Here is a 56,448-nt window from a genome sequence, read left to right as displayed (position 1 = left end):
ACCCGAGCACGATTTCGCGGGTGGTCGTCACCGGCGCCACCGGCAATGTGGGCACGAGTCTGGTCCGGGCCCTGGCGAGCGAGCCGCGCGTCGGTTCGGTCCTGGGCCTCGCCCGTCGCCGGCCGGACCTCGATCTCCCCGGGGTCGAGTGGGGCGAGGTGGATCTCTCCCGGGAGGGGGACGAGCCCCTGCTCGCGCGGCACCTCGCCGACGCGGACGCGGTCGTGCATCTGGCCTGGCGGTTCGGGCCGACCCACGACCCGGTGGAGACCTGGCGGACGAACGTCCTGGGATCGGTGCGCGTCTTCGACGCGGCCGCGGCGGCCCGCGTGCCGTCCCTTGTGTACGCCTCGTCGGTCGGGGCGTACTCGCCGGGTCCGCCGGGCGGTGCCCCGGTATCCGAGGCGTGGCCGACGCACGGCTGGCCCGGCGCCGCGTACACCCGGGAGAAGGCCTATCTGGAGCGGGTCCTCGACACCTTCGAGCGGGATCATCCGCTGATCCGGGTGGTCCGGATGCGTCCGTCCTTCCTCTTCAAGGAGGAGTCGGCGAGCGAGCAGCGGCGGATCTTCGCGGGGCGCTTCTTCCCCGGCGCGCTGATGCGGCCCGAACTGCTGCCGCTGCTGCCCGAGTTCGACGGGCTCCGTTTCCAGATCATGCACACCGAGGACGCGGCCGACGCCTACCGGCGGGCGCTGCTGCGGGACGTCCGCGGCGCGTTCAACCTGGCCGCCGAGCCGGTGATCGACGGGGCGACCCTGGGCGAGCTGCTGCACGCCCGGCCGGTTCGGGTGCCGGCGGGTGCGGTACGGGGTGCCCTGTCGGCGGCCTGGCACCTGAGGCTCGTCCCGGCCTCCCCCGGGCTCTTCGACGCGCTGCGGCACATGCCGCTCCTGTCGACGGAACGGGCGCGGCGGGACCTGGAGTGGGAGCCGGCACACAGTTCCCAGGAGGCCCTCCAGGCGTTCCTGCGGGGTGTCCGCGGGGGCGCGGGCGACGACACGCGTCCGCTCGCGGGCCGCCGCGTGGGGTGATGCGACGGGCGCCACGCGCGCGGGGTGGCCGGGCCGTCAGAATGACGTGGTGGGCCAGTCGACGATGCGGATCGCGGCGCCGGCGGCCTCCCGGCCTCGACAGTGGGCGCGGTGGCGTCGTACCACGGCGTCGATGTCGAGCCGTCGGGCGAACTCGGGCCGTTCGGCGAGGCGTCGGGCGTAGGCCCACAGGGCCGCGTGTGCGGCGACCCGGTCCATCGCGGCGGCGTCCAGGTGCCAGCGGTGGACGGTGTCGAGCTGGACCAGGGTGACCCAGACGCGTACGTCGGCGGCGGTCGGCGCCTCGCCGAGCACGTACGCGTGGCGGGCGAGCCGGCGTTCCAGGGAGCCGAGTGCCGCGAAGAGGACGGTGAGGGGGTCGCGGTGGGCGGACTCGCCGTCGAGCCCGAGCTCCCCGGCCCGCTGGGCGGCCCGGTTGACGCTCTTCTCGCACAGGTCCGTGATCGCCTCGATCTCGGCCCGGCGTTCCTCGGGCAGCAGCTCCGGGCCGTCCCCCCGGAAGCGGAGGGCGAGGTCCCGGAGGATGTCGGGGGCGTGGGTGGTGACGATCCGCCCGGTCCAGCCGTCGCTGAGGACGGGACCGACGGCCGGCCCGCGGTAGAGGTGGGCGCTCGTCTCGTACAGCGGACGGAGCGCCTCGTAGCCGCCGTCGGGCGTGTCGGGGATCTCGGGCAGCACGGTGAGCGGAAGCGTGTCGTCGAGTCCGAGGAGGCTGTGGGTGAGGGCGATGCTCAGACAGTCGGGGTCGGACGGTGAGACATGGAGGCGATAGCGGTGCGGCACGGCGTAGTGGCCGCTGCGGACGTCGCGGCCGATCCGGCCGCGGAACACGGGTGCGGCGGAGGCGGGCAGCAGTGAGGCGGGGACGACGGACATGCTTCTCCCTGGGGTTGCTCGGTGTGGGGTCGGGGCGGCTCGCGGGAGGGCGACGGCGGCACGGGCGCAGGGCCCTGAGGCAGCAGAGGTACGGGAAGGAGGAGACGGGTGTGGGCAGGCGGGCGGAGCCGTGGACGAACGCCTCCGCGGGCGGGCCGGCCCGTCGGCGAACCACGCCATGGACGGGCGTCTCAGCAGGCGGGACGGATCCCCCGGCGGGCGGGGTGACTCGCCGCGCTGCAGACCCGCAGGAGGTCGATGTGCCTGCGGGACGTGAGGCGGGGGGAGCGAGGGCGGGGTGCGGCGGCGGGTGGGGTGTCCCTTCGACCTCTGGGTCCCATGGTTCCCTACCTGTTCGCTCGGTTTTCCCGTCCCTGAGTGTCCGGCCGGTCCCGGGTGACGTCAAGGTGTGGAACGGGCCATCTCCCCCGACGTGCGGGATACTGCGCGCATGCGCATTTCAGCCAGGGCCGATTACGCGGTGCGTGCCGCCCTCCAGCTCGCCGCCGCCCAGGACGCGGGCCCGCTGAAGGCGGAGGCCATCGCCGACGGCCAGGGCATCTCGCACAAGTTCCTCGAAGGGATCCTGGGCGACATGCGCAAGGGCGGCCTGGTGCTGAGCCAGCGCGGGGGCAACGGCGGCTATTGGCTGGCCAGGCCGGCGGAGTCGATCTCGGTGGCGGAGGTCATCCGCTGCGTGGACGGCCCGCTGGTCTCCGTCCGCGGGGAGCGGCCGCCGGACCTGTCGTACACCGGGCCCGCGGAGTCGCTGCTCACCGTGTGGATCGCCCTGAGGGCCGGTGTCCGCGAGGTGCTCGCGGTCTCGCTGGCGGAGGTGGCGGCGGCCGCGCTGCCGGCCGGGATCCTCACGCTCGCGGACGACCCGGAGGCCTGGACCAACCCCTGAGCGCCACGGGACCACTCCCCCCGGCGAGGTTTGGGCCGACCCTTCAGCGAGCCGGGACCGGTCCCCGAGCGGCGGGACCAACCCCGTAAAGCCTGCTCGGACTTGACGCTTGTCTCGCAGGTCAAGACGGGCATGTCCATCCTGCGGACACCCCTTGGGCCGGGCCGACCACCTCTGCCACTATCCCTACTATTCCAGTGGGAATACTCGGGAACACCAGGGACCAGGTGAGGTGACGTGAGTACGCCGAGGAGATCACCGAAGAGAGCAGCGATACGCACCGCCTACGCACCGCTCGGCCGACCGGGCGGCCACCCCGCCGACCGGCCCGCCGACGACGAGATCTGGCCCCGCGTGACCCGTGAACTCGCCGACGATCTGGCCGTCGACGCCCTCGCGAGGGACCGGGCGGGGAAGGCCCCGTTCGACGAGGTCGCCCGGCTCCAGGAGGCCGGTCTGCCCGCCCTGCTCACCGCGCCGGGACCGGGCGGGCGGGGCGCCGACTGGCGGACCGCGTCCGCGGTCGTACGGGAGATCGCCGCCGCCGACGGCTCGGTGGGCGAACTCCTCGCCCATCACTACGCGCTCTCCTGGAGCAGCCGCTTCTTCGGTCCCGTGCGCGAACCGGGCAGCCGACGTCCGAACGGGCCCGCGCTCGACGCCCGTACGGCCGAGGGGCGCTGGCTGCTCGCCGGCGGCGTCGAACCGCCCCGCGAAGAGCCCGGCCCCGGTCTGACGCTCACCCCCGCCGCCGCGGGCCGCGGATGGGTCCTCGACGGGAGCCGGGCCTTCGCCTCCGCAGTGACCGTGGCCGACCGGCTCGTCGTCGGGGCCCGCCCCGACGGCACGGGCGAACTGTGCGTCGTCCTGGTGGACCCGGCGCTGCCCGGCGTGTTCACCGACGCCGGGACGGACCGGGTCGGGCAGCGCCTCGCGGGCGCGGGCACCGTCTCCTTCGACCGGGTACCTGTCGCGCCGGAGGACGTCATCGGCGGCGTCCCGCAGGACGAGCACGCCGTCGCCCCGTACACCACCCTCGCTCCCCTCGCTCTGCGACTGCTCCTCGTCCAGGTCGCCCTGGGCGTCGCCGAGGGGGCGCTCGCCGAGGCCCGGGACGTCCGCCGCGCCGGACAGGCGGGCGCGACGCCGGCCGGCCACCCGGGAGGGCGCCCGATCGGCCTCACCGGAGCGGACGACCCTTCAGCGCCCGGCGCAGGGGACGATCCGTACCTCCTCCTCGCCTACGGGGAGCTGGCGACGGCCGCGCACACCGCGGCGGCGGTGGTGGAGCGGGCCACGGACGCCCTCGCCCGCGGTCTGCTCGCTGCCCGGTCGCTCGGCCCGGAGGAACGGGCCGACATCGCCGTCCTGGTGGCGGCGGCCGAGACGGTCACCGGCCGGGCGGCCGTTCACGTCACCACCCGCGTCCTCGAACTCGTCGACGGCACGGCGGGCGCCGACGTCCGCGGCGGAGGGCCGGGCTTCGACCGCTTCTGGCGGAACGCCCGCACTCTCACGGCCCCCACGCGCGCGGCCCACCGGCTCCGTGACATAGGCGACCACTACCTCAACGGCAGCCACACGCGGCTCACCCTGCCGGCCTGACGGGGACCGCACCGGCGGAGGGGCAGGTGGCGGACGGACCGGCATGTCGGGACGTCCGGCCCCCTCGTCGGACCGCCGGTGGGCCCAAGCTGGAAGAGGAAGGGCCCGACCGACCGGCGGGCCCGCCGGCGCGCGCACGGAGGCATCCTGATGAGTCATGAGATCGTCGCAGGGGTGGACGGCTCCCCGGAGAGTCTCGCCGCGGCCGACTGGGCCGCCCGCGAGGCCGCCCACCGGGGGCTCCCGCTCCGGCTCGCGCACGCCTGGCGCTGGGAACCCCTCGACCTTCCCCTGGTGCAGGACCGCGCCGCGCAGGAGCGCGTCGCGGAGGCGGTCGTGCGCGAGGCGGAGGCCACGATCGCCGGCCGCCACCCGGGCCTCGGGCTCACCGCGGAGGTGCTCGGCGACACGCCCGCCACGGCGCTGCTCGGCACCGTGGAGCGCGCCGAGATGCTCGTCATCGGCTCGCGCGGCCACGGGGCGGTGGCCGGATTCCTGCTCGGCTCGTACGGGCAGCAGATCATCGCCGCCGCCACCTGTCCCGTGGTGGCCGTCAGGTCCCGCGACGGTGAGCCCGCCGAACCGCCCACGGGGCACGTGCTCGTGGGCCAGCTCGGCGGCCCGGAGGACAGTGCCGCCGCGCTGCGCTTCGCGTTCGAGACCGCCGCCGCCCGCGGGGCCTCGGTGCGGGCCGTGCGGGCGTGGAGCCTGCCGCCGCTGTTCGCGTACAGCCCGACCTCGATGCGGCTCGCCGACGAGGCCGGCGGGCTCGTCCCGTACGAGGAGAAGGCGCTGCGCGAGGCGCTGGCGCCCTGGCGCGAGCGCTACCCGGACGTTCCGGTCGGCGAGCACATCGAGCTGGGCAGCGCCGGTCAGGTACTGCTGTCGGCGTCGGGGGCCGCCCAGCTGGTGGTGGTCGGCCGGCGGGCCGGGCGGGGGGCGGTCGGGCCCCGGATCGGGTCCGTGGCACACGCCGCGCTCCACCTCGCGCCCTGTCCGGTGGCGGTCGTCCCGCAGGGCTGAAAGGGTTCAGACGGGCCACACGGGGCGACACGCCGTGTTGACGCCGCCTTGACGAGGAGTGTCGGAGCGGGCCGGGCCGGAAGGGGTTACGCCGTCGCCCCGGTGGCTCTCCCCAGCGCCGGACCGTCCGGCGACCACGGCGAGAGAGCGGAGTTCCATGCGGCACCACGACCATCCAGAGGACCGGGCGGCGCACGCGGACAGCCGGCACCGCGGGGGAGGCAGGTGGCGGCGCCCGCGTCGCCGCCCGTCGTTCCGCACCGCCGTCACCCTCGCCGGAGCCGCGACCGCCGTACTGACGGTGGCGACCGGGGTCCACATGGCCGCTTCCACCGGTGCGGACCCCAGGGCCTCGGGTCCCACCGTCGGGGGCCCCACGGCCTCGGGCACCAGCACCTCGGGCACCACCACCTCGGGCACCACCACCTCGGGCCCCGGGGCCGCCGCTCCCGCCGTCGCGGCACCGATCGCGCCCCAAGGGGAACAACAAGGCCCGGTCAAGGCGGCAGAGGCGCGGGCGGGGAAGGCCGCGAGCTTCGTCCAGGACGTCGTCGCCCGCGTCAACGCCGAGCGTGGGAACGCCGGGTGCGCGCCGCTCCGCGCCGACCGTCACCTGCGGACCGCCGCCCAGAGGCACGCCGACGACATGTCCGCACGCGACTACTACAGCCATGACAGCCCGGACGGTCGCGACGGCGGCGACCGGATGAGCGACGCCGGGTACGCGTGGTCGGCCTGGGCGGAGAACATCCACCGGGGTCCGAGGACCCCGGCCCAGGCCATGGGCGACTGGATGGACAGCTCCGGCCACCGGGCGAACATCCTCAACTGTTCCTTCAAGGACATCGGAGTCGGCGTGGCCCTCACCGCCGACGGCCCCTACTGGGTGCAGAACTTCGGCGCCAAACGCTGAGGCCCGGAGGGTCAGGAGGCGGGAGCCGCCAGCTTCTGCACCCAGATCGTGCCGCCGGGACCGGGCACCGACGCCACTCCGGTGTCCCGGTACCGGCAGTCGAGCATGTTCTCCTCGTGCATCGAGCCGTCCGTCCAGTCGTCGACGACGGACCGCGGATCGGCCGCACCTCGGGCGAGATTCTCGGCCCAGGCGCTCCAGTCGTAACCGGCCTCGGTGATCCGCACGTCCGCGTACTCGCCCTCGGGGCTGGCGTGACCGTAGTAGTCGCGCGCCGCCATGTCCTGGGCGTACCCGCGGGCCGCCGCGGTGAGGCGGGGGTCGACCCGCAGCGGCGCGCAACCGGCGGCCGCCCGGAGCCGGTTGACGAGTCCGGTGACCCGTTCGCCGGCGTCGGGCGTCGGCGTGGGGCGCGCGGCGGGGCGGGGCGCCGGCGGGGTGGTCGGCGGGATCGTCGTCGGGGCGGGCGCGGCGACGGTGGTGGCAGGGGTGGGGGTCGGCGGGGCCGGGGAGGGGACCGCCGGGGGCGCCGCGGCGGGCCTGCCGGGCTTCACGCGCGCGTGCGGCTCCTGCGGTACGAGGAGGGTGACCGCCCCGAGGACGGCGACGGCCGCCGTTCCGGCGAGTGCCGCACGCCGGAACGACGTCCGCCGGGGGACGGCCCCGGAGGCGCCGGGGTCCGGGGCGGCGCCGTCCCCGGCAGGTGCGCCGGAGTCGCGCGTCTCGCCGCCACCGGGCACCTGGGCAGCGGGTGCGAGGGCGTCGCTCTGCCCGGGCGCGGGTGAGACCGATTCCGGGCTGTCGCCGTCCCCCCACGCGGGCGCGACCGGTTCGAGGCTGTCGCCGCCCTCTGACGCGAGCGACACCGGTTCCGGGCTGTGGCTGTCCCCCGACGCGAGGGCGCCCGGTTCAAGGCTGTCACCGTCCCCCGACGCGAGCGACACCGGTTCCAGGCTGTGGCTGTCCCCCGACGCGGGGGCGACCGGTTCGAGGCCGTCGCCGCCTACGGCCGCGACCGGTTCCAGGCTGTCGCCGCCACCGAGTCCGACGGCCAGCGGGGGCACGAGGCCGAGGCCGACCAGGAGGCCTTCGACGGGGGCGAGGCCGCAGCGGCCGGTCACCCGGGCGGTGCAGTCGGCACAGGTCCGCAGATGGCGGGCGACGCGCTTGCGCCAGAGCGGGGAGGGGCGGCCGTCCCAGGCCGTGACGGTCTCCGCGAGGCCGGGGCACAGCGGTGCGGCGTCCAGGGCGCGGACGACGGCCCGGCCGGTTTCGAGGCGTTCCTTCATCCGCTGGACGCGGACGGCGGCGTGCTGCGGCGAGATGCCGCCGAGGCCCTCGGCGAGCTCGGCGCGGGTCAGCTCGCCCGCGGCCTCCAGCCACCAGAGGGCGAGGAGTTCGCGGTCGTCCTCGTCGAGCCAGCGGGTGGCGCGGGCGACGTCGCGGCGCTGTCCGGAGAGGCCGAGCCGGAGGATGGTGACCTCGGTGAAGTCGCCGGCCGGGTCGGCGAGGTGGGTGGCCCGGTCGAGTCCGGGCACGGGTGCCTGCCGGTGTTCGCGCCAGCGGCGGCGTACACCGTTCATGGCGATGGCGACGAGCCAGGACCGGAAGCGGGCCGGGTCGCGGAGACCGGTCAGGCCGTCCAGGGCGCGGACCATCGTCTCCTGGACGATGTCGTCGGTGTCGGCGTGGCCGTCGAGGGCCCGCCCGACGATGTTGTGGACGAGGGGCAGATACGCGCGTACCAGTGCGTCCCTCGCCTGCGCGTCACCGGCCCTGGCCGCTTCCACCAGTGCGGTGGTGCGGCGCTCGTCGATGTGCATGGGTCTGCTCCCTCATCCCTGGTTCGAGTCCCCCGTCCTCCGGAGACCCCTGGGCGTGGGAGGGATAACACTTCTTCACGGTGCGGGGCGCGGGCCCCTACCTGGGGGGTGCCGTGGGCAGGGTCGGGACCGTGGCCCCGTTCCCCTCCCGGACGGCTTCCACGACGTCGTCGTGGAGATCGCGGCTCTCCTCCTCCGTCGCGCACGGAACGGGACTGCCCGACATGGTGAACCAGTCGGACGCGCCGCTGTACTGCACGGCCACGCGCGCTTCGCCGTCGGCCCAGGTCGTGTGCACGGTCAGATCGCCCGTGACGACACCGCCCTCGTCGGTCAGCACGCCACCTCGCCCGGTGTAGACACCGGCGGTCGTCCAGGATGCCCAGCTCATCCATCCAGGTTCACACCCGGACGGCGGATGCGCCACCGACAAGGCCGCCCCGGCCGGAGGAGTTCCGGCCGGGGCGGTCCAGGTGGTCCCGTGCCGGTCAGGCGAGGGACGCGACGGCCTCGTTGAACGTGGCGGACGGGCGCATCACGGCTGCGGCCTTGGCCGGGTCGGGCTGGTAGTAGCCGCCGATCTCGGCCGGGGAGCCCTGGACGGCGTTCAGCTCGTCGACGATCTTCTGCTCGTTGGTCGAGAGGGTCTCGGCCAGCGGGGCGAAGGCCTTGGCCAGCTCCGCGTCCTCGGTCTGGGCGGCCAGCTCCTGGGCCCAGTAGAGGGCGAGGTAGAAGTGGCTGCCGCGGTTGTCGATACCACCGAGGCGACGGGTCGGCGACTTGTCCTCGTTGAGGAAGGTGCCGGTGGCGCGGTCGAGGGTGTCGGCGAGGACCTGGGCGCGGGAGTTGCCCGTGGAGGTCGCGAGGTGCTCGAAGCTGGCGGCCAGGGCGAAGAACTCACCGAGGCTGTCCCAGCGGAGGTAGTTCTCCTTGACGAGCTGCTGGACGTGCTTCGGGGCGGAGCCGCCGGCGCCGGTCTCGAAGAGGCCGCCGCCCGCCATCAGCGGGACGACCGACAGCATCTTGGCGCTGGTGCCCAGCTCCAGGATGGGGAAGAGGTCGGTCAGGTAGTCGCGGAGGACGTTGCCGGTGACGGAGATGGTGTCCTCGCCGCGGCGGATGCGCTCCAGGGAGAACGTGGTGGCGTCGACCGGGGACATGATCTTGATGTCGAGGCCCTCGGTGTCGTGCTCCGACAGGTACCGCTCGACCTTGGCGATGAGCTGCGCGTCGTGGGCGCGGTTCTCGTCCAGCCAGAAGACGGCCGGGGCGCCGGTGGCGCGGGCGCGGGTGACGGCGAGCTTGACCCAGTCCTGGATGGGCAGGTCCTTGGTCTGGCAGGCGCGGAAGATGTCGCCCTCGGCGACCTCCTGCTCCAGGACGGCGTTGCCCCGGGAGTCGACGAGGCGGACGGTGCCGGCCTGGGCGATCTCGAAGGTCTTGTCGTGGGAGCCGTACTCCTCGGCCTTCTGCGCCATGAGGCCGACGTTCGGGACGGAGCCCATGGTCGACGGGTCGAAGGCGCCGTTGGCGCGGCAGTCGTCGATGACGACCTGGTACACGCCGGAGTAGCTGTGGTCCGGGAGGACCGCGAGGGTGTCGGCCTCCTGGCCGTCCGGGCCCCACATGTGGCCGGAGGTGCGGATCATGGCCGGCATCGAGGCGTCGACGATGACGTCGGACGGCACGTGCAGGTTGGTGATGCCCTTGTCGGAGTCGACCATGGCGAGTGCGGGGCCGGCGGCGAGCTCGGCCTCGAAGGAGGCCTTGATCTCCTCGCCCTGCGGGAGGGACTCCAGACCCTTCAGGACACCGCCGAGACCGTCGTTCGGGGAGAGGCCGGCGGCCGCGAGGGTCTCGCCGTACGTGGCGAACGTCTGCGGGAAGAAGGCGCGCACGACGTGGCCGAAGACGATGGGGTCGGAGACCTTCATCATGGTGGCCTTGAGGTGTACGGAGAAGAGCACGCCCTCGGCCTTGGCGCGGGCGACCTGCTCGCTCAGGAAGGTGCGCAGGGCGGCGGCGCGCATGACGGCGGCGTCGACGACCTCGCCGGCGACGACCTTGAGCGGCTCGCGGAGCTCGCTGGTGGTGCCGTCGGCGGCGGTGAACTCGAAGCGGAGGGTGTCGTCCTCGGTGATGACGACGGACTTCTCCGTGGAGGCGAAGTCGTTCTCGCTCATGGTGGCGACGTTCGTCTTGGACTCGGGGGTCCAGGCGCCCATGCGGTGCGGGTGGGCCTTGGCGTAGTTCTTCACCGAGCCGGGTGCGCGGCGGTCGGAGTTGCCCTCGCGCAGGACCGGGTTGACGGCCGAGCCCTTGATCTTGTCGTAGCGGGCGCGGATCTCCCGCTCCTCGTCGGTCTTCGGGTCGTCCGGGTAGGCCGGGAGGGCGTAGCCCTGCGCCTGCAGCTCGGCGACGGCCGCCTTGAGCTGCGGGATGGACGCCGAGACGTTCGGCAGCTTGATGATGTTGGCGCCGGGCGTCTTGGCCAGGTCACCGAGCTCGGAGAGGGCGTCGGCGATGCGCTGGCCCTCCTCCAGGTACTCGGGGAAGACGGCGATGATGCGGCCCGCGAGGGAGATGTCCCGCGTCTCGACCGTGACGCCGGCCTGCGAGGCATACGCCTGGATCACGGGCAGGAACGAGTACGTCGCCAGGGCGGGCGCCTCGTCAGTGTGGGTGTAGATGATGGTCGAGTCAGTCACCAGGGTTCTCCAGCTCCACGTCTGCGTATGCGAGATTGCTCGACATCAAGATATCTCGTGATCGAGGTCCTCGGTAAAGGGGTCCACGAGCTCGCAGTCCGGGGGTGCGCCGGCGGCCTCGACGAACGGTCCGTCGAGCCGGTAGTGGGCGGGAACGCCGTCCAGCTCGACGCGGCGGAGCAGCGCGAGCAGGAGCAGCCCCGCCGCGGCGACGACGCCGGCGGCGAGTGCCTGGCCGCAGCGGTGGGCGAGCCGGAGCTGGGCCGGGTCGTAGGCGCCGGTGGTGGGCGGGGTGAGGGTGGCGCCGAGCAGCCAGAAGCCCGCGTCGAGTCCGGCGGCGGCGACGAGGAGGAGCGGCAGGGTCACGGGGAGGCCGACCAGGGCGGGCCCGCGCCGGGCGCCGGGGTGCACCTTGCCCTTGCGGGCGAGCAGGGCGAGGAGGCCGCAGTGGACGGCGAGGGCCACCAGGGCTCCGGCGATGACGTCGCCGGGCCGGTGCCGGCCGGCCGCGACGGTGTGGGCGCCGACGCCGACGGCCCAGAGCGTGGCCGCGCCGACGGCGAGGCCGCGCTGCCGGTACGGGACGACGAGGGCCAGGCCGAGGGCGATGCCGAGGGCCAGCGTCGTCTGGGCGCTGGGGAAGCCGCTGGGGACGAACGTCCCGCCGCTGTCGGGGAGCGGGGGGCGCGGTGCGTACCGCTGGAGCAGTCCGGTGAGGGCGAGGGCGGTGACGATGGCGCCGGCGGCCGCCCCGGTGAGGGCGTACCGCCCGCGTATGAGACCGACGGCGAGGAGCAGGACGCAGCCGATGGCCAGGGAGAGGGTGGTGAGTCCGGCGAGTGAGGGGTGCTCGCGGATCAGGGTGGCGGCGACGGTGTCGGCGCGACGGCCGGCCACGGCGGCGTCGCCCCAGCGGCGGCCGGTCGCGGTGAGCACGAGTCCCGCATAGGTGACCGTGAGAACGAGGACGGCCCCGAGACAGGCACGTCGGGTCCGGGTGCGGACGCGGGTGCTGAACGAGCCGGGCGCCTCGCCCGCCACGGCGGCGTACCACCAGGTGTCGCCGGTCTCCAGCGGCCTCGGGGAGCCGCCCGCGCGGGACCTGTCGTAGGAAGCCATGCCCCGATTCGAACCCACGCGTGGTGGCCCCGCCCGCTGGACGCACCCGAACGGCAAACCGTGCGGGGCGGGCCCGCCGCCGGTCTCTCACCGGCTCCCCGCCGAGGTCGCCGGGCCTGTGCCGGGGCGGGCTGACGGGGAGGGCGTACGCCGACGGGGGCCGCGCCCGACGTCAGGAGGAGGCGCGGACGACGGGGGCCGCACCCGACGTCAGGAGGAGGCGCGGACGACGAGTTCCGTCGGGAGCATCGTGCGGGGCTGTTCGTCCGGGTCGCCGGGTGCGGCGATCTCCTGCAGGAGGAGACGGGCCATGGCGCGGCCCATCTCCTCGATGGGCTGACGGACGCTGGTCAGCGGCGGGTCCATGTGCCGGGCCACGGCCGAGTCGTCGACGCCGACGAGGGCGACGTCCCCGGGGACGCTGCGGCCCGCCTCGCGCAGCACGCCCCGGGCGCCCGCCGCCATGACGTCGGAGGCGGCGAAGACGGCGTCCAGGTCGGGCCGGCGGTCCAGGAGTTCGCGCATGGCGCGGCGGCCGCCCTCCTCGGTGAAGTCACCGCCGGCGACGAGCGCCTCGTCGGCGGTGAGTCCGGCGTCGGCCAGGCCCTCGCGGTAGCCGTCGAGGCGGCAGCGGGCCACGTACATGTCGAGGGGTCCGGTGATGGTGGCGATCGCGCGGCGGCCGCGCGCGGCGAGGTGGGCGACGGCGGTCCGGCCGGCGCCGGTGTTGTCGGAGTCGACGAAGGCGACGCGCTCGTCCTCTGTGCGGCGGCCGTTGAGCACGGCGGGCAGGCCGAGGGCGCGGACCTGGTCGGGCAGCGGGTCGTCGCCGTGGACGGAGACGAGGAGGACGCCGTCGACGCGCTGGGCGGCGAGGTACTGCTCGAAGCGCTGCCGCTCCTGCTCGCTGCGGATCAGGGTGAGCAGCAACTGCTTGTCGGCGTCGGCGAGTTCACTGCTGACGCCGCGGATGATGTCGAGGAAGTAGGGCTCGGCGAAGAGCCGGGCCTCGGTCTCGGGGATCACCAGGGCGACGGCGTCGGTCCGGCTGCCGGCGAGCGCGCGGGCGGCGCGGTTGGGCACGTAGCCGAGTTCGGCGACGGCCCGTTCGACGGCGGCCTTGGCCTGTTCACTGACCCGGGGCGAGCCGTTGATGACCCGGGAGACCGTGCCGCGGCCGACTCCGGCCAGCGCCGCGACCTCTTCCAGGGTGGGTCTGCCGGTCTGACGCCCGCTCACCGCCATGTGCCGCTTCTCCCCTCGGGCAGCCGCCCCGCCTGCGTGTGCACGCGAACCTATCAGGCGGAACGGCGGGCCCCCGGGGTGTCGCCAGCGGGTTCAGGAGCCGGTCGGGGCGAGTTCGGCCATGGCTCCCCAGCCCCGCTGGGGCACCTCGACGTTGATGATCTCGGGGGTGGTGGCGATGGCTCCGGCCATGGCGGCGAGACCGGCCGTGAAGTGCGGGGACGCGACGTGGGCGGCGCCCGCCCCGGCGTCGGCGAAGGCTTCGAGGAGGACGAAGACGTTCGGGTCGTCGACGCTGCGGGACCAGTCGAAGAAGAGGTTGCCGGGCTCCTCGCGGGTGGCGCGGGTGAAGTCGGCGACGAGGTCGAGCCAGCGGTCGGCGTGGTCGGGACGGGCGGTGAAGCGGACGGCGATGAAGATCATGCGTCCAGGCTGCGCCGCGAGGGCGGGCGGGGCCAGCCGGGGCCTTCAGGATTCCGGCAGGGTCGGAAACTCCGGTACGGCCCGGGCGAGGGCGGCCCGGATCTCCGCCTGGCGCCGTCCGAGGTCGCCGGTCGGCAGGGACACGGAGAGGGCGTGCACGATGCCGTCGCCCCGCTCGGGCAGCGTCACGGCGAGGCAGGTGTACGCGAGGTCCGCCTCGCCCACCGACACGGCGAAGCCCTGGCCGCGCACCCGGCCGACCTCGGCCTCGAAGCGGGCGGCGCCGGTGATGGTGCGCTCGGTGAAGCGGGCCATCCCGTGCTCGGCGAGGTAGCGGCGGCGCAGGGGACGCGGGAGTGCGGCGAGCAGCGCCTTGCCGTGGGCGGTCGCGTGGGCACGGCTCTCGGGGCCCGGTGCGAAGGGGTGGGCGGTGTCGGTGATGGGGGCGGTGGTGTCGACGACGGTGATCAGCCCGTCGCGGTAGGCGGTGTGGTACGCCTCCGCGCCGGTGGCCCGCCGCAGCCGGCCGAGAAGCTCCCCGGTGCCGGCGCCGAGTCCGTGGTGCCGCTGGTGGGAGCGGTGCAGGGCGGGGACGCGGGGTCCGGGCGCGTATCCCTCGGCGGTGCGGGCGAGGTAGCCGCGGGCGAGCAGGGGGCCGGTGACGTGGTAGACGGTCGACAGGGCGCAACCGAGCTGCCGCGCCAGAGCCTTGGCGCCGACGGGCCGGTCGGCGTCGGCGACGACGTCGAGGACGGCGAGGGCCCGGTCGACGGACCGGGGCCCGGGGCTCGGGAGGGCAGGCATCGCACCAGCCTAGGCGGAGGCCCGGCCCCCTCGTCCGCCCCCCGGGAATGTCCACGACCGGGCGGCAACGCTCCGTTCCGGTCTCACTGCTGTCCGTATCGCCGCAGGTCGGGTCGCCCTTATGTGCATAAGACACTCTTTCGGCGTATCGTCGGGTGGATTCCCTCATCGCCGACGCCTCGGGAGAGCGTGTGCCCCGCTCCAGGACCGACCAAGCCCCGACGCACCGCGCGGAGCGCCGACCGCGTCTCCGGGCGACGGTCATCGCGACAGCAGTGGTCGCCGTCGCCGCGGGCGGGCTGTACATGGCGGGGCTGCTCGCAACCGGTGACGACATATCCGCAGGCACCCGGATCGCCGGTGTGGACGTCGGCGGGATGAGCCGGGCCGAGGCCCGCACCAAGCTCGCGGCGCAGGCGCCGGCCGCGTGGAGCGCGCCGATACCCGTGCGGATCGGCGACCGCACCACGACCGTGGAGCCCGCCTCCGCCGGTCTTTCGGTGGACCTGGAGAAGACCGCCGACGAGGCGGCCGACCCCTCCCGAGATCCCGTCACCGTCATCGGGCGGCTCTTCTCCTCCGGTGAGCGTGACCTCCGCCCCGTGTTCGCTCACGACGCCGAGAAGACGCGGGCGGCCGTGGCCGGGCTGGCCGAGAGGAACGACCGCGAGGTGCGCGAGGGATCGGTCGCCTTCCGTGGGGGCAAGGCCGTCGCGACCCAGTCGGTCACGGGCCAGAGACTGGACACCGGGCGGGCCGTCGAGACCCTGCGCGCGGCCTATCCCGCCACGGGCACCGCGCCCGTGACCCTCCCCGTCACCCTGACCGAGCCGAAGCTCCCCGCGGCCGAGGTGACCCGCTTCCTCGACACGTACGCGAAGCCCGCGATGTCCGGCCCGGTGACGCTCACGGCGGGCACCGACCGGCTGCGGATCTCCCCCGCCACCCTCGGCGACCACCTCACGGTGAAGGCGGCGAGCGGCCGGCTCAGCGCCGCCCTCGACGCCGAGGCACTGCTCCGGGACCCCGACGTGGCACGGCCGGTCGCCTCGCTGACGGGCGCGCCCGTGGAGGCCACGCTCGGGGTGCGGGACGGCAAGGTCGTGGTGGAGTCCGAGGGCCGGCCCGGTCGCGAGGTGACGTCGAAGGCCCTCGGCGACGCCGTACGCCCGCTGCTCACCGAGACCGGCGCGGCCGCCCGTACCGCGCCGGTGGTCACGACGGCCACCCAGCCCGAGCTGACCGCCGCCTCCCTGGCCCGTCTCGGCATCACCGAGCAGATGTCGACGTTCACGGTGGACTTCCCGACGGCGCCGTACCGCACGACGAACATCGGACGCGCCGCCGAGCTCATCGACGGCTCGGTCGTGAAGCCCGGCGAGGTGTGGAGCTTCAACAGGACGGTCGGCGAACGCACCCCGGACAACGGTTTCGTCGACGGCACGATGATCCTCGACGGCCAGTACCGGTCCGCGCCCGGCGGCGGTGTGTCCGCCATGGCCACCACCGTCTACAACGCCATGTTCTTCGCCGGGGTCAAGCCCGTCGAGTACGGCGCCCACTCCTTCTACATCGAGCGCTACCCGGCCGGCCGGGAGGCGACCGTGGCCTGGGGCAGCCTGGACCTGAAGTTCCGCAACGACTCCGGGAAGCCGATCTACATCAAGGCGGACGCGACGGACTCCTCCGTGACCGTGAGCTTCCTCGGGACGAAGAAGTACGACTCCGTGGAGGCGGTCGCCGGACCGCGCACCAACCTCAAGGAGCCCGCGAAGCGCGAGGGCACCGGCGAGGCCTGTATGCCGCAGGAGCCCCTGGAGGGCTTCGACATCGCCGTGGACCGGGTGTTCAAGGACGGCGGCGCCGAGGTGAAGAGGGAGACCTTCACCACCCACTACACCCCGCGCGACGAGGTGATCTGCGAGTGACCCGGGGGTGCCCGGCGGGCACCCGCACGGCCGGAAAGGTGTCTTCCGATACGGCCGGGGCATGACTCCGGAGCACGGCCCACCAGGCCAGGGCCGCCCGCTACCCGTCGGAGGCACGCCTTGGCGCAGCGCAGCGACCCCTTCGAGCGTCTCCTCGGCGACGCTGTGCGCGCGGGCGTCTGCCCCGGCGCCGTATGGGCCGTGGGTGACGCCCGTACGACCGTGTCGGAGGGGGCCGTCGGGCTGCTCGACCCGGCCCGCCCCGACGAACCCACGCGTCCCGACACGCTCTTCGACGTCGCCAGCCTCACCAAGATCCTCGCCGTCTGGGCGGTGACCGGCACCCTCGTCGACGCCGGAAAGCTCGATCTTGCCGCCCCGCTCGGTTCGTTCTGGCCCGAGGCGGCGGGACGCCCCCTCGCCGGGGTCACGCCCCACCACCTCCTCACGCACACGGCGGGGCTGCCGCTCCGCTCCAATCTGCGGCACCTGTACGGCTCCGACCCGCAGGACGTCCGGGACGGCGTCCTCGCCGAGCCGCTGCGGCACCGGCCCGGGCAGGCCGTCGCGTACACCGACCGGGCCGCGCTCATCCTCGGCTACCTGGCCGAGCACCTCACCCGGCGGCCGCTCCCCCGCCTCGCCGAGGACCGGGTCTGGAGCCCTCTCGGCATGACGGAGACCCGGTACGGCCCCCTGCCGGCCGTGGTGAGGGAGCGGTGCGCGCCCACGGAGTACGACGAGGAGAGCGGCGCCCCGCTCCGGGGCGTCGTCCACGACTTCTCGGCCCGGCTCCTCGGCGGCGCCTGCGGGATCGCGGGGGTGTTCACCACCGCCGCCGACATCGGGCGGTTCCTGCGCCACGTCCTCGCCCCGGTGCCCGGCGTCTTCTCCGCCGACTGGACGGCCGCCTCGCTCCGCGTGCACACCGGCGGGCTGGTACCGCCGCGCGGGCTGTTCTGGCATCCGGCGCCCGGCACGGCCCCCGCGGACGACGTCTGGGCCCACTTCGGCTTCACCGGCACGGCCCTGTGGGTGTCGCCGGCCCGCGATCGCTGGGCGGTCCTGCTCACCAACCGGCTCCGGCTGACCCGCGACGCCGAACCGCTCACCGGGGTCAGGAACGCCTTCCGGACCCTCGCCTTCCACTGACGGGCACCGGTGACCCGCACCCCCTGATGGATCAGACGAGCCGGGGGTTACCATATGAGCGCCGCCTAGCTCGAAAGATAATCTTGTGACTGTCAATGACGACTCGTTCACCAGTTGGAAGAACCGCGAGGAGATCGCGGAGTCGATGATCCCGATCATCGGGAAGCTGCACCGGGAGCAGGACGTGACCGTCCTCCTCCACAGCCGCTCCCTGGTGAACAAGTCGGTGGTCAGCATCCTCAAGACCCACCGCTTCGCACGGCAGATAGCCGGCGAGGAGCTGTCGGTCATCGAGACGCTCCCCTTCCTCCAGACGCTCACGACCCTCGACCTCGGCCCGTCGCAGATCGACATCGGCATGCTGGCCGCCGAGTACAAGACCGACGACCGCGGACTCTCGGTGGCGGAGTTCACCGCCGAGGCCGTCGCCGGTGCCACCGGCGAGAACAAGATCGAGCGCCGTGACGGACGTGACGTCGTCCTCTACGGCTTCGGCCGCATCGGCCGTCTCGTCGCCCGCCTCCTCATCGAGAAGGCCGGTTCGGGCAACGGTCTGCGTCTGCGCGCGATCGTCGTGCGCGGCGGCGGCGAGCAGGATCTCGTGAAGCGCGCCTCGCTGCTGCGCCGCGACTCCATCCACGGCCAGTTCCAGGGCACGATCACGGTCGACGAGGCGAACAGCACCATCGTCGCCAACGGCAACACGATCAAGGTGATCTACGCGAACGACCCCTCCGAGGTCGACTACACGGCGTACGGCATCGAGAACGCCATCCTCATCGACAACACCGGCAAGTGGCGCGACCGCGAGGGCCTCTCCAAGCACCTGCGCCCCGGCATCGACAAGGTCGTCCTGACCGCGCCCGGCAAGGGTGACGTGCCGAACATCGTGCACGGCGTCAACCACGACACGGTGAAGCCGGACGAGCAGATCCTGTCCTGCGCCTCCTGCACCACCAACGCGATCGTCCCGCCGCTGAAGGCCATGGACGACGAGTACGGCGTGCTGCGCGGCCACGTGGAGACGGTCCACTCGTTCACGAACGACCAGAACCTCCTGGACAACTACCACAAGGCCGACCGTCGCGGCCGGTCCGCGCCGCTCAACATGGTGATCACCGAGACCGGTGCCGCCTCGGCCGTCGCCAAGGCGCTGCCGGCGCTGAAGGCCCCGATCACCGGCAGCTCGATCCGCGTCCCCGTCCCGGACGTCTCGATCGCGATCCTGAGCCTGCGGCTGGGCCGCGAGACCACCCGCGAGGAGGTCCTCGAGTACCTGCGGGACGTCTCGCTGCACTCGCCGCTGAAGCGACAGATCGACTTCACCACGGCCCCCGACGCCGTCTCCATGGACTTCGTCGGCTCGCGTCACGCGTCGATCATCGACGCCGGCGCGACCAAGGTCGACGGCGACAACGCGATCCTCTACCTCTGGTACGACAACGAGTTCGGCTACTCGTGCCAGGTCATCCGGGTCGTCCAGCACGTCTCCGGCGTGGAGTACCCGACCTTCCCGTCCCCGGCGGTCTGACCCGCCACCCCGCCCGACGGCCCGACGGCGCGCCGCACCTCCTGACAGGGGTGCGGCGCGCCGCTCGTCGTGGGGAGCCGGAGTGAACCGCCCACGACGGCCCGGCGTCCCTCCCTCCATGAAGACGTTCGGGCACGGGATGCGCCGGCTGCTCCTCTTCGCGGTGCTCCAGGCCCGGTGCTGCGCCTTCGCGTTCGCGCTCATCGGCGGCATCGCGGTCTCCACCCTGCTGCCCGAACTGCCGATCGCGCGTTACGACCTGCTGCTCCTGTACGGGATCGGGCTCACCCTGCTCGCGTGGAAGGTCGGCTGGGACACCGGGCGGGACGTCGCCGTCATCGCAGGCTGCCATGTCATCGGCCTCCTCTTCGAGTTGGTCAAGGTACGGATGGGCTCCTGGAGTTACCCGGAGGACTCGCTGGCGAAGGTCGGCGGAGTGCCGTTGTACGGCGGTTTCCTCTACGCGGCCCTCGGCAGTTACGTCTGCCGGGCGTGGCGCCTGCTCGACCTGCGGCTCACGGGCTACCGGCCGCGTGTCACCGCAGTCCTCGCCGGTGCCGTGTACGTCAACTTCTTCAGCCACCACTGGCTGCCCGACGCGCGGTGGGTCCTGGCCGCGCTGCTCCTCGTCGCGACGGCGGGGACCTGGGTGCGGTTCCGGGTGGGTGAGCGGGATCACCGGATGCCGCTGGCCCTGTCGTTCGTCCTGATCGGGTTCTTCCTGTGGGTCGCGGAGAACGCGGCCACGTACGTCGGCGCCTGGAGCTATCCGAACCAGCTGGACGGCTGGCAGCCCGTGTCCGTCGCGAAGTTCGGCGCGTGGGCGCTGCTCATCACGGTCACCTTCGTCCTGACGGCGCACCGGGGGCGGCCACGGGCCCGGTCCCGGCGGCCGTGAATCCGTGGCAGACCCGCCGCCGAGGGGAGTAGGCGATTCCGTGCACTCCCCCGACCGACGTGCTAGAGTCACAGCAGTTGCAGTCGTGGTTCCCAAAGAAACTTACAAGTGCCTTTGACGATTCGACATCGTCAGGCACTTTCTGTGTTTTCGGTGCAGTTTTCCGGACGGGGCAATCATCACGGCGACTCCGGGTTTCGCACAGTGCGGACCCCTGGGCTACGCCCCGAAGGAGATTTAACATGGCTAACGGCACCGTGAAGTGGTTCAACGCTGAAAAGGGCTTCGGCTTCATCGAGCAGGAGGGTGGCGGCCCGGACGTCTTCGCCCACTACTCCAACATCGCCACCTCTGGCTTCCGTGAGCTCCAGGAAGGCCAGAAGGTGACCTTCGACGTCACGCAGGGCCAGAAGGGCCCCCAGGCGGAGAACATTCTCCCCGCCTGACGTTGACACGTCCGACGCAGCTGGGGCCCTCACCCATGTGGTGAGGGCCCCGGCTCGTTGCATTTTCCAGGCATTTCACGGACCGGACGCCGATTCCCCTCCCGTCGGCGCGGCCGGATCCGCACGCATACGGCGTTCGGTACGTTCCTGTAATTCATTGGGCCGACAGCCCGTCGCGAATTCCTCGAAGCGCACCGTCTCGAGGAAGGCCCCCATGGACAGCACGCACAGCACCTCCCGCACCGACAAGGCACGACGCGCCGCCGCGGCGCGGGACGAATTCGCGGTGACGGCCTCCGTCACCCCCGCCCTGCCGCCGGCAGCCACCTTCGCCGAGCTCGACCTGCCGGCCGAGGTCCTCGGCGTGCTCACAGGTCTCGGCCTCGACGAGCCGTTCCCGATCCAGTCCGCGACCCTCCCCGACGCCCTCGCGGGCCGCGACGTCCTCGGGCGTGGGCGGACCGGCTCCGGCAAGACCCTCGCGTTCGGCCTGCCCCTGCTCGTACGCGTCGCGGGGCGCCGCGCCGAGGCCCGCAAGCCGCTCGCGCTGGTCCTCGTGCCCACCCGTGAACTGGCCCAGCAGGTCACCGACGCACTCGATCCCTTCGCGCGCGCCCTGCAGGTGCGCCTGGCCACCGTCGTGGGCGGCATGTCGATCGGACGGCAGGCCACGGCGCTGCGCGAAGGGGCCGAGGTGCTGGTCGCCACACCGGGCCGGCTCATGGACCTCGTCGAGCGCAAGGACTGCCGCCTGGACCGGGTGGGCGTCACGGTCCTGGACGAGGCCGACCAGATGGGTGACATGGGGTTCATGCCGCAGGTCACCGAGCTCCTCGACCTGGTGCGTCCCGAGGGCCAGCGGATGCTGTTCTCGGCGACGCTCGACCGCAACGTCGACCTGCTCGTCGAGCGCTACCTGACGGACCCGGTCGTCCACTCCGTCGACCCGTCGGCCGCCACCGTGTCCACCATGGACCACCACGTGCTCCAGGTCCACGGCGCCGACAAGTTCGCCACCGCCACGGAGATCGCGGCCCGTGACGGGCGCGTCATCATGTTCCTCGCCACGAAGGCCGCCGTCGACCGCTTCACCAGGCACCTCCTCGGCAGCGGTGTGCGCGCCGCCGCCCTCCACGGGGGGAAGTCCCAGCCGCTGCGGACCCGCACCCTGGAGCGCTTCCGGAGCGGTGAGGTGCCGGTCCTCGTCGCCACCAACGTGGCGGCGCGCGGCATCCACGTCGACGAGGTCGACCTCGTCGTCAACGTCGACCCGCCGGCCGACCACAAGGACTACCTGCACCGGGGCGGGCGCACCGCCCGCGCCGGTGAGTCCGGCGCCGTCGTCACTCTCGTCACCTCCGAGGAGCGGCGGGACGTGGCGCGTCTGATGGCCGAGGCCGGAATCCGTGCCGAGGTCACCCAGGTCCGCTCGGGCGAGGCGGTACTGAGCCGCATCACCGGCGCGCGTACCCCCTCGGGCGTCCCCGTCGACGGCAGCGCGCCCAGCAAGGAGGGCCCCAAGCGCGGCGGCGCCGCCTTCCGGGGCATGGGCACCGTCCCGGGCCGCCCCGGCCGCGCCAAGAACGAGTCCCGGCGGGCCGCGGAGGCCCGTAAGACGGCCGAGGCGCGCCAGGCCGCGAGGATCCGTCGCGGCGGCTGAGGGCGTCGCTCCCGCCTGGCGGGGGGCACGGAGCGACGGCGGGAGCCGTCAGTGCAGCGGGAGCCGTACCTCGATGGTCTTGCCGCCTCGTGGCGGGAGACGGAGCCGGATCTCCAGCGCGAGCAGTCTGATCAGGGGCCAGCCCAAGCCGCCCTCCCCCAGGCCGACGTCGCGCTTCCTGCCATGTCCGCCGGTGAGGTGGGGCAGCTCGCCACTCGCGTCCGCGACGGTGATCGTCATCGCGCCGCGGTCGCACTCCACTCCGAAGCCGGTGAGGCCGCCCCCGTGCCGCAGTGCGTTGCTCACCAGCTCGGACGTCACGAGGAGGGCGTCCCCCAGGGCGTTCGGGGACGGCGGGCTTCCCGTACCGGCCACGGCCCGTGCGAAGGCCTCCGCGACCTGGGCCCGCGCACCGGCGGCGTCACGCGGAATCCAGGAGCGGACGCTGTCCGGCGTGCGCTGCCCTGAGGTCACTGATCTGCCCTCCCGGTCTCTCGTTCCACCCGGCCGGTCGTCCCTTCACGGGGCCCCTGCCCCGACCCGCGCGTCGCACTCCCTTTCCCCCTCGTACGAGTGGCGGGACCGAATTCGTGCGATGACACGAAGATCTTTGCGGGATGGATGCGGCGAGGCGGTCGGGGGCAGACGCGGCCTACGGCCATTCGGGTGACGAGGGCTGCTGGACCGGAGGGTGAGTGGGATGACTGAGCGTGACAACGGGCGGGGCCGTGACGAGACCACGGACGAACGCGCGGACCGGCAGTGGCAGGACGTCCTGCAGGAGATACGGGTGGCACAGACGGGTGTGCAGATTCTCCTCGGATTTCTGCTGACCGTCGTCTTCACCCCCCGGTTCGCGGACCTCGGCTCCACCGACAAGACGATCTACATCGTGACGGTGATCCTGGGCTCGCTCGCCACGGGCGCGCTCATCGGCCCGGTCTCCTTCCACCGTCTCGTCTCCGGACGCCGGCTCAAGCCCCAGGCGGTCGCCTGGGCGTCCCGGCTCGTCATGACCGGGATCCTGCTCCTGCTCGCCACCCTCACCGCCGCGCTCTTCCTCATCCTGCGGGTGGCCACCGACGACTCCCTCGTCGCCTATCTGGTGGGACCCGTCCTCGCCTGGTACCTGCTGTGCTGGTTCGCCCTGCCCCTTTGGGCCCGGCGCCGGCACGGGTCCAACACCGACGAGTGACGGACGGCGCCGCGGGTAGCCGCACGGCGAAACCCCCGCCGGACGCGCCGGAAGGAGAAGCACCATGCCTCGTGGTTCCAGCCCCAAGAGGGAACGGCAGTACGAGCACATCAAGGAGAGCGCGGAGGACCGCGGCGAGAGCCCCGAGCGCGCCAAGGAGATCGCCGCCCGCACGGTGAACAAGGAACGGGCCCGGCACGGCGAGTCCAAGACATCGAGCAAGCTGTCCCGGGAGGACATGTCCTCCGGCGAGCGCGGGGGCCGGCGCTCCCACAGCGGCGCCGAGGGGCGCACGTACGACCAGCTCTACGAAGAGGCGAAGCGGCGCAACATCGACGGCCGCTCGAAGATGAACAAGGCCGGCCTAGAGCGCGCCCTCGGCGGCGACGGCTGAGACGACCGCCGACCGGAGCGGCCGCCCCTCGGGCGCCCCGGGTCAGCGATCCTGGACGCGCCGGAACGGGCGGTCCGCCTCCAGCGCGAACGCGACCTCCAGCAGGGTCCGTTCGCTCCCCGGCCGGCCCGAGAACATGACGCCGACGGGCAGCCCCTCCTCCGTGGCGCTCGCGGCGGGCACCGAGATCGACGGCGTACCGACGACGTTGTTGACCGGAGTGAAGGCGACGTACGCGAGGATCCGGTCGATCAGGGTCCGGTAGGGGACCGTCGGGCTGAGGTGGCCGATCTCCGGTGTGGTGTGGGCCAGTACGGGTGTGAGGATCAGGTCGAGTCCGCGGAACGCCGCCGCGTACGCCTCCCTCGTACGTTTCAGGCGCCGCAGCACGCCCGGTGTGCGCCGCCAGCCCTTCAGGTAGTCCTCGCGCAGTCCACGGCTGAGTCCGTCCATCCGGCGCCGGTCGAAGTCCGCGCCGAAGGACCGGCCGGTGACACCGAGGAGGAACGACAGCATCCCCCAGTAGCTGAGGAAGTCCTCGGTGAAGCGGGGGTCGAGGGTCAGTTCCACCGGTTCCACGGTGTGCCCGAGCCGCTCGAGCGTGGTGGCCGTCTCCCTCACGGCCGCCCTTGTGGCGGTGTCGGCGGAGACGCCGTTCGGCGAGTCGAGCAGGAACCCGATGCGCAGCCTTCGTCCGGAGGGGCCCTCCACCAGGCCCACGGGCGGCAGCCGTGGGTTGCGCCAGTGCGCCTCGGCGGCGGCGAGGAACGCGGCGGTGTCCCGGACGGACCGGCTCACGATGCCGTCGGAGACGATGTCGAGGGGGAGCTGCCTGCTCTGCGCGTTCGTCACGACCCGGCCTCGGGTCGGCTTGAGGCCGACGAGTCCGCAGCAGGCGGCCGGGATGCGGATCGAACCGCCCCCGTCGTTGGCGTGGGCGATCGGCACCGCCCCCGCGGCGACGAGCGCCGCGCTGCCGCCGGACGAACCACCCGCCGAGTAGCCCGTGTTCCAGGGGTTGCGCACGGGATCGGCGCCGTCGTACTCCGTGGCGGGGCTGAATCCGAACTCGGGCAGCCGGGTCTTGCCCAGGACGGTGACTCCGCTGCTCAGGAACTGCCGGGTGAAGGGCGCGTGCCGCCGGGCGACCCTCGGGGTGAAGGCGGCGCTGCCGTGGCCGGTGGGCAGGCCCAGGTAGTCGGTGTTGTCCTTGACGAACGTCGGCACAGCCGCAAGCACACCGCCCTCCCCGCCCGCCGCCCGCGCGGGAGGGTCGATGTGGACCTGGACGGCGCGGAGCCGCGCCTCGACGGCCCGCACCCGCTCGGCCGCGTCCCGGGCAGCCTCCGCCGCGCCGACCTCACCCCGCCGGATCGCGTCGGCGAGGCCGACGGCGTCGTACTCCCCCAGCGCGTCGTCCCGGTAGGCGTGCACCGTCGCCCGTTCCTCGAAAGTCGTCACCGCTGCCTCAGCCCCCGGCCGTGTGGATGGTCGACCGCAAGAATGCCCTACCAGCCGGTAACACGCGAGGGGTTCGGGCTCCGCCCTCTCCCCGCGGAGCCGGACGGGCCGGTGCAGAATGACCGCATGACCATGGAGATCACCCCCGTGCGGGTGTTGCGAGTCGGTGCCGCGCCGGAACCGGCGGCGCCCCTCGCGAACGGGACGGTGGCGCTCTGGCTGCTGCGGGTGGCGGCGGATCCCGAGGCGTACGGCCTCCTCGACGCCGAGGAGCGGCGGCGGTGGAAGGCGCTGAAGCGGGAGGACGACCGGACGCGGTACCTCGCCGCGCACGGCGGTTTGCGGCGTCTGCTCGGGCGCCACCTGGACGTACCGCCGGGCGAGGTGGCGTTCGTCAGGGAGGACTGTCCGCTCTGCGGCGGGCCGCACGGCCGGCCGGCCGTGCGGGGCGGGGGCGTCCACTTCTCCCTCTCGCACAGCCGGGACCTGGTCCTCGTCGGGATCGCCACGAGACCGGTGGGAGTGGACGTCGAGGCGTACCCGGAGGCCGGGACGTCGGACCTCGTCGCGGTCAGCCTGCACCCGAGGGAGCGGGAGGAGTTCGCCCGGCTGCCCGTGGACGGCCGGCCCGCCGCGTTCGCCCGGTGCTGGGTGCGCAAGGAGGCGTATCTCAAGGGCACGGGCGAAGGACTCGCCGGCGGGCTTCGGCGGACGTACGTCGGCACGGGCCCCGACCCGGCGGCGGTGCCGGGGTGGTCACTGACCGACGTACCGGTCGCGCCTTCCTTCGCGGCGGCCGTCGCCGTACGGGAGGGCCCCTGACGCCCCGCCGGATGGTGGTCGGGTGAGCACCTGCGGCGCGGTCGGACGCCCCTCACCTACCGGCCGATGGCGTCGAGGCCCTTGCCCAGGTCCTCCCGGTTCATGACCGGTGAGTACGTGATCTTGGCGCCGAGCTCCATGAAGAAGGGCTCGGAGAACTTCGGCATCTGGGAGGGGTCGGCCATGTCGAAGAAGAGTTACGCCGTCCGGCAGCCACTCTCGGTGCCGAAGTAGGCGGCCTCGGGACGGAGTTCGCTCAGCGCGCTCTCCATCGTCTTCTGCAGGGTGCCCTGCCTGATGGCCTCGTTGGAGGCCTGTGTGTCCATCTGAACTTTCAGCAGCATGCGCATGGCGCGGCCTTTCGCGACCGGGCAGGCGCGCCGTCGGTACGCCCTCGACACCCGGACGCCCTTCCTTCCAGCGTCCTCCTTCGGGGACGGGGGGACCACTCGGGCGGCCTGGTCGGGGCAGGGGCCGATCAGGGCGGTTCGGTGACCGGTCTCAGTGGCCCGCGAGTTCCCCGGTGAGCCTGGCGTGGAGGTCGGAGCTGAGGTGGTTGAGGCCGGTGATCTCGACCGTCTTGCCGCGCTGGGCGTACTTGTTCTCGATGGCGTCGAGGGCGGCGACGGAGGAGGCGTCCCAGATGTGCGCCGCGCTCAGGTCGATGACGACCTGGTCCGGGTCGCCGGCGTAGTCGAACTGCCCGACGATGTCGTTGGACGAGGCGAAGAACAGCTCGCCGGTGACCCGGTAGACGACGGTGGCGCCGTCGGGGGCGGTCACGGGGGTGACCTCGGCGAGGCGGGCCACGCGCTTGGCGAAGATGACCATGGCGGTGACCGAGCCGACGACGACACCGACGGCCAGGTTGTGGGTGACCACGACGCAGACGACGGTGATCACCATCACGGCGATCTCCCCGGCGGGCATCCGCCGGAGCGTCTTCGGGGCGACGGAGTGCCAGTCGAAGGTCGCGAACGTCACCATGATCATGACGGCGACCAGTGCGGCCATCGGGATGTCGGAGACGAGCGGACCGAAGACGACGCACAGCACCATCAGGAACGCGCCCGCGAGGAACGTCGACAGCCGGGTGCGGGCGCCGGAGACCTTCACGTTGATCATCGTCTGGCCGATCATGGCGCAGCCGCCCATGCCGCCGAAGAAGCCGGTGACGATGTTCGCGACGCCCTGGCCGATGGACTCGCGGGTCTTGTTCGAGGGGGTGTCGGTGATGTCGTCGACGAGCTTGGCGGTCATCAGCGACTCCATCAGACCGACGAGCGCCATGGCGAAGGCGTACGGGGCGATCGTCGTCAGGGTGTCGAGCGTGAACGGCACGTCCGGCAGCCCCGGCACGGGCAGCGAGGACGGCAGGTCGCCCTTGTCGCCGACGGTCGGGACGGCGATGGCCGCGCCGACGGTGATGGCGGTGAGGATGACGATGGAGACGAGGGGCGCGGGGATCACCGTGGTGATCCTCGGGAAGAACACCATGAGGGCCAGACCGCCGACGACCAGCGGGTACACGGCCCACGGCACGTTCCGCATCTCCGGGATCTGGGCCATGAAGATCAGGATGGCGAGCGAGTTGACGAAACCGACCATCACCGAGCGCGGAATGAACCGCATCAGCTTCGCGACTCCCAGCGCGCCCAGGATCACCTGGAAGACACCGGCCAGGATGACGGCGGCGACCAGGTAGCCAAGGCCGTGCTCGCGGTTCAGCGGCGCGATGACGAGCGCGACGGCGCCGGTGGCGGCCGAGATCATCGCCCGCCGGCCGCCGACGACCGAGAGGACGACGGCCATCGTGAAGGAGGCGAACAGGCCGATCGCCGGGTCGACACCGGCGATGATCGAGAAGGAGATCGCCTCGGGGATCAGCGCGAGCGCGACGACCAGGCCGGCCAGCACCTCGGTGCGCCACACCTTCGGATCACGCAGCCAGTCGAGCTTCAGACCACGGAGGTACGCGGCCGGGGACAGAGCGGAAGCAGCAGAGGACAAAGGAGGGAAACCTGTCGGGCTCGGGGCGGGGCATGACGAGGCCCGGCAGCACGGGGCGTCACAGCGGACGGACGGAATCAGTGGGCGTCGGCGGCTCGCGCACGCTTCCGTCCCGCTCACTCCCGCCGGATACGGTTCTTCACCGGGGGCACCGTCGACCCCGACACGTCAGCGGGAAGGCGACGGCACGCCGCTTTCACCCTCGGCAACTCTACTCGCCGTACGACGCCCGTCCCCGTACGGTGATCATGCCTGCGTCACCGGAGGGGCCGTCATCACCCAGCGGAGGCCGCCGGTGATGGCACGGCCCCCCGGACGGGCCAGCGGCAGCAGCAGCCGGGTGGCGGCCGGCGGATCCAGGGACGTCCTCGCCCAGGCGGGCAGCAGCTCGACCGCCGCCGCCGCGAGGAACGCGTAGGGAAGCCTGGCGAGTGCCGGCAGCGGTGGTTCCGAGAGCAGGAAACGAGCCGCCGCCCTGGACGCGGGTGTGGCCCGCAGCTCCGGCCGGTACTCGGCCAGGCGCGTCGAGAGGCCGGCGCGGGTCCCGGGCGGGCGCTCCGCGCCCAGACGCCGCGCGACCTCGGCCATGTCGGCCACGTAGCCGTCAGCCGCGGCCGGGTCGAGCGGAGCCCGTCCGTACCGTTGGTGAGCCTGGAGGAAGCACGCCGTCTCGGCGACGTGCACCCAGCCGAGGAGATGCGGGTCGGAGGCGCGGTACGGCACGCCCTCGGGCGTCGTTCCCCGGATCCGGTCGTGCACCTCGCGCACGCGTGTCACCGCCGCTTCCGCGTCCTCGCTGGTCCCGAACGTCGTGACGGCGAGGAACGTGCTGGTCCGCTGGAGACGCCCCCACGGGTCGCCCTGGAAACCCGAGTGGGCCGCGACCGCCGCCATCGCGGTCGGGTGCAGCGACTGGAGCAGCAGGGCGGCGAGGCCGCCGATGTACATCGACGCGTCCCCGTGCACGGTGCGGATGGGGCGGTCGGGGCCGAACCAGCGCGGGCCCGGCGTGCCGTGGATGCGCGCGCGTGTGCGATGCGCCTCGGGGCCCGCGACCCGGTGGAGCAGGGACTCACCGGCTCGCTCCCGCAGGGCGAGGACGTATGACGGAGACCGAGGCACACGTCCAGTATGGCTCCCGGCCGACCCGCGCCCCCCCTGCCGCAGCCGCGACGGTCACCCGGATGCGCGCGCCGGGCCGCGCATGAAGCCATCCGCGGAGGGCAGCCGCCCCCGTGGCGGCGGGTGTGCCGGCGTCCGTACCGCCACCGCCGTCGGTCGAGTGGTCGGCGGAACCGAGCGGCGCACCGCCGTACTCGGAGGCGAGCGGTACGTCATGTGGTGCCCGGAGGCGATCGATGAGCTTTCCCCTGCCCGACAGCGTCGACGCCCTCAAGGGCATGATCGGCCGTGAGGTCACCTCACTGCGCGCGACGGTGCGCCGGCACACGGAACGCCCGGTGGGCCGGACGACCGGTGCGGACATGACGTCGCCGTTGCAGTCCCTGGCGGTGCTGCCGCCCTCCGCGGAGACGGACGGGGCAACCCGGTGTCTGTGCGGCACCCACGAACCCGGCGGCAGCGGAGTCTGCTCGGTGCTCGCCGCGATCCCGGTCTCCGCGGTGTTGCTCGAACCGGTGTGGGGCGATGCGGCGGCCGTTCTGGACTTCAGGATCGTGGCCGGCAACCGCGTCAGGTCGGCGGAGTGGCTGGAGCCGCCGGACCACCAGGTCGGCCAGCGGTTCCTGGAGGCGCGGCCCGGCGCGGCGCACTCCGGTCTGCTGTCCGCCCTCGCGGACGTGGTGGACACGGGAAAGCCCCTGGACGGTCTGGTGGTGGACTACACGGAGCAGCGGCTCGGCCGGATCCACCGCACTCCCCTGCTGTACTCCGCCGCCAGGTGCGGGGAGCAGGTGCTGGCGACGTGGCGGCCCGTGCAGACCCAGGCGGAGCTCCTCACCATCGACGCCCAGTTCCTGGCGTCGATGGGGTGGGGGAACTGGGACCTGCTCTCCGGGAAGGTGACCTGGTCGGAGGGGCTGAGCCGGATCTTCCACGCCGACGTGCGCATGCCGTGGACCCTGGACCAGCTGTGCGACGCGCTGCTGCCGGACGATCTGACGGCGTTCTCCGAGTTCCTCACCTCCGTGCTCGCGGGTGAGGAGCCCGCATGGACCCGGATCCGTTTCCTGGTCCTCGGCGAGGTCCGTACGCTCGACCTCCTCGGGCGGCCCGTCACCGGGACGGACGGCCGGACGTGGGCCGTCAACCTGGTGGCCCGCGACCTCACCCCGCAGATCCGCAGCCGTCGGCGCCTCGCCGAGACGGAGCGGGAGTCGGACCGGCTGCGGCGCATGACGGAAGCCGAACGAAAGGTCGCGGACGCGCTGCGCGAGGCGATCCTTCCCACGCACTCGGAGGCGCTCGCGGCGGTCGGCCTGACGGTGGCCGCCTCCTACCGGCCCGTCGAGCCCGACGCGGCGGTGGGCGGCGACTGGTACAAGTGCCGGCTCCTTTCCGACGGCCGGGTGCTGGTGGCGATCGGCGACGCGTCGGGGCACGGTCTGGACGCCGTCGCGCGGATGGCCCAGCAGCGACACGCGCTGGCCGGCCTGGCCCAGACGGGATCGTCGGCCGGGGAGATCACGACCTGGATGAACGACCTGGTGTGCAGCGATCCCACCGGGCACACGGCCACGATGGTGGCCGGCCACCTCGACGAGGACAAGGTCCTGCACTGGGCCGACGCCGGCCACCCCGCGCCACTCCTGCTGCGCGACGGACGTGCCGAGGCGCTGGCGACGGAACAGCGCGGTCCGCTCCTCGGCGCGCTGCCGGGGTACGCGTACGAGACCTCGTCGACCCCGCTGCTGCCGGGCGACATGTTGGTGCTCTACACCGACGGCATGGTCGAACGGCGGGGCGAGGACGTGACCGTGGGCATCGACCGGCTGGCCGCCGCGGTCGAGGCGTCGTCCCCGGCGGCCCCCAGCAGGTGGTCGACGCGCTGCTCGCTGATGCGGAGATCGCGGGGCACGAGGACGACGCGTGTGTCCTGGCGATCCGCGTGGAGTGACGGAGGGGGTCGCGTGACGGCGGGGGGGGTGACTCCGCGGGGGTGCAGCTCCGGGGGTGGGCCTGTCGGTCAGTCGCCGAGGAGGCGGCGGGCTTCCGAGAGGAGGCGGAGGAGTTCGGTGCGGGAGGGGTCCTCGGCGGTGTCCGGGGGCGGGGTCGGGAGGCGTGGGGTGTGCGTCAGGAGGACGTTCAGGGCGACGGCCGCCTGGCGGGCGAAGAGACACAGCAGGTCGAGCTCCGTCAGGCTGGACCGGGCCTGGGGGGACGGGTCGAGCACCTCCAGAACCCCGAGGACCCGGTTCCCGTGGATCAGGGGGGCGGCCATCAGCGCGTTCGGCACGTAGCCGGTGGACTCGGCGATGTCCCGGTCGAAGGGCGCGCCGCCGTGCAGGTCGTCGACCACCATCGGCTCCCCCGACGCGGCGACCCACCCGGCGATCCCCCGGCCCGCCGGGAAACGCCGGCCGACCAGGAAGTCCTGGCCCTGCCCGGAGACGGCCTCGAAGACGAGCTCGTCCGCCGCGGCCTCCAGGAGCAGGATCGAACTCGCCTGGGCGCCGAAGAGGGCGCGCGCGGTGTCCACCACCGACTGGAGCAGCTCCTTTATGGCCGGATCGGGCCGACGTGCCGCGGAGGCTATGGGGGTGATCGTCTGAGCCATGGGGGTTCCCTTCCGGCGCCGGTCGTTACCGGCGTCCGTGGACACGGACGTTGGCCGCGGACAGATACAGGGCGTTCTTCAGCTGGAACGGCGTCAACCGGGGGTGACTCGACAGGATCCGCGCGCACAGCCCCGCGATGAACGGCGTGGCGAAGCTGTTGCCGGAGCTGCGGATCGACGTGCCGCCGAGCCACGCCACCCGGACCCGCTGGCCAGGGGCGAAGAACTCCACCGGCGGCTCGGGGTTGTAGAGGTGGAGGTCCGGGTCGTCCTCCTGGTGGCTGCCCACCGAGATCACCGAGGAGAAACGCCACGGGAAGCTCTCCACATGGGTGTTGTGCGCGGAGGCGACGATCACCGTCTGCTGGAAGTACGCCTCGTCGGCGAGGCGGCGCAGCTCCTCCACGAAGCGGTCGCTGCTGGTGGACAGGCTGAGGTTCACCACGTCGAACCGCTGCCGCACGGCCCACCGGATGCCTTCGAGCAGGACGTCCCCGCTGCCGGAGAAACGTTCTCCCAGCACGCGGACGCTGGTCAGCTCGCAGTCCGGCGCGGTACGCCGGATGATCCCGGCGCAGGCGGTGCCGTGACCACAGGCGTCGCCCTCGTCCGTCTCCTCGACGTGGACGCCGTCGTCGTCCTTGAAGACGCGCCACGACCCGTCGACCGGGCCGACCATGGGGTGGTCCCGCTCGACCCCCGAGTCGACCACGCAGACGCGTACGCCGCGGCCCGTACCCCCGAGGAGTCCGGGGCCGCCCCCGTTCGGGTCCGGCGGCCCGTCGGCCTCCACGGGCACATCCGCGGGCCCCCGCCCCCGCAACCCCCAGGTGAGCCCGGCCGCCGACCGCCGACCGGTCGTCATCGGGGGGCCTTGTGGGGGGTGGGGCGGGGGGTTTCGCGGGGGGCGGCCTCGCCGGGGGCGGGGCCGGCGACGGGGCGGGCGGTCTCGCCGGGGACGGGGACGGCGGCGGGCGCGGAGGCGGGGCGGCGTGCGCCGGACACCGCTCCGGTCACGGCCTCCGCCTGGCGTACGGCGGGGAGGTGGCCCTTCGCCGCGAAGTACGCGCGGGCATGTGTCGCCGCCTCGGCGGCCTCGGCCGATTGTCCGAGCGCGAGCGCCGTGCGCGCGAGGTCAAGGGCCGCGAGGCCTCGCACGATGGGCGAGTCGGTGCGGTCGGCGGTGGCAAGCGCTCGGGCGGCCAGGCGGGTGGCGGCCGTGAACTGCCCCCGTACCGCGGCGATCCGGGCACGCAGACCGTCGAGGTCGGCCGCCTCGGCGCGCGGCCGGACCGCTTCGGCCCGCGTCCCCTCCAGTTCGGCGAGGGCGGCGTCGGCGGTACGCCAGTCCCCGAGGTCCAGCCGGATGCGGGCGGCGTCGAGGAGGGCACTGCGCAGCAGAGGCGTGGCACCGAGTTCCCGGGCCGAAGCGGCCGCCCGCTCCAGACTCAGGAGCGCCTGGTCCGGGCGGCCGGCCAGGTCGGCCACGGTCGCGGCGAAGAGCGGCAGGAACGCGTCGGCCTCGGCGTACCCGAGCCGTTTCGCGAGCTGCTCCGCCTCCGCGAGGCAGGCCAGGGCCCCGTCACGGTCGTCGTGGAGGGCGAGGAGAACGGCCAGGGGACAGTTGAGCGTCAGGCGTACGGCCCGGCGTCCGGCCCCCTGGTCGGCGAGGAGTTCGCGGCAGCGGACGACGGCGTCCGCGACGGGTTGAGGACCGCGCCACAGCGAGACGCCCGTCGCGCCGAGGGCGGCGGCCCGCTCCGGCTCCGCGTCGGCGCGCACGGCGTGGTCGAGCGCGCGGGCCAGCAGCCGTTCCGCCTCCCGGTGCCGGCCCTGTTCCTGGGCACGCTGGGCGAGCCTCAGGCAGGCCTTGGCCTGACCCAGGTCGTCACCGGCCGCGGCGAAGACCGGAAGGGTGGCGCCCGCGGCTTCGGCGGACGACTCGCCCCTGCCTGCGGACGGGCCGACGGAGGCCAGGGCGAGACGGGCATGGGCGGCCTCCACGACGGCCTCGGCGACGGCCGCGCCGCCGGGGGCGTCGCCGGGGGGCGAGTCGTCGGGCGGGGCCGTCGGTGCCCCGGTCGGCGGCGCGCTCGGGGTGAGTTCCGCCAGTAGGGCTTCCAACAGGGCTCTGCCTTCCGTGCCGCGGCCCAGGTCGAGGAGTGTCTGGCCGAGGCGTCGTCGGGTCGCCGTGCTGCCCGGCTCGCCCGGCGCGTACCGGGCCGTGGCTCTCGCAAGGAGGTCGGCGGCCCATACCGGGTCGGCGTGGGCGAGCGCCAGCCGTCCGGCCTCGGCCAGCGCGTCGGCGGCGCGGCGGCGCAGTCCGTCGGTGTGGGGGTCCTGGGCGCCCAGCTCGACCCGGTAGCGGTAGGCGTGGTCCAGATGGGCGCCGACCGCCGCTCCGCCCCGTTCACGGACCGAGTCGAGGCGGGCCGCCCGTTCGTGCCGGTCGGCCCGGTCCATCTTGGACTGGCTGGCGTAGACGACCTCCTGGATGAGCCCTCCGGCGAAGCGGAAAGCCTCTCCGTCCGGCCGGATCAGGCGGTGCAGGACCAGCCGGTGCAGGGTGGACCGGACCTCGGAACCGGTCCACGCCTCCGCCGGGTGTCCGGCGAGCACGGTCAGCTCGTCGGCGGTGAAGTCGCCGCCCAGGACGGACGCCACTCCGAGGGCCCGGTGTTCCGGCGGGTCGAGCGCGTCGATCCGCGCGCCGATCAGGGCCTGGAGCCGGAGCGGAACAGCGTCCGCTTCCACCTGGTTCCCCGCGAGCAGCAACTGCTCCAGGTGCAGCGGATTCCCGCCCACCCGTGCCAGGACCCGTGGTCCGAGCGGCTCCCCGCTCCCCGCTCCCCCGGTGAGCTCGGCGGCCAGGAGCTGGGCCTCGTCGTCGGAGAGCCCACCGAGCGGCACGGCGTCCTGGGCCAGTTCGGGCCGGGTGTCGAACAGGTGCGGTCGGGTGAGGAGGACGATGAGGACGGCGGCGTCGGTGAGTGCCCGCAGCAGCCGTTCCAAGGTGTCGAAGAGCGGTTGTGCGGCCCAGTGGCAGTCGTCGATCACCAGCACGACGGGGTCCGTCGCGGACAGCTCGGCGAGGACCTTGGCGAGCGCCGCGCAGGTGTCCGCGGGTGAGGGCGTGGGCGTCCCGTCCAGGAGCAGTCCCCCGTCGAGGAGGTCCAGTTCGGGCGAGGGTGCGGGCCTGCCGCCGGTCTTCAGCAGGTCGGCCACGGCGTCGGCGAGCGGTCCGAGGCTGGGCTGTTCGCCACGTGCCCGGCAGCGTCCTACGCCGTGACGCGGACGGGCAGCCGTGGGCGCGACCATGGCCCTCGTCGCCGTCCCCCTCGATGTCTCCGCCCTCGTCCCCGTCACCCTCGGTGCCTTCGGCACCGCAGTCCGGTGGATCCACTCGCGTACGAGCCTCGTCTTGCCCTGGCCCGCCTCGCCTCCGACCACCAGACGGCCGGCCCGGCGCTCCCGTACCACCCGGGCCAACGCCTCCTCCAGCAGCGTGAGTTCGCGGGATCGACCCACGAAGCCGAGGTCGAAGCGGCGCAGCGTCTCCGGGTCCTCCTCCTCGTCCACCCCGAGCAGGAGGCGGGCGTGGACACGGTCGCTCTTGCCCTTGAGCAGCAGCGGGCCCCTGTCCGCCGTCCGGACGCCCGGTCCGGCCGCCGCCAGGGTGTCGGGTCCGATGAGGATCTCCCCCGGGGCGGCGTTCTGTTCCAGGCGGGCGGCGACGTTGACCGCTTCTCCGGAGACCATCGCCTGCCGCAGGGTCGCCGAACCCGTGACCACCTGACCGGTGTTGACGCCGATGCGCATCTCCAGGCGTACGCCGACGGCCTGCTCCAGCCGGGTGTTGAGCCCGGCGAGTGCCTCGCGCATGGCGAGGGCCGCCGCGAGCGCCCGGCGGGCGTCGTCCTCCCGTACCGTCGGCACGCCGAAGACGGCCATCACGGCGTCGCCGATGAACTTCTCCACGGTGCCGCCCTGGTCCTCGATCCGCAGCCGCATGAGGTCGAACCAGCGGAGCGTCACCGAGCGCAGGGTCTCCGCGTCCAACGCTCCGGAAAGGGCCGTGGAACCCACCAGGTCGCAGAAGAGGACGGTCACGACCTTGCGGCCGGTCGGTTTGGCCATGACCGGCCCGGGGGTGCTCGGACTGCCGCACGAGGGGCAGAACCGGGCGCCGGGCGGCAGTGCGCTCCGGCACGAGGGGCAGGGCATGGGTTCCTCCGGTGGACGCGGGACGGCGGGGCGGCGGGGCTCAGAACAGGGCGCCGCCCGCCACGTCGGCGTGGGCCTGTACCTCGGGCGCCGCCGCGTCGAGTCGTCCTCTGATGTCGACGAGCAGGGCCAGTTCCTCCCGGGTGAGCGCGCGCAGTACCTCGTGCTGTTCGTCGCTGAGGGCGTCGACGTCGAAGCCCGCGGCGGCGAGCGCCTCCACGGTGGGTTCGGAGAGGGGACCGGAGGACGGGGGTCCGGAGGATGCGGAGTCGGCGTCGTACGGCGTGTCGGCGTCGGTCACGGGTGTCCTCCGGGGGCCGTGGCGAGGGAGAGGAAGAGCCGGGTGAGCAGATGGGTGGTGTGCAGCGCGCTGACGGAGACGGCGGTCCGCCGGGCCGGGGTCGGCGCGAGTGCGTCGAGCACGCGGTAGAGGTCGTCGAGGTGGCCTCCGTCGAGTTCCGCGTGCTCCCTGAGGGTGCGGAACGCAGCGTCGGGGAACCCGGTGGCCGCGGCGAGGCGGTCGGCGAGCCGCGGCCCGGGCGCGTTGCCCTCCAGGACCGCGATGTATCCGAGCAGGGCGACGGGGTGCTCGTGTTCGATCCGGTAGTACTGCGCGCCGGCGAGTTCGACGGCGACGGGGTGGGCCACGGCGTCCGGTTCGGCACCGGTGGCGGCCAGGTCCTGGAGCAGCCAGAGGTCGTGGCCGCGCTCCTCCTCGGCGTGGCGGTCGCAGTACGCCGCGAGCAGTGGCGCGGCCGGGTCGTCCAGCTCGGCGCACCGGGCGGCGGCGCGCTGGAGGAGCGGCACCGAGGCCCGTACGAGCGGATGCATGGCGGCCAGGTAGCGCGGGTAGCGCTGCCGCAGGCCGTCCGGTCGCCACAGGGACGCGATCGCGGCCCGCAGCACGGGCGCGGTGGGCGTCAGTGTGGTCCTGAGCGCGAGGGACGCGGTGGGGTTCATCGGCGGCTCCACGTGGTCATCGGGTGCTGTACGCGTCGATCGGCGGCTCCGCGTACACGCCGGCGGTCCCGCGTGGTCATCGGCTGCTCCGCTCCTGTGCGGGTGGCGACTCGACGAGGTGGGCGTAGCGGGCGCAGCCGAGGCGGCGTACCAGGGCGGCGGGTCCTGCGGCCAGTTGCTGCTGGGCGTTGAGCCGGTCGAGCACTTCCCCGACCCGGCCGCCGGCATCGCGGGCCGCGCCCGCGAGGACCTCCGGGCGGTCGGCGAGCGCGTGGCAGCTGCGGCAGTAGCCGGCCGGTGCGGCCGAGGTCGCGTACCGGGTGTGCAGCCGCTGGGGGCCGACCGTCCGCAGCATCCGCAGCACCGGTGAACCGAGGGAACGGGCGCGGACGGCCGGCCAGTCGTCCTCCGCGATGTGGCCGAGCCGTAGGTGCGGGGGCACGGGGCGCCGGTCCACCGTCCACTGGTTGCAGCAGGCCGCCACGGTCCCGTCGAAGGCGACGACCGGCCAGGCGGCGAGGGCGCACGGCGCCGTCACGGAGCCGCCGGGTCCGGGCGGTGTCGCGCGGACGAGGCCGGCGGCGCGGCCGAGCGGGCGGACCTCGTTGACCAGCAGCGGTACCCGGTCGGCGAAGACGCGGCGGATGTCCCCGACCGCTTCCGCCAGGTACGGGTCGTCGGGACCGGTTCCGGTGAGGTGGACGCTCACGGGGGTCCCGGTGTCGAGGACCGACCGCAGGACGCGCAGCACGTCCGCGCGCGGGACCTCGCGCTCGTGGTGGACGTCCAAGCTCGCCGAGAAGTGGTCGAGGGCCGTGATCGCCCGCATGATCCGGTCCGGGACGTGCCCGTCACGGGCGAAGAACATCCCGCTGAGCAGCGCCGTCCGGGAACCCGCGTCGCGCGCGCGTCCCGCAAGGCGGACGACCAGCTCCGGCAGCAGCAGCGGTTCGCCTCCGGTGAGCATGACCACCTCCGGGCGGTCCTCCGTACCGAACGAACCCACGAAGCGCAGCAGTTGCTCGGGGTCGGGCCGTTCGGACACCGAGAGGGAGGAGTCGGTGGAGCAGTGGGCGCAGCTCAGGGGACAGCGGCGGGTAAGTGCCACCAGGAGGCCGCCGCAGGGCACCGGCCGCAGGCCGATCAGCTCCGCCAGGTCCACGTCTCCTCCTCCGTACGCGGGGCGTCGCCCGGATTCCCTTACGCAGGGCGTCACCCGGATCGTGACGCGGGACGCCACACTTCCGGTTCGGGAACACCTGGTAATCGGTTAAGTTCCAGGTCAGGGCGGGCGCGGAGGGCTGATCCCGGCGGGCGCGGTGGGACGGGCAGGGCGGGCGACGGGGCGACTGGCCGGGTTCCCGCGGTGTTCCGCGCTCCCGTCGTCGCCCCATACCGGCCTCCAACCGACGACCAGGCGTTCCCATACCGGGCATCCGTACGTTCATTCCCAGCCGGCGCAGCGACGCCGCCGACCAAGGAGGACGAACATGCCCGAGAACACGAACCCGAAGCCGATCGAGGACGAGGACATCGAGGTCGTCGCCCACAGCGAGGACGAGGAGGCCGAGGCCGGCTGCATCGTCAACAACTCCAGCGACCTCTCCTGACCGAGGTCGTCGAGGTCTGAAGCACCGCGCGGGCCACTCGGCTTCCTGGCAGATCCTGCCAGGAGCCGGGGGGCCCGCGGCCCACTTCGCCCGCTCACCAGGCCACCCGGGCGTCCACCCGGTCCCTGACCGTGCACCCGGCCATCCGTCCGGCCCCTGACCGTGCTCCCGGCCCCCGGCCATCCGTCCGGCTCCCGGCCGTCCGCCCGGCCCACCGACCACCCCGCCCGCCATCGCCCGAGGGAGCTCGCACGTCGTGAAGATCCTGCTCTGCCCGCTCAGCGACGGCGGTTACCTCTACCCGACGATCGCGGCCGGACGTGAACTGCGGCGCCGCGGCCACCGGGTCAGCGTGCTCGGACGGTCCACCGCCGCGCCCGTCGCGGCGGAGGCCGGACTTCCGTTCGCGGCCGCCGAGGACTTCGGCGGGCGACGGGCCTTCTCCGCCACCTGGTGGGGGAAGACCGGCGCGGCGCAGTACCGGGCGACCCTGCGGGCCGCCAAGGACGCCGACGCCGACGTGCTCGTCACCTCCGTGCTGTGCAACGGCGCCCTGCTCGCCGCCGAGACACTGGACCTTCCTGTGGTCGTGATCGGGCTCTCGGTCCATCTGTGGGACTACCGGACGGGCGGCGGCGACGAACCGCACCTGGGCAGGACCCGGTCGAGCAGGACCCTCGACTGCCGGCGCATCCACACCGCCACACGCGAGGAGGTCGGCCTGGCGGCGCGCGCGCCCCGGTGGGCGGACGATCCCCTGCCAGGCGACGCCCTGCTGCTGCGCGGGGACCCGGCACTCGAGTACCCGGGCGCGGAACTCCCCGAGCGCGTGACGCACATCGGCCCGCTGGCCTGGGAACCGAAGGCGGACCCGGCGGAGGTCGAAGCGGTCGCGGACCACGTGGCACGTTCCGGGAAACCCGTCGTCTACGTCCACCTGGGCCGCTTCTTCGGGGGGAACAGCCTGTGGCCCCGGCTCAACGAGGCGTTCACCGGCGGCCGGTTCCAGGCCGTGGTCGAACAGGGCAGGTCCACCGAGCCGCGGCCCGCACCGGACGCCGACATCCTGCTGGTCCGCAAGCCGTGGATGGGCCCGCTCGTCGACCTGGCCGAGATGGTGCTGGCCAACGGCACCTCCGCTCCGGTGCTGGCCGCTCTGCTGCGCGGCCGGCCCCTCGCGCTCTCTCCCAACGGCTCCGAGCAGCCGCTGCTCACCGGCGCGTGCGTACGGGCCGGTGTGGCCGTGCGCGTCCCGAACACCCCGTCCGCCGACCCGTCGGCGCTGCTCGATCGGGCGTGGCGCGACGACGGCCTGCGGAGCCGCGCCCGAGCGCTCGGCGCCCGGCTGGCCGCGCCGGACGGCGCGGCGCGCGCGGCCGACGTCGTCGAGCGCGTCGCCCAGGCATCCGCAACCCCGAAGGAGGACCATGAGTACGCGATCAGCCGGCCTCGATGAGGCCGTGACGAGTCTGTCCGCGGGTGTGCGGCACTGGATCGGGCAGCACGCCGGATATCTCGACTCCCCGGCCGGCCGCGCCGAACTGCCGGTGACCCCGCGCGTCAAGGCGCTGCTCCAGCTCGCGCTGCTCCGCCGCCACTGGGGGTACGCGGCGCCCGACGACCCGGTCCTCACCGAGGTGACGGGCGTGGTCGAACGGGCCTGGGGGCGGCCGGACTTCCCCGAACTCCTCACCCTCGACCGCCGGTACGCGCGGCAGTTCGAGCTGATGTACGCGGCGCTGGCACCGGCCGGGGCCGGCGCGGACGCCCCGGGCGCCGTGGTGGCCCGCCTGTCGGCCGACGGCTATCTGGCGCCGCGCCGGAAGTCACCGTACCTCCATCTGGAGGCCCGGTACCACGCCGATCTCGCGGGCGCCGAGCACTGCTTCGCCTCGTACCGCGAGCTGTACGAGACCAGCGTGCCGGCCCGTGCCGCCGCGGTGCCGGTGGCCGATCTCGACGTGTGTGTGGTGACCCACACCGTCTTCTACCTCGGTGACTTCGGCCTGCGGGATCCTGGTCTGACCGAGGAGGAGCGGGGGGAGCTGCTCGGCGTCGTGGAGCGGCTCACGGAGCGCTGTGTGGGGCTCGGTGAATGGGACCTCGTGGGCAAGCTGCTGCTCGCCCAGTTCTGCCTGGGCGCGGATCCGCTGGGCACCCCGTCGGGTGCGGCCGGATTCCGGATGCTCGCCGAGGTGCAGGCGCCGGGCGGCGCGATCCCCGGACGGTCCGTCGTCCGGCGGGCTCCGGCGGACGCGACGCCGGTGGACTTCTTCCGGAGGTCCTACCAGGCGACCCTCGTCACGGCGCTCGCGACGCTGATCGTCACGAGCGGCCGCCGGGCCGGGGGGCTTTCCACAGCGGGGGCGACGACAGGAGGGGCCCGATGACCACGGACCAGGCGATGACCACCGACCAGGCGACGACCACCCGTTCCGTTCCCCCCGGTGCGCGCCTCCTGCGGGGCGAGCGTGACTGGTGGTTCCTCGGGCCCGGCGGGGTGGCCCGGCTCGGGGACCGGCACGTCACGGCCGACGGGGTCCTGCGCCCCGAGGCGGCGGACCGGCTGCGCGACAGCGGCATGTTCACGCCCGCCCGCGTCAGGGCGTACGCCCTGACGGTGCTCACCAGCACCCACTGCAACCTGGGCTGCGGCTACTGCTTCCAGAACACCGCGCAGGACGAGGCGGGCGGCAGCCGGCCGCCCCGGATCGCCAGGACCCGCCTCAGTTCCGCGACGATCACCTCGATCCTCGGCTTCACCGAGCGGCAGATGGCGGCCGTCGGCCTGGAGAAGCTCAGGATCCTCCTCTTCGGCGGGGAGCCGCTCCTCAACCCGCGCGGCTGCCTGGAACTCCTGGAGCGGGCCGCGGACATCGCGCCGACATCGGCCTGGATGATCTCCAACGCGACGCTGCTCACCCCGTCACTGGCCCGGCGCCTCTCCGACCGCGGTCTGACGTCCATCCAGGTCACCTTCGACGGCGACCGCGCCGATCACGACCGGATCCGGGTCGGCAGGGCGGACGGCAGCGGGACCTTCGACAAGATCGTCCGCAACATCGTCAAGGCCTCCGAGGTGTCCCCCATCCAGTGGACGCTGCGGGTCAACGTCTCCCAGGAGACCTTCCACGGCGTCGACGCGCTCATCGACCGGCTCGTGGGGGCGGTCGACCCCGCACGGTGCACCCTGTACTTCGCCCGGGTCGGCGACGTGGGCGTCGGGTACGCCAACAGCCTGCTGCACACCGGCGAACTCTCCGCCGCCTTCACCCGGTGGCAGCGCAGGGCCCTCGACCTCGGCTTCACGGTGAGCCGCCCCGGTGCCCGGAAGACCTGCGTGACCTGCGGTCACGCCGACGGTCGCTACGGGGCGGTGGTGAGCGCGGACGGAACCCTGGCCAGCTGCTGGGAGACCGCGGGCAAACCCGACTGGGAGGTGGGCACCGTCACCGACGGCTATCGGCCCGGCGCGGAGACCCGGGACCGGTGGATCGCCTGCCAGGACCTGTACCGCTTCGACGAGAACGCGCGGACGCTGGCGCGGTTCCGTGACGTCGTGGACACGGCCCTGCTCGACCATCTGCACGAGACGGGGCGCCTGTAGCCATGGCCTCGCCCCTGGAGCGGCTCTCGGCCGGCGCGCTCGGCTGGCTGGGAGGGAACCTGGACCACTTCGATCCGTTCGCCGCGAGCGCCGGGACCCCGACCCGCGGCCGGGCGAAGGCCGCGCTGGAGCTGGCGCTGCTCTGCCACTGCGCGGCCCGCCCGGGCGGCTCCCCCGACGCGCTCGACGGGGCGACGGCCCTGGTCCGAAAGCTCTGGCAGCACCCGGACCTTCCCAGGCTGTTCGACGAGGACCCCGCGTACACCTCCACGTACGGGCTGGTCTTCGCCGCGCTGGCGCCCGACGGGATCGACGGCACCGTGTGCCGGGACACGCTCGCCCGGCTGGACCCCGGTTTCCTCTCGTCGCCGGGGAGGTCGGCGTACCGGCGCATCGAACTCCGGTACTACGCGGACAAGGCCGGGGTCCGCCACGCCATCGAGCCGTACGCCGAACTCGTCCCGCTGAGCCCGCTGGTCGCGCTCCGCGCCGCCGGGCCCGGGGACGCGACGGGGCCGGACGGAGCACCGCTCACCACCCCGGAGGCGTACGCCCTGACGCACACCGGCTTCTACCTCGGGGACTTCGGCCGGGCCGTGCCCGTCCTCACCGACGGCGACCGGGCGCACGCGGAGGGCCTGGTCGACCGGATGCTGCGGCACTGCGTCGCGCACGACCGGTGGGACCTGGCCGCGGAACTCGTCCTCACGCAGTACATCCTGGGGAGCGATCCGCTGCGCACGCCCTCGGGATCCGCCGCCCTGGAGTGCCTGGTGCGGGCCCAACGGCCCGACGGCGCGGTCCCCGGACGGTCCGCGGCGCTCGCGGCGGCTCCGTCCGCGCCGCCCGGGGAGTTCTTCCGGAAGGCGTACCACACGACCCTGGTGACCGCCCTCATGGCGCTCGCCGTCGCCTCGCCGAGGCCGTCATGACGCCGCGGCTGACGCTGATCAACCGCGACTACACCCGGCTGTGGTTCGGCCAGGCCGTCTCGTCCGTCGGCGACGCCGTCTTCAGCACCACCCTGGTGCTGTGGGTGGCGACCGTGCTGGCGAAGGACGAGACATGGGCGCCGATGGCGGTCAGCGGCGTGCTGATGGCGTCGAGCGCCGCCGTCCTCGTCATCGGTCCGCTCGCGGGCGTGTTCGTCGACCGCTGGGACAAGCGGGCCACGATGCTGCTCAGCGAGGCGGTGCGCGGCGTGCTCGTGGCCGTGCTGACCGTCGTCTCGTTCCTGCCGACCGACGCCCTCCCCGCGGGCGTCTGGCTCGCCGTCGTCTACGCGACGGTCCTCCTGCTGCACGCGGCCGGCCAGTTCTTCTCGCCGGCGCGGTTCGCGATCCTCGCGGACCTCGTCACCGGGGACGTCGACCGCGCCCGCGCCGCCGGCATCGCGCAGGCGACCGGTGAGACGGCGTGGATCATCGGGCCTCCCCTCGCCGCGCCCCTGCTGTTCACCGCCGGACTGCAGTGGGCGCTGCTCTTCAACTCGCTGTCGTACGCGGTGTCGTACGTCGCCGTCCGCTCCATCGGGACGGGCCCGGGGGCCACGGCTCCGGACGGACGGGGTGCCGCGCGGAAGTCCGCCAAGACGCCGAAGGGCGGTCTGCGGCGGGAGTTCACGGACGGCCTGCGCTTCTTCGCCCGCAGCCGGTTCCTGGTCGCACTGCTCCTGCTCGCCGTCATCGGCCAGTTCGGCATCGGCGCGCTCAGCACCCTCAACGTCTTCTTCACCACCGACAACCTCCACGCGGAGGCCCATCTCTACGGGTACGTCGGCATGGCCATGGGCATCGGAGGCATCACCGGCGCGCTGTGCGCGGGCCGGGTGGTGCAGTGGTTCGGAGCCCGGCGGAGCACCTGGATCAGCCTCCTCGTGAGCGGTGTGCTGCTCGTCGCGTACTCCCGGCAGGGCGGTTTCCTCGCCGGAGTCGCCCTGCTGTTCGTCTTCGCGGTCCCGCTCACCGTGCTGAACACCGCGATGGCACCGCTGCTGCTCGCGGCGGCGCCCCCGGAGTACCGGGGGCGGGTGATGGCGGTGTTCTACCCGGTAACGAAGTTGGCGTCGATGCTCTCGGCGGTCCTGTCCGGCTGGCTCGCGGGTTCCGTGCTCCACGGCTTCGCGGGCTCCGTCGGGGGCCTCCGGTTCGGTCCCATCGACACGATCTTCGCGGTCTCCGGCCTGATCGTCGTGCTGTCCGGGGTCTACGCCTGGCTCTCCCTGCCCGGTACGGAGACCGCGGACGACACCGTCGCGGACACCGTCGAGAAGGCCGGTGCCGGTGCGGCCGCCGCCCCCGCCCACCGTCCGCCCCACCACGAACGAGGGAGCATCGAGTGACCCGCGACGACGAGCGACCGCCACGGCGCCCGTACCCCCACGCGGAACGGCGGGACGTCGTCGAGGAAATCCACGGGCTGCGGATCCCCGACCCGTACCGCTGGCTGGAGGACGCCGAGGCCCCCGCGACGCTCCGCTGGAGCGCGGAGCAGGAGTTGCTGTACGAGGCGGAGCGCGCGGCCCTGCCCGGCCTGGCGCGGTGGGAGGCGGAGGTCGCGGCGCTCGACGCCGTCGACCGCTCCAGGGCGCCCAAGGTCCGCGGCGACCGGGTCTTCTGGCTGCGGCAGGGCGCCGGCCAGGAGCATCCGGTGCTCGTGGTCGCGGAGACCGGCCCGGACGCGGTGGAGCGGGTCCTGCTCGACCCCGGTGCCCTCGACCCCTCCGGGCGTACCGTGCTCGACGCCTGGGAGCCCTCGGTGGAGGGCGACCTGCTGGCCTTCCAGGTGTCGCGGGACGGCACGGAGGACTCGCTGCTCCAGGTGGTCGACGTGGCCACGGGGAAGCTCGTCGACGGGCCGGTCGACCGGGTGCGGAAGTCGTCGGTCGGCTGGCTGCCCGGGGGCGGGGCGTTCTACTACGTCCGGCATCAGGACCCGCGGCTCCACCCCGGCGAGGAGCGCTACCACCGCCGGGTGTGTCTGCACCGGGTCGGCACGTCGCCCGACGAGGACGCCGTCGTCTTCGGTGACGGGCGGGACAGGACCCAGTTCTACAGCGTCTCCGTGACCGCGGACGGCCGTTGGCTCGGTGTCACTGCCACGCTCGGCACCGGTCGCGGTACCGACCTCTACCTCGCCGACCTGACCGCGGGACCGCCCGAACGGCCGCTGCTCCGGCCGGTCCAGGAGGGCAGGGAGGCCGCCACCCGGCTGCACGCCGTGCCCGGCACGGGCCCCCGGGACCGGGTGTGGCTGCGCACCGACCGCGGCGCCGCCCGAGGTCGCGTCGTCGCCTGCCGGCCGGACGAGATCCACCTCGGCCCCGACGCCTGGCACGAGGTGATCCCGGAACGGCCCGACGCGGTACTGACCCACCTCGTCGTGCTGTCCGGCCCGGGGACCGGACATCCGCTCGGCCTCGCGGCCTGGACCCGGAACACGGTCGCCGAGGTGACCGTGCACGACCTCGTGGAGGGCCGCCAGGTGGCCACGGTCCCGCTGCCCGGCACCGGCGCCGTCGGCGACTTCTCGGCCGGGCCGCCGGGCAGTCACGAGGCCTGGTTCGCGTACACCGACTTCGTCACGCCGACCCGGGTGCTCCGCTTCGACGCGCGCACCTGCCGCGTGACGCGCTGGGAGCACGACGCCCCGGACGCCCTGCCGGTCGGCGGCGCGGTCACCCGGCAGGTCGCCTTCCCCTCACGGGACGGGACGACGGTCCGCATGTTCGTGATCTCCCCGACCGGGAGTCCGGACGTGCCGCGGCCGACGCTGCTCACCGGATACGGCGGCTTCGGCCGCACGATGTCGCCCCGCTACCGCGCCCAGGTCCTCGCCTGGGTGAGGGCGGGCGGGGTGTTCGCCTGGGCGGGACTGCGGGGCGGCGGCGAGGAGGGCGAGGCGTGGCACCGCGCCGGCAGCGGTGAGCACAAGCAGAACACCTTCGACGACTTCGCCGCCGCCGCCGACCGGCTGGTCTCGGCGGGCTGGACCGCGCCCGGCCGGCTCGCGATCATGGGCGGCTCCAACGGCGGACTGCTCGTCGGCGCGGCACTCACCCAACGGCCGGGTACGTACGCCGCCGTGGTGTGCATGGCCCCGCTCCTGGACATGGTGCGCTACGAGCTGTCCGGCCTCGGGCCCAGCTGGACGCCCGAGTACGGCAGCGCCCGGGACCCCGCGATGCTGCCGACGCTGCTCGGGTACTCGCCGTACCACCGCGTCACACCGGGGACCGCGTACCCGGCGGTGCTGCTCACGGCCGCGGACGGCGACACCAGGACCGATCCGCTGCACGCCCGCAAGATGTGCGCCGCGCTCCAGCACGCCTCGTCCGGCCCCGGACCGGTTCTGCTGCGACTCGAACGCGGCGTCGGACACGGCGACCGGGCCGCGTCCCGCGCGGTGGCCCTCCAGGCCGAGTGCCTGGCGTTCCTCGCGGACCACGTGGGGCTTCCGGCGCCGGGCGGGACGGCGGGGACGGGGAGCTGAGGGGCGGGGGCGTGCGCGGGGGCCCGGTCGGTGCGGGCCTCGCGCGGTCGGCCGGACGCGGAACCCCGGTCCGTGCGGGCCCCCGCGTCGGTGCTCAGCCCGAGGCCAGGACCGGGGTGCCGGACCTGGTGCCGCGGGCGTACAGCCTTATCAGGTGCGGCAGTTCGTAAAGCGCCGCGTGGGCGGTGACCTCGCCGCCGGGTGAGGTGACCATCCCGGCGTCGATCAGTGCCTCCACCACCCGTACGGCGTGCCGCTCGTCGCACCCCAGGGCCTCGGCCGCCTCGCTCAGGCCGAACGGGCCGTCGCCCGTGCCCGCCGCGAGGCGGCCGGCGTCCCGGCCGCACTCCCCGGGCAGCGCCTCCCAGCCGTCGGCGATCCACCGCCGTACGGACACGTCCCCCGAGGTCAGCTCGTCCAGCGCCCCGGCGGGGTCGGTGAGCCGGTCCGCGAACTCCCGCAGCGGTACGTGGCGCAGGACCGCCAGCCGCATCCCGCTGACCCTGACGGCGAGCGGCGACCCGCCGCACGCGCGCACGATGCGCAGCGCGGCCTCCCGGTCGGCCCGCACCCGGCTCCCGCCGACGAGCCCGGTGAGCAGCTGGAGCGCCTCCGCGGTGCCGAGCGGCGGGACGGACACCCGGTGGACCGGTGCGAGACCGCCGAGCTGACCGCGTGCGGTGAGCAGCACCCTGCCCTGGCCGCCGCACGGGAGCAGGGCCCGTACGGCGCGTTCCTCCGGCACGTCGTCCAGGATCACCAGGACGCGGTGCTCCGCGAGCCAGTCGCGCCACGCGCCCGGCCCGGAGAATCCCGCCCTGCCCGTCCGTTCGGCGAGCTCCGCGAGCACGGCGGCCTGCGGGCGGGGGGCGCCGTCCGCCGCCCGCAGGGACACACAGAGCCGCCCGTCGGCGTACCGGTCGCCGAGGAGGTGGACGGCCCGCACCGCCAGCGTGGTCTTGCCCGCCCCGGCGGGACCGGACAGCAGCACCACCCCCGAGGCGCCGTCGTCCTCCAGCACGTCGACGAGATGGCGCAGTTCCTCCCCGTGGCCGGTGAAGTCGACGAGATCGGGCGGCAGGATGACGGGGGCCGGGCGGCGGGTGGCGGGGGCCCGGGTCGCGGGCGCGCCGGAGCCGGACGACCCGGCGCGGTCGTCGCCCGCGAGGAGCGCCCGGTACCGGGCTGCCATGGCGCCGCTCGGCTCGAGTCCCAGCTCCCGGGCGAGGAGCTGCCGGTAGTCGTCGTAGACCGCGAGTGCCTCGCCCTGCCGGCCGGAGGCGTGCAGGGCGCACATCCAGGCGGATCTGAGGCGCTCCCGCAGCGGGTGCCGCTCCACCAGGTCCCGCAGTCCCTCGACCACCGCGGGCGCGCCACCGAGGCCCACCTCCGCCTCGGCCCAGTCCTCGTACACGGTGAGACGGCGCAGTTCGAGCCGCTCGGCCTCCTCGGCCAGCCGGGGTGACTGCCGCAGGTCGTCACCCAGCGGCGGCCCCTGCCACAGGCCGAGGGCCTGCCGGAGGAGCCGGGCGGCCGGTGCGGGCCGCTGCCCCTCCGCGGCCCGCACGAGGGAGCGGAACCGCAGGAGGTCGAACTCGTCCTCCGCCACGCGCAGCACATATCCCCCGCCCGTGTGGGTGAGCCGCGGCCGGTCCCCGTCGTCCTCGCCCAGCAGCGCGCGCAGGGCGCTGACGTACACCTGGAGGTTCTTGCGGGCGGTACGCGGGGGTTCCTCCGGCCAGACCGCGTCGGTCAACGCGTCGACGGAGACCGGGCAGTTGGCGGAGCCGAGGAGCATCGCGAGGACGACGCGCTGCTTCAACGGGCCGAGGTGCAGCGGCCGGTCGTCCCGGTGCACGGCCAGCGGGCCGAGGACGGAGAACCGGAGAGTGCCGGGTGACGCTGCGGGTGGCGCGGACGGACGCGGCATCGAACGAACCTCCGTAGGGGGACGGGAGTTGACCGGTCCGCTCGATGATCCGCCGCGCGGACCCGTCGCACATCGGTGCCGGGCCCGCAGAGTCACGGGACCGGGGGCGGTCGTATGGGGGCCGGGGCCCCCATACGGACGGAGACGGCCCCCATCCCGGGCCCGCCGACCCCCACCACCACGCTCCGGCGACGCCCCACCCGGGCCGGTCAGGCCGGCCGCGCCCGGGGGACGGCCCGCGGTGGCGGCGTCCGGTCGTCCGCCCGTTCCGCCGATAGGGCGCACAGGGCCGAGCGGTCCGCGCAGCCGGTCTTGGCCATCAGGCTCGCCATGTGCTTCTCCACGGTCCGGGGCGAGATGCACAGGCGCTGGGCGATCTGCTGGTTGCCCGGCCGCTCCCCGAGCAGGGCGAACACCTCGTACTCGCGCGGGGTGACGCCGGCCGTGCGCAGCTCCGCCGGGATCCGCTCCCGGCCGCCCCTGCGCTGCGGGACGCTGATCCCCGCCCGGCGCAGTACGGCCCGGCAGGCTCCGGCCACCGGTTGTACGCCCGCTTCGTGGAAGTACTCCTCCGCGGTGCGCAGCCAGGCGACCGGTTCGCCCCAGGAGTCGTCGAGTGCCGCCTCGGCGACGAGCCGCAGGGCGAGATGCCAGGCCTGCGGGAACACCGCCGCCGCGCGGCCGGCCTCCGCCACGGCGCGCCGGGCGCCGTCCGGGTCGCCGTCGCGGCCGCGCAGCACCGCGTCCGCCATGCCGAGGAACATGCGGTTCCAGGCGAGCTGTCCGCCGGGCGAGGCGAGGGCCTCGTGGTAGGCGTCCCGGCCGCCGTCGTCGCCGTCGAGGATCCGCAGCAGCGGGCGGAGCCCGTACCGTCCGCTGAGGTAGAAGAAGCTGGGGTGGTCCCGCTCCCAGGTGGCCACCGCGTCGAGTTCGGCCGCCGCCTTCTTCCGGTCCTCCGCCATCAGCGCGCCGACGGCCTGGCACAGTCCGCGCTGCACGGGGACGAGCATCGATTCCTCGCCGCCCGCGCGGCGGAACCTGACCAGGGCTCTTTCCTGCTCGCGGCTCTTGCCCCGGTGCGCGGCGAGCAGGGCGTCGACGAGGAGGAGGTAGCGGTGCGCCGACAGGTTCTGGAGGCGGGCACTGGCCTCCAGGGACCGTTCGACGATCTCCCGGGCCCGGTCCCACCGTCCGGTCAGCACGCTCTGCATGGCGAGCAGTCCGTCGACGGTCTGGAGCAGGGCGAGCGAGCCGAGTTCGTGAGCCGCCGCGCGGGCGGTCTCCAGCTGGGTCGCCTCGCCGGTCCGCAGGAACGCGTTGGTCCCGAGCCGCACCAGGGCCTCGGCCCGGGACACCGCGAGCCGGTGCTTCTCGGCGACTTCGAGCATCCGCACCAGGCAGGCGTCGGCCTCGTCGAAGCCTCGCTCCCGGGAGAGCAGCGCGAGGAGCTGCCACGCGCGGCAGGCCACCACGGGCCGGTCGCCCTGTTCCGCGGTGAGCGCGGCACGTCTGGCGGAACGTTCCGCCTCCGCGAGCCGTTCGCGCCCGGCTGCGGCGTCCCGGCCCTCCGGAGCGCGTCCCGCGTCCGCACCGCTCGGCCCGTCCTGATCGGGAAGCAGCGCGAGATGGCCCTCGACCACCACGAGCGCGGCCTCCTGCTCCGGGCTCGGCGCGCCCCCGAAGAGGGCGCGGGCCGCCCGGATACGGCTGCGCGCCTCCTCCTGTTGCTCCGCCATGGTCGCGACCCAGGCGACCTGGGTGTGGGCCTGGGCCCGTTCCTCCGCCGCGCGCGACCCCGCGGGCACGGGCGGCAGATCGTCGAGGAGCGCGCAGGCCGTGTCGAGCCGCCCGGCCTCGGCCTCCGCGATCGCCAGCCGTACGGTGATCGCGTCCCGTTCCTCGTCGGGGGCGAGCCCCCGGGCGCGTTCGAGGAGTACGGCGGCCGAGCCCGACGCACCGGCGTCCAGCATCTGCCGTCCGACCTGGGCGTACTGCCGGGAGGCCGTCACCCTGTCACCCGCAGCCAGCCAGAGGGTCGCCACCAACTGGCGCTCCTCGCCGGACAGTACGCCCGTGGACTCCTCGATCGCGGAGGCGGCCCGTCGGGCCAGGGCCGCCTGTTCGGCGGGCGGCAGTGAGGCCCTGAGGGCGTCCGCCGTCAGGACGTGGCGGAAGGTGTAGTCGTCGTGGGCGGCGCCGTCCGGGGCGATGATCCCCGCCTCGGAGGCGGACCGGAGGTGGGCGAAGAGCGCCCGGTCGTCGAGCCCCGTGACCGCCCGCAGCGCCCCGACGGAGAACCGGCCGCCCAGCGTGGCCGCGATGAGCAGCAGGTCGCGCACGGGTTCGTCGAGCCGGTCGAGCCGGCGCGCCCAGCTGCGGACGGCGCCCGTCGGCACCGTCGCCTCGCCCTGATCGGCGAGCCGCCACCAGCCCTCGGCCCTGGTCAGCCGCCCCGTGTCCAGGAGGTCGGCCAGCAGGACCTCCACCAGGTACGGGTTCCCGCCCGCCCGCTCCGCGAGGTGCCGGTGCGCGGCCGGCGGCACCTCACCGGGGTTCGCGTCCAGACACGCGTCCACCATGTCCTGTACGGCGACGGCGTCGAGGGGCTCCAGCTCCCGAACCGACGCGGTGTTGCGGAGTTCGGCGGCGAGTGCGAGGTCGAGGGCCGGGCCGGGGTCCGGGCGCAGCGTGCCCACCAACAGGACCGGCAGGTCGGCCACGTTGTCGACGACGTACTCGACGACCGCGATCGTCTCGGTGTCGGAGTCGTGGAGGTCTTCGAGGAGGATCACGCACCCGCGGTCGCGGCCGAGGACCGCGAGGAGTCTGAGCAGCGCCTCCGCCATCTCGACCAGCGAGATCGCGTATCCGGGCGCCCCCGTGCCGGCCCGCCACTCGGGCACGAGTCCGGCGAGCGCGGGGCGGTACGGGACGAGTTCGGGGTCGTCCGGGGCCCCGGCCGCCCGGAACCGGGAGGACAGCGCCTCGATCAACGGCCGGAACGGTACGACGAGTCCGGTGGACGTGGCGCGGCCGCGAAGCACCGGCATGTCCCGGGCGTACGCGCGTAAGGCGCACTCGCCGGCCAGCCGGGATTTGCCGATCCCCGCCTCGCCGACGAGGAACACCGCCCGTCCGGCGCCCCTTCGGACGCCCTCGAGGGCATCGTCAAGGAGCCCGATCTCGGTTGCCCGCCCCACGATGACCGACGACGTCGCTCGCATGGGCGCAGGTTACTTGCTCCTTTTCCCTGACGGCAGGGGGCCGGGGATCACCCCGGCCCCCGCTCGCTCCGTCCGGACGACATCCCGGCCAGGTCACCGGCCCTTTCCGGACAGGGCCTGGGACCGCGGGACGGTGTAGGTGGTGTCGGTTGTGTCAGGAGAGGGGGATGGTACCGGTGGTGTACGGCATGTCCAGGGAGGCGGCGGCGTCGAGACCCGACGTGCCGAGCAGCCTGCTGCGCAGCCCGAGGGCGCCGCTCGCTCCGAACGTCACCTCGCCCACGGGGTGCTCCTGGGCCGAGGTCTCCGCGCCGGCGCCGCCGTCGACGTACATCACCGAGTCACTGATCTGCATGGGTCCTCACTCGTCCTTGGTGTCCGCAGGAGTGGTGGTCGTGCCGGGTGGTGCGGTGGAGCGCGGTGCGGGGCGGTGCGATGGGCGGGTGGTGCGGTGGGGCGGGTGGTGCGGTGGGGCGTTCTGTGGGGTCGTCACGGCGGCGGTCGTGGGCGGCTACGGCCCCGGGGCGGACGCCCGCAGGAGAAGCAGGGACGGTACGCGCTCCGGGAACCCCGCCCGGAGGAGTCCGTGGCCGATTCCCGCGAGGCCGGTCAGAAGCCCGGGGTGGGCGACACCGTCCGGCGCTCCGCTCCGGGCGCCGGAATCCTCCACGGACGCGAGGAGCTCCCCGGCCCTGCGGATCCAGTGCGGGCGGGCCTCCGGGAGCGCGTGGTGGCCGAGGAGTTCGCACAGGCCCGCCTCTCCGTGGCACAGACTGTCGTCGGGAGCCCGCCGGTCCCGGCCCAGCTCCTCGACGGCCTCCCGGGACCAGGCCGCCAGGTGCGGATCGTCGAGGGCGCCCGGTGCGTCCAGTACCGCGAGCGCGATACCGGCGCGTCCCCGGCACCACGCCGAGGCCCGGGCGGCCTCTCCCCCGGATTCCTCGGCAGCCGAGTCGACGGAGGCACCCCCGTGGCCCCCGTCGACGGCCGCCCGCAGCGCGGTCAGGCCCGCGACCCGATACCGGTCACCGTTCCGGCCCTGGCCCCCGGCGTCGGCTCGGGCCCGGGCCTCGATTTTGGTACCCGTTCCGGCCACGGCTCCAGCTCCGGTTCCGGCCACGGCTCCCGCTGTGGCCTGGACTCCGGCGACGGTTCGCACGCCGGCTTCGGCAGCGGCTCCCACTCCGGCTTCGGCTTCGGTTTCGGCTCCCGCTTGGGTTCTCACTCCGGTCTCGGCTTCGGCGAAGCGCAACAGGGACCAGCCGATTCCGGCCGCACCGGTGGTGAAGCCTCGCCCGGCGGCCGTGGGACCGGCGCTGAGCAGCCGGTCCGCGCAGGCGCGCGCGGCCCGCCAGATCTCCCATGCCTCGCCGCCGGTGACGGAACCCGAATCGATGGCGTCCGGGCCGCCACCCGCTCCGTGGGCCGCGAGCAGGGCGGCGAGCCCGCCTGCGACGCCCGCGCCCACCCCGTACTCCCGTTCGGTCTCCGCCGCCGCCCCGGTGAGGCGGAGGGCGGCGGACGCCCATGAGCCGATCTCCGGATCGTCCAGCAGCCGTGCCGTCTCTCCGAGGGCGTACGCGATGCCGCCCAGCCCGGAGAAGGCGCCCGAGCCCACCGCGGCGAGGTCCTCGGGGCGGGTGGTCAGCACGTCGAGCAGGCGCGGCACCGGCGCGAGGGCGGTCCTGGCCGCCTCCGCGTAGTGCGCGGCGCCGGTGAGCGCCGCCAACTGGGCGAGGAACAGGGCGGGTCCGGTGTAGCCGCCCGCCAGGTCCGCCGGCATCGGGCCGATCCGCCAGTAGCGGTCGTCCAGGAGTTCGAGGCCGATCCAGTTGCTGCGGGGGCCTTCGCGGTACGCGAGGGAGACCAGCTGGTCCCCGACGGACCGGGCTGCCGAGAGGAGCCGCTCCGGCTCCGGGGCGCGCTCGGCCGTACGGGTGCGGCGGCCGGGGGCGGGCCGGTGCGCGGGCGTGCGGGAGGTCGTCGCCATCGCGGCGCGCACGATCCGCTCCTGGTCCTGTCGGTCGACCGTGTCCAGAGCGGCGAGCTTCGCGGCGACGCGAGCGGCCCCGGGCAGGTCCGTACGGCCGGCCGGCGGCCGCTCGGGCGCTCCCCACAGAAGGTTCCGGCCGGGTCGGGCGGTGAACAACGGTACGTCTCCGGACCAGAGTTGGGCGATCTCCTCGGTGACGAGTCCTGGTGTGAGGACCGTGCCGAACGCGTCGGTCCCCAGAGCCTCGAAGACCCGTTGCCGGGCGTCTGCGTCCTTCAGGAGGTCGGGGTGCGTCGACTCGTCGAGCAGCGTGCTGTACATCCAGGTGGGACGCACCACCACCCGTACCTCGTCCTCGGTGAAGGCCGCCAACAGGTCTGTGCCGTGGAGGAGTTCCTCCCGGGCGGCGCTGAGTGCGGTGTATCCGGCACGGAAGCCGGCGCAGAGCGCGTCGATGTGGGCGCCCGGCTCGACGGGCGCGCCGTCGGCCAGTCGGGGCCGGTTGGCGGACTCGCCGAACGTTCCCGCCCTGCGGACCAGGCGCATCCGGTCGGTGCCGGCGTCGGCCCAGTCCGCCCGCGCCACGGGCGAGACGGCCTCGTGGCCGCCGCCGACGGCGGACACGTCGAGGGCGCTGTGGTCGCCCACGAGGAGCTGGGGCAGCAGTCCGACCCGGTACACGGAGTCGTGGAGTGCGCGGGCCGCCGGGTCCTCGGTGGCGGCGGCTCCCGGCAGCGGCGGGTGGAACAGGGTCTCCACGTCGACGAGGACCGGGTGGGCGCCGACGGCGATCAGGTTCTCGTGGTGCAGGTCGGTTCCGTCGAGCAGGTGCAGCAGCGCGAGGAGCGCGCCCTGGCGTCCGTAGAAGGTCTCGACCTCCTCGGCGGTGGCGCAGGGGCGCGCTGCGACGAACTCCACCCACCCGTAGGCGCCCCGGTCGAGCAGCCGCAGCGTGCGGAGGTCGGGGGCGTCGGGCAGCCCGTTGAACCACGTGACGACATCGTTGAAATGGCGGTGCGCGGCGAGCGGACGAGGTTTGTAGACGAGTCGGGTGCCGTCGGCGAAGCGCAGCAGCAGCACGCCGCGGCCGCCCCGGTGTCCGTCACCCACGCCGGTCTCGACGCCGACGAGCGGCCTCGGCCCTCCGCCGGAGCCCCGCAGGAGACCTGCGGTCAGCCGGGCGTGGTCGTCGGCGAGGCGCTCCAGGGCCTCGCCGACCGCGGCCGCGGTGTCGAGCGCCGCCCGTCCGAGGATCCGGGCGAGTACGGGCCTCCCGGCCAGCAGGGCCGCCAGACCGCGCCGGGACGCCGTACGCCCCAGAAAGTCCCGGAACCGGGCGCGCGGGTCGTCGCCGTCGAGGCGTCCGGCGGTCCGTGCCTCGTGCAGTTCGAGGACCAGCGTCCGCGCCGCGGCCCGCGCGAGTCTGCCGCTGAGCTGCCGCTCCAGGTCGCCCCGTACGGCGGTGACGTCCACGAGGTCCCGCGCCGTCACGGACAGGCCGCGCTCCAGCCGCTCCCCCGCCAGGACGGTGAAGGGCCGCAGTATCCAGGCGAAACCGCTCAGCCCCGGGTACTCCTCCGCGGGCGCGACGGCCTCCTCGGGTGCGGCGGCGGTCGCCGCTTCGGTGAACGCGGCCCAGTCCGGGCGCGGCCCGCTCCCGCTCCCGTTCCCGTTCGCGTCGGCGGAGACCTGCCCGGCCTCCCACCACCGCTGGACGGCGGACAGCGAAGCCTCGGCCCGCCCGTGCCCCGTCTCCGCCGCCATCGTCCCTCCTCCGCCACCCGGCCCGCCGCTCGGTGCCCGCCCTGATCCTGGTACGGACGGCGCCCGCGGGGCATGGGGGAAGGTCCCCCATGTTCTCGACCCGGACCCCGGACCCGTTCGTGGGCCGGGGCCAGTGTGGGGGTCGCGGGGTCAGGACGGGCGGCGTCGGACGGCTCGCGCGCGGTGACCGGTTCCCGCTCCCGTGGGGCACCCCTTCAGCTGTATCCACAAGCGTCCGTCCGCCACCTCCGCGGACACGAGACGCATGGGAGGAGGAGGTCGGGGCAGGCGGACCGTGGGCGGGACACGACGTCCGCCCGTACCGACAAGAGTCCGTACCGACACGGAGAAGGGAAGGACGACGGAGAGCACCTCGTCGTCCCCCATCGACCGGAGGAGTTGTTGTTCGCGTGACTGAGAACGCCTGGAGCTACGGTTCGACCTCGGGCCACCTGGCCGGCGCGGTCCTGACCGGATACAAGGTCGAGGCGACCGACGGCAGCATCGGCAAGGTCGACAAGCACTCCGACGAGGTCGGCGACGCCTACCTGGTGGTCGACACCGGGGTGTGGATCTTCGGCAAGGAGGTCCTCCTCCCCGCCGGTCTCGTCTCCCGCATCGACCCGCAGGAGCAGAAGATCTACGTCGACTGCTCCAAGGAACAGGTGAAGGACTCCCCCGAGTTCCACCGGGAGACCCACCTCAGCGACGCCGACTACCGCGACCAGCTGGGCACGTACTACCGGCCCGGCGGTCTCGTCTGATCCGTCGCCCGGATCGGGGCACGACGGCGGGGCCCGGACTCCAGGAGTCCGGGCCACCCAGAACCCGGTCGAGTACGAGGGCACCTACCCCCTCCCCGAAGCCCAACTGGACCGTTTCCTGCTCAAGCTGACGATCCCTCTGCCCTC

General features: G+C 73.9%; 46 protein-coding genes and 2 pseudogenes (1 of these 48 only partly in view). 23 read left to right on the top strand and 25 right to left on the bottom strand.

Annotated elements, in window-relative coordinates; translation table 11 throughout:
* Window positions 1-1,034 carry the 3' portion of an NAD-dependent epimerase/dehydratase family protein gene (locus ABZ567_RS23155; RefSeq protein ID WP_360792905.1) on the top strand. It extends 4 nt beyond the left edge of the window, so only the last 1,034 of its 1,038 coding nucleotides appear in the window; its start codon lies off the left edge, out of view; its stop codon occupies window positions 1,032-1,034.
* A 36-nt stretch (window positions 1,035-1,070) separates the two neighbouring features.
* Here ABZ567_RS23155 and ABZ567_RS23150 read toward each other — a convergent pair whose 3' ends face one another.
* Window positions 1,071-1,931, bottom strand: a complete 861-nt coding sequence (locus tag ABZ567_RS23150; protein ID WP_360792903.1) for a glutathione S-transferase C-terminal domain-containing protein — start codon at window positions 1,929-1,931, stop codon at window positions 1,071-1,073.
* Between the two features lie 451 nt (window positions 1,932-2,382).
* Between ABZ567_RS23150 and ABZ567_RS23145 the strand changes: the two genes are divergently transcribed.
* From ABZ567_RS23145 to ABZ567_RS23130, 4 genes are all read left to right on the top strand, one after another.
* Entirely contained in the window at window positions 2,383-2,838 is a 456-nt protein-coding gene (locus tag ABZ567_RS23145) for an Rrf2 family transcriptional regulator (protein WP_360792901.1), read from the top strand.
* Between the two features lie 237 nt (window positions 2,839-3,075).
* A complete protein-coding gene (locus tag ABZ567_RS23140) occupies window positions 3,076-4,443 on the top strand; it encodes an acyl-CoA dehydrogenase family protein (protein WP_360792899.1) in 1,368 nt (455 codons plus the stop codon).
* Between the two features lie 150 nt (window positions 4,444-4,593).
* Window positions 4,594-5,466, top strand: coding sequence for a universal stress protein (locus ABZ567_RS23135; protein WP_360792897.1), 873 nt, complete (start codon window positions 4,594-4,596; stop codon window positions 5,464-5,466).
* Window positions 5,467-5,623: 157 nt separating this feature from the next.
* Window positions 5,624-6,379 carry a CAP domain-containing protein gene (locus ABZ567_RS23130; RefSeq protein ID WP_360792895.1) on the top strand — a complete coding sequence of 252 codons (756 nt, stop codon included), beginning with the start codon at window positions 5,624-5,626 and terminating at the stop codon, window positions 6,377-6,379.
* 11 nt (window positions 6,380-6,390) lie between these two features.
* On the opposite strand, the gene ABZ567_RS23125 is transcribed toward ABZ567_RS23130, so the two are convergent.
* From ABZ567_RS23125 to ABZ567_RS23095, 7 genes are all read right to left on the bottom strand, one after another.
* The gene (locus ABZ567_RS23125; protein ID WP_360792893.1) at window positions 6,391-8,202 is read right to left on the bottom strand and encodes a sigma-70 family RNA polymerase sigma factor; all 1,812 of its coding nucleotides are present in this window, start codon (window positions 8,200-8,202) and stop codon (window positions 6,391-6,393) included.
* 97 nt (window positions 8,203-8,299) lie between these two features.
* Window positions 8,300-8,593: a hypothetical protein gene (locus ABZ567_RS23120; protein WP_360792891.1), complete on the bottom strand. Its 294-nt coding sequence runs from the start codon at window positions 8,591-8,593 to the stop codon at window positions 8,300-8,302.
* A 97-nt stretch (window positions 8,594-8,690) separates the two neighbouring features.
* Entirely contained in the window at window positions 8,691-10,910 is a 2,220-nt protein-coding gene (locus ABZ567_RS23115; protein ID WP_360792889.1) for an NADP-dependent isocitrate dehydrogenase, read from the bottom strand.
* A gap of 45 nt (window positions 10,911-10,955) precedes the next feature.
* Window positions 10,956-12,029, bottom strand: a complete 1,074-nt coding sequence (locus tag ABZ567_RS23110) for a phosphatase PAP2 family protein (protein WP_360792887.1) — start codon at window positions 12,027-12,029, stop codon at window positions 10,956-10,958.
* 210 nt (window positions 12,030-12,239) lie between these two features.
* Complete coding sequence (locus ABZ567_RS23105; RefSeq protein WP_360792885.1) at window positions 12,240-13,274, bottom strand: LacI family DNA-binding transcriptional regulator; 1,035 nt, start codon at window positions 13,272-13,274, stop codon at window positions 12,240-12,242.
* A gap of 93 nt (window positions 13,275-13,367) precedes the next feature.
* Entirely contained in the window at window positions 13,368-13,697 is a 330-nt protein-coding gene (locus tag ABZ567_RS23100; RefSeq protein WP_360792883.1) for a putative quinol monooxygenase, read from the bottom strand.
* A gap of 45 nt (window positions 13,698-13,742) precedes the next feature.
* A complete protein-coding gene (locus ABZ567_RS23095) occupies window positions 13,743-14,501 on the bottom strand; it encodes an IclR family transcriptional regulator C-terminal domain-containing protein (protein WP_360792881.1) in 759 nt (252 codons plus the stop codon).
* A 191-nt stretch (window positions 14,502-14,692) separates the two neighbouring features.
* Here ABZ567_RS23095 and ABZ567_RS23090 point away from each other — a divergent pair, with 191 nt between their 5' ends.
* The 6 genes from ABZ567_RS23090 to ABZ567_RS23065 all read left to right on the top strand — a co-directional run bounded on the left by ABZ567_RS23090 (window position 14,693) and on the right by ABZ567_RS23065 (window position 22,116).
* Window positions 14,693-16,429: a VanW family protein gene (locus ABZ567_RS23090; protein WP_360792879.1), complete on the top strand. Its 1,737-nt coding sequence runs from the start codon at window positions 14,693-14,695 to the stop codon at window positions 16,427-16,429.
* Window positions 16,430-16,549: 120 nt separating this feature from the next.
* Window positions 16,550-17,581 (top strand): serine hydrolase domain-containing protein, encoded by a 1,032-nt coding sequence (locus ABZ567_RS23085; RefSeq protein ID WP_360792877.1) that lies wholly within the window; start codon window positions 16,550-16,552, stop codon window positions 17,579-17,581.
* An 85-nt stretch (window positions 17,582-17,666) separates the two neighbouring features.
* Window positions 17,667-19,112, top strand: coding sequence for a glyceraldehyde-3-phosphate dehydrogenase (locus tag ABZ567_RS23080; protein WP_360792875.1), 1,446 nt, complete (start codon window positions 17,667-17,669; stop codon window positions 19,110-19,112).
* Between the two features lie 118 nt (window positions 19,113-19,230).
* Complete coding sequence (locus ABZ567_RS23075; protein WP_360792873.1) at window positions 19,231-20,010, top strand: DUF817 domain-containing protein; 780 nt, start codon at window positions 19,231-19,233, stop codon at window positions 20,008-20,010.
* A 242-nt stretch (window positions 20,011-20,252) separates the two neighbouring features.
* The gene (locus tag ABZ567_RS23070; RefSeq protein WP_030218719.1) at window positions 20,253-20,456 is read left to right on the top strand and encodes a cold-shock protein; all 204 of its coding nucleotides are present in this window, start codon (window positions 20,253-20,255) and stop codon (window positions 20,454-20,456) included.
* 214 nt (window positions 20,457-20,670) lie between these two features.
* On the top strand, window positions 20,671-22,116 hold the full coding sequence (locus tag ABZ567_RS23065) for a DEAD/DEAH box helicase (protein WP_360792871.1): 1,446 nt from the start codon (window positions 20,671-20,673) through the stop codon (window positions 22,114-22,116).
* Window positions 22,117-22,164: 48 nt separating this feature from the next.
* Here the strand turns inward: ABZ567_RS23065 and ABZ567_RS23060 are convergent, their stop codons facing one another.
* Entirely contained in the window at window positions 22,165-22,590 is a 426-nt protein-coding gene (locus ABZ567_RS23060; protein ID WP_360792869.1) for an ATP-binding protein, read from the bottom strand.
* A 226-nt stretch (window positions 22,591-22,816) separates the two neighbouring features.
* Here ABZ567_RS23060 and ABZ567_RS23055 point away from each other — a divergent pair, with 226 nt between their 5' ends.
* Complete coding sequence (locus ABZ567_RS23055; protein WP_360792867.1) at window positions 22,817-23,311, top strand: DUF6328 family protein; 495 nt, start codon at window positions 22,817-22,819, stop codon at window positions 23,309-23,311.
* Window positions 23,312-23,375: 64 nt separating this feature from the next.
* The gene (locus tag ABZ567_RS23050; protein WP_360792865.1) at window positions 23,376-23,705 is read left to right on the top strand and encodes a plasmid stabilization protein; all 330 of its coding nucleotides are present in this window, start codon (window positions 23,376-23,378) and stop codon (window positions 23,703-23,705) included.
* A gap of 42 nt (window positions 23,706-23,747) precedes the next feature.
* Here the strand turns inward: ABZ567_RS23050 and ABZ567_RS23045 are convergent, their stop codons facing one another.
* Window positions 23,748-25,166 carry an amidase gene (locus ABZ567_RS23045; RefSeq protein WP_360792863.1) on the bottom strand — a complete coding sequence of 473 codons (1,419 nt, stop codon included), beginning with the start codon at window positions 25,164-25,166 and terminating at the stop codon, window positions 23,748-23,750.
* 126 nt (window positions 25,167-25,292) lie between these two features.
* On the opposite strand from ABZ567_RS23045, the gene ABZ567_RS23040 reads away from it, so the two are divergent.
* On the top strand, window positions 25,293-25,988 hold the full coding sequence (locus tag ABZ567_RS23040; RefSeq protein ID WP_360792861.1) for a 4'-phosphopantetheinyl transferase superfamily protein: 696 nt from the start codon (window positions 25,293-25,295) through the stop codon (window positions 25,986-25,988).
* 56 nt (window positions 25,989-26,044) lie between these two features.
* Here the strand turns inward: ABZ567_RS23040 and ABZ567_RS23035 are convergent, their stop codons facing one another.
* The 4 genes from ABZ567_RS23035 to ABZ567_RS23020 form a co-directional block, all read right to left on the bottom strand.
* Complete coding sequence (locus ABZ567_RS23035) at window positions 26,045-26,173, bottom strand: hypothetical protein (RefSeq protein ID WP_360792859.1); 129 nt, start codon at window positions 26,171-26,173, stop codon at window positions 26,045-26,047.
* Window positions 26,174-26,185: 12 nt separating this feature from the next.
* Window positions 26,186-26,338 carry a hypothetical protein gene (locus ABZ567_RS23030; RefSeq protein ID WP_360792857.1) on the bottom strand — a complete coding sequence of 51 codons (153 nt, stop codon included), beginning with the start codon at window positions 26,336-26,338 and terminating at the stop codon, window positions 26,186-26,188.
* A 151-nt stretch (window positions 26,339-26,489) separates the two neighbouring features.
* Window positions 26,490-27,977: a SulP family inorganic anion transporter gene (locus ABZ567_RS23025; RefSeq protein WP_360793214.1), complete on the bottom strand. Its 1,488-nt coding sequence runs from the start codon at window positions 27,975-27,977 to the stop codon at window positions 26,490-26,492.
* Window positions 27,978-28,244: 267 nt separating this feature from the next.
* Window positions 28,245-29,120, bottom strand: coding sequence for an oxygenase MpaB family protein (locus ABZ567_RS23020; RefSeq protein ID WP_360792855.1), 876 nt, complete (start codon window positions 29,118-29,120; stop codon window positions 28,245-28,247).
* 236 nt (window positions 29,121-29,356) lie between these two features.
* On the opposite strand from ABZ567_RS23020, the pseudogene ABZ567_RS23015 reads away from it, so the two are divergent.
* A pseudogene (locus tag ABZ567_RS23015) lies at window positions 29,357-30,916 on the top strand (PP2C family protein-serine/threonine phosphatase); the annotation flags it as partial.
* Between the two features lie 227 nt (window positions 30,917-31,143).
* On the opposite strand, the gene ABZ567_RS23010 reads toward ABZ567_RS23015, so the two are convergent.
* The 6 genes from ABZ567_RS23010 to ABZ567_RS22985 form a co-directional block, all read right to left on the bottom strand.
* Complete coding sequence (locus ABZ567_RS23010) at window positions 31,144-31,734, bottom strand: GAF domain-containing protein (protein WP_360792853.1); 591 nt, start codon at window positions 31,732-31,734, stop codon at window positions 31,144-31,146.
* 25 nt (window positions 31,735-31,759) lie between these two features.
* Window positions 31,760-32,599, bottom strand: a complete 840-nt coding sequence (locus tag ABZ567_RS23005; RefSeq protein ID WP_360792851.1) for a S8 family serine peptidase — start codon at window positions 32,597-32,599, stop codon at window positions 31,760-31,762.
* Window positions 32,596-35,871 (bottom strand): adenylate/guanylate cyclase domain-containing protein, encoded by a 3,276-nt coding sequence (locus tag ABZ567_RS23000; RefSeq protein ID WP_360792849.1) that lies wholly within the window; start codon window positions 35,869-35,871, stop codon window positions 32,596-32,598. Before ABZ567_RS23000 ends, ABZ567_RS23005 begins: the two co-directional genes overlap by 4 nt.
* A gap of 127 nt (window positions 35,872-35,998) precedes the next feature.
* On the bottom strand, window positions 35,999-36,178 hold the full coding sequence (locus tag ABZ567_RS22995) for an aroma-sacti cluster domain-containing protein (protein WP_360793212.1): 180 nt from the start codon (window positions 36,176-36,178) through the stop codon (window positions 35,999-36,001).
* Window positions 36,179-36,255: 77 nt separating this feature from the next.
* A complete protein-coding gene (locus ABZ567_RS22990) occupies window positions 36,256-36,918 on the bottom strand; it encodes an iron-containing redox enzyme family protein (RefSeq protein WP_360792847.1) in 663 nt (220 codons plus the stop codon).
* A 76-nt stretch (window positions 36,919-36,994) separates the two neighbouring features.
* On the bottom strand, window positions 36,995-38,080 hold the full coding sequence (locus ABZ567_RS22985) for a radical SAM protein (protein ID WP_360792845.1): 1,086 nt from the start codon (window positions 38,078-38,080) through the stop codon (window positions 36,995-36,997).
* Between the two features lie 704 nt (window positions 38,081-38,784).
* Between ABZ567_RS22985 and ABZ567_RS22980 the strand changes: the two genes are divergently transcribed.
* The 6 genes from ABZ567_RS22980 to ABZ567_RS22955 are packed head-to-tail and all read left to right on the top strand — an operon-like array spanning window position 38,785 to window position 46,626.
* The gene (locus tag ABZ567_RS22980; RefSeq protein ID WP_360792843.1) at window positions 38,785-39,984 is read left to right on the top strand and encodes a glycosyltransferase; all 1,200 of its coding nucleotides are present in this window, start codon (window positions 38,785-38,787) and stop codon (window positions 39,982-39,984) included.
* Window positions 39,956-40,918 (top strand): hypothetical protein, encoded by a 963-nt coding sequence (locus tag ABZ567_RS22975; protein ID WP_360792841.1) that lies wholly within the window; start codon window positions 39,956-39,958, stop codon window positions 40,916-40,918. The genes ABZ567_RS22980 and ABZ567_RS22975 overlap by 29 nt, the downstream gene beginning before the upstream one ends.
* Window positions 40,915-42,135, top strand: a complete 1,221-nt coding sequence (locus ABZ567_RS22970; RefSeq protein WP_360792839.1) for a radical SAM protein — start codon at window positions 40,915-40,917, stop codon at window positions 42,133-42,135. The genes ABZ567_RS22975 and ABZ567_RS22970 overlap by 4 nt, the downstream gene beginning before the upstream one ends.
* A gap of 2 nt (window positions 42,136-42,137) precedes the next feature.
* The gene (locus ABZ567_RS22965; RefSeq protein ID WP_360792837.1) at window positions 42,138-43,067 is read left to right on the top strand and encodes a hypothetical protein; all 930 of its coding nucleotides are present in this window, start codon (window positions 42,138-42,140) and stop codon (window positions 43,065-43,067) included.
* Window positions 43,064-44,476: an MFS transporter gene (locus ABZ567_RS22960; RefSeq protein WP_360792835.1), complete on the top strand. Its 1,413-nt coding sequence runs from the start codon at window positions 43,064-43,066 to the stop codon at window positions 44,474-44,476. Before ABZ567_RS22965 ends, ABZ567_RS22960 begins: the two co-directional genes overlap by 4 nt.
* Window positions 44,473-46,626 (top strand): prolyl oligopeptidase family serine peptidase, encoded by a 2,154-nt coding sequence (locus ABZ567_RS22955; protein WP_360792833.1) that lies wholly within the window; start codon window positions 44,473-44,475, stop codon window positions 46,624-46,626. The genes ABZ567_RS22960 and ABZ567_RS22955 overlap by 4 nt, the downstream gene beginning before the upstream one ends.
* A gap of 94 nt (window positions 46,627-46,720) precedes the next feature.
* Here ABZ567_RS22955 and ABZ567_RS22950 read toward each other — a convergent pair whose 3' ends face one another.
* From ABZ567_RS22950 to ABZ567_RS22930, 5 genes are all read right to left on the bottom strand, one after another.
* Window positions 46,721-48,556 carry a BTAD domain-containing putative transcriptional regulator gene (locus tag ABZ567_RS22950; RefSeq protein ID WP_360792831.1) on the bottom strand — a complete coding sequence of 612 codons (1,836 nt, stop codon included), beginning with the start codon at window positions 48,554-48,556 and terminating at the stop codon, window positions 46,721-46,723.
* 209 nt (window positions 48,557-48,765) lie between these two features.
* Window positions 48,766-51,780 (bottom strand): AAA family ATPase, encoded by a 3,015-nt coding sequence (locus ABZ567_RS22945; protein WP_360792829.1) that lies wholly within the window; start codon window positions 51,778-51,780, stop codon window positions 48,766-48,768.
* A 154-nt stretch (window positions 51,781-51,934) separates the two neighbouring features.
* Window positions 51,935-52,135 carry a hypothetical protein gene (locus ABZ567_RS22940; protein ID WP_360792827.1) on the bottom strand — a complete coding sequence of 67 codons (201 nt, stop codon included), beginning with the start codon at window positions 52,133-52,135 and terminating at the stop codon, window positions 51,935-51,937.
* Window positions 52,136-52,141: 6 nt separating this feature from the next.
* The gene (locus ABZ567_RS22935) at window positions 52,142-52,273 is read right to left on the bottom strand and encodes a hypothetical protein (RefSeq protein WP_360792825.1); all 132 of its coding nucleotides are present in this window, start codon (window positions 52,271-52,273) and stop codon (window positions 52,142-52,144) included.
* 18 nt (window positions 52,274-52,291) lie between these two features.
* On the bottom strand, window positions 52,292-55,537 hold the full coding sequence (locus tag ABZ567_RS22930; RefSeq protein ID WP_360792823.1) for a type 2 lanthipeptide synthetase LanM family protein: 3,246 nt from the start codon (window positions 55,535-55,537) through the stop codon (window positions 52,292-52,294).
* Window positions 55,538-55,947: 410 nt separating this feature from the next.
* On the opposite strand from ABZ567_RS22930, the gene ABZ567_RS22925 reads away from it, so the two are divergent.
* Both ABZ567_RS22925 and ABZ567_RS22920 read left to right on the top strand, forming a co-directional pair.
* A complete protein-coding gene (locus ABZ567_RS22925) occupies window positions 55,948-56,301 on the top strand; it encodes a PRC-barrel domain-containing protein (protein ID WP_360792821.1) in 354 nt (117 codons plus the stop codon).
* Between the two features lie 46 nt (window positions 56,302-56,347).
* A pseudogene (locus ABZ567_RS22920) lies at window positions 56,348-56,448 on the top strand (AAA family ATPase); the annotation flags it as partial.

Origin of the sequence: Streptomyces sp. NPDC016459, from assembly GCF_040632845.1 — a bacterium.
Taxonomy (GTDB): domain Bacteria; phylum Actinomycetota; class Actinomycetes; order Streptomycetales; family Streptomycetaceae; genus Streptomyces.
This window is presented reverse-complemented; position numbering and strand designations above follow the sequence as displayed.

What these genes read in the sequence shown, in the direction of transcription:
- ABZ567_RS23150 (WP_360792903.1), bottom strand. Translation starts at nt 1,931, where the DNA reads ATGTCCGTCGTCCCCGCCTCACTGCTGCCCGCCTCCGCCGCACCCGTG.
- ABZ567_RS23145 (WP_360792901.1), top strand. Translation starts at nt 2,383, where the DNA reads ATGCGCATTTCAGCCAGGGCCGATTACGCGGTGCGTGCCGCCCTCCAG.
- ABZ567_RS23135 (WP_360792897.1), top strand. Translation starts at nt 4,594, where the DNA reads ATGAGTCATGAGATCGTCGCAGGGGTGGACGGCTCCCCGGAGAGTCTC.
- ABZ567_RS23130 (WP_360792895.1), top strand. Translation starts at nt 5,624, where the DNA reads ATGCGGCACCACGACCATCCAGAGGACCGGGCGGCGCACGCGGACAGC.
- ABZ567_RS23125 (WP_360792893.1), bottom strand. Translation starts at nt 8,202, where the DNA reads ATGCACATCGACGAGCGCCGCACCACCGCACTGGTGGAAGCGGCCAGG.
- ABZ567_RS23120 (WP_360792891.1), bottom strand. Translation starts at nt 8,593, where the DNA reads ATGAGCTGGGCATCCTGGACGACCGCCGGTGTCTACACCGGGCGAGGT.
- ABZ567_RS23110 (WP_360792887.1), bottom strand. Translation starts at nt 12,029, where the DNA reads ATGGCTTCCTACGACAGGTCCCGCGCGGGCGGCTCCCCGAGGCCGCTG.
- ABZ567_RS23105 (WP_360792885.1), bottom strand. Translation starts at nt 13,274, where the DNA reads ATGGCGGTGAGCGGGCGTCAGACCGGCAGACCCACCCTGGAAGAGGTC.
- ABZ567_RS23100 (WP_360792883.1), bottom strand. Translation starts at nt 13,697, where the DNA reads ATGATCTTCATCGCCGTCCGCTTCACCGCCCGTCCCGACCACGCCGAC.
- ABZ567_RS23095 (WP_360792881.1), bottom strand. Translation starts at nt 14,501, where the DNA reads ATGCCTGCCCTCCCGAGCCCCGGGCCCCGGTCCGTCGACCGGGCCCTC.
- ABZ567_RS23075 (WP_360792873.1), top strand. Translation starts at nt 19,231, where the DNA reads ATGAAGACGTTCGGGCACGGGATGCGCCGGCTGCTCCTCTTCGCGGTG.
- ABZ567_RS23070 (WP_030218719.1), top strand. Translation starts at nt 20,253, where the DNA reads ATGGCTAACGGCACCGTGAAGTGGTTCAACGCTGAAAAGGGCTTCGGC.
- ABZ567_RS23065 (WP_360792871.1), top strand. Translation starts at nt 20,671, where the DNA reads ATGGACAGCACGCACAGCACCTCCCGCACCGACAAGGCACGACGCGCC.
- ABZ567_RS23055 (WP_360792867.1), top strand. Translation starts at nt 22,817, where the DNA reads ATGACTGAGCGTGACAACGGGCGGGGCCGTGACGAGACCACGGACGAA.
- ABZ567_RS23050 (WP_360792865.1), top strand. Translation starts at nt 23,376, where the DNA reads ATGCCTCGTGGTTCCAGCCCCAAGAGGGAACGGCAGTACGAGCACATC.
- ABZ567_RS23040 (WP_360792861.1), top strand. Translation starts at nt 25,293, where the DNA reads ATGACCATGGAGATCACCCCCGTGCGGGTGTTGCGAGTCGGTGCCGCG.
- ABZ567_RS23035 (WP_360792859.1), bottom strand. Translation starts at nt 26,173, where the DNA reads ATGGCCGACCCCTCCCAGATGCCGAAGTTCTCCGAGCCCTTCTTCATG.
- ABZ567_RS23030 (WP_360792857.1), bottom strand. Translation starts at nt 26,338, where the DNA reads ATGCGCATGCTGCTGAAAGTTCAGATGGACACACAGGCCTCCAACGAG.
- ABZ567_RS23010 (WP_360792853.1), bottom strand. Translation starts at nt 31,734, where the DNA reads ATGGCTCAGACGATCACCCCCATAGCCTCCGCGGCACGTCGGCCCGAT.
- ABZ567_RS23005 (WP_360792851.1), bottom strand. Translation starts at nt 32,599, where the DNA reads ATGACGACCGGTCGGCGGTCGGCGGCCGGGCTCACCTGGGGGTTGCGG.
- ABZ567_RS23000 (WP_360792849.1), bottom strand. Translation starts at nt 35,871, where the DNA reads ATGGCCAAACCGACCGGCCGCAAGGTCGTGACCGTCCTCTTCTGCGAC.
- ABZ567_RS22990 (WP_360792847.1), bottom strand. Translation starts at nt 36,918, where the DNA reads ATGAACCCCACCGCGTCCCTCGCGCTCAGGACCACACTGACGCCCACC.
- ABZ567_RS22975 (WP_360792841.1), top strand. Translation starts at nt 39,956, where the DNA reads ATGAGTACGCGATCAGCCGGCCTCGATGAGGCCGTGACGAGTCTGTCC.
- ABZ567_RS22970 (WP_360792839.1), top strand. Translation starts at nt 40,915, where the DNA reads ATGACCACGGACCAGGCGATGACCACCGACCAGGCGACGACCACCCGT.
- ABZ567_RS22965 (WP_360792837.1), top strand. Translation starts at nt 42,138, where the DNA reads ATGGCCTCGCCCCTGGAGCGGCTCTCGGCCGGCGCGCTCGGCTGGCTG.
- ABZ567_RS22960 (WP_360792835.1), top strand. Translation starts at nt 43,064, where the DNA reads ATGACGCCGCGGCTGACGCTGATCAACCGCGACTACACCCGGCTGTGG.
- ABZ567_RS22950 (WP_360792831.1), bottom strand. Translation starts at nt 48,556, where the DNA reads ATGCCGCGTCCGTCCGCGCCACCCGCAGCGTCACCCGGCACTCTCCGG.
- ABZ567_RS22945 (WP_360792829.1), bottom strand. Translation starts at nt 51,780, where the DNA reads ATGCGAGCGACGTCGTCGGTCATCGTGGGGCGGGCAACCGAGATCGGG.
- ABZ567_RS22940 (WP_360792827.1), bottom strand. Translation starts at nt 52,135, where the DNA reads ATGCAGATCAGTGACTCGGTGATGTACGTCGACGGCGGCGCCGGCGCG.
- ABZ567_RS22930 (WP_360792823.1), bottom strand. Translation starts at nt 55,537, where the DNA reads ATGGCGGCGGAGACGGGGCACGGGCGGGCCGAGGCTTCGCTGTCCGCC.